The 56,119-nt window shown below is 72.7% G+C and carries 51 protein-coding genes and 3 tRNA genes (1 of these 54 running past the window's edge); 23 read left to right on the forward strand and 31 right to left on the reverse strand.

Annotated features, from left to right (window positions below; translation table 11 throughout):
• Positions 1-121: 121 nt before the first annotated feature.
• The 6 genes from ACZ4EF_RS04805 to ACZ4EF_RS04830 form a co-directional block, all read right to left on the reverse strand.
• A complete protein-coding gene (locus tag ACZ4EF_RS04805) occupies positions 122-844 on the reverse strand; it encodes a DUF4230 domain-containing protein (protein ID WP_401715398.1) in 723 nt (240 codons plus the stop codon).
• 112 nt (positions 845-956) lie between these two features.
• Positions 957-1,874, reverse strand: a complete 918-nt coding sequence (locus ACZ4EF_RS04810) for an oxidoreductase (RefSeq protein WP_467502786.1) — start codon at positions 1,872-1,874, stop codon at positions 957-959.
• Between the two features lie 397 nt (positions 1,875-2,271).
• On the reverse strand, positions 2,272-3,198 hold the full coding sequence (locus tag ACZ4EF_RS04815) for a GlxA family transcriptional regulator (protein WP_355344686.1): 927 nt from the start codon (positions 3,196-3,198) through the stop codon (positions 2,272-2,274).
• Positions 3,195-3,803 carry a cysteine hydrolase family protein gene (locus tag ACZ4EF_RS04820; RefSeq protein WP_467502788.1) on the reverse strand — a complete coding sequence of 203 codons (609 nt, stop codon included), beginning with the start codon at positions 3,801-3,803 and terminating at the stop codon, positions 3,195-3,197. The genes ACZ4EF_RS04815 and ACZ4EF_RS04820 overlap by 4 nt, the downstream gene beginning before the upstream one ends.
• 243 nt (positions 3,804-4,046) lie before the next feature.
• The gene (locus ACZ4EF_RS04825; protein WP_467502790.1) at positions 4,047-5,489 is read right to left on the reverse strand and encodes a glycoside hydrolase family 10 protein; all 1,443 of its coding nucleotides are present in this window, start codon (positions 5,487-5,489) and stop codon (positions 4,047-4,049) included.
• Positions 5,490-5,768: 279 nt separating this feature from the next.
• Complete coding sequence (locus tag ACZ4EF_RS04830; protein ID WP_355344695.1) at positions 5,769-6,878, reverse strand: LacI family DNA-binding transcriptional regulator; 1,110 nt, start codon at positions 6,876-6,878, stop codon at positions 5,769-5,771.
• 238 nt (positions 6,879-7,116) lie between these two features.
• On the opposite strand from ACZ4EF_RS04830, the gene ACZ4EF_RS04835 reads away from it, so the two are divergent.
• Positions 7,117-7,836 carry a hypothetical protein gene (locus ACZ4EF_RS04835; RefSeq protein ID WP_467502792.1) on the forward strand — a complete coding sequence of 240 codons (720 nt, stop codon included), beginning with the start codon at positions 7,117-7,119 and terminating at the stop codon, positions 7,834-7,836.
• 8 nt (positions 7,837-7,844) lie between these two features.
• Here the strand turns inward: ACZ4EF_RS04835 and ACZ4EF_RS04840 are convergent, their stop codons facing one another.
• The 4 genes from ACZ4EF_RS04840 to ACZ4EF_RS04855 all read right to left on the reverse strand — a co-directional run bounded on the left by ACZ4EF_RS04840 (position 7,845) and on the right by ACZ4EF_RS04855 (position 10,020).
• A complete protein-coding gene (locus ACZ4EF_RS04840) occupies positions 7,845-8,327 on the reverse strand; it encodes an OsmC family protein (RefSeq protein WP_391047407.1) in 483 nt (160 codons plus the stop codon).
• A 23-nt stretch (positions 8,328-8,350) separates the two neighbouring features.
• Positions 8,351-8,986, reverse strand: a complete 636-nt coding sequence (locus ACZ4EF_RS04845) for a GntR family transcriptional regulator (protein WP_401853265.1) — start codon at positions 8,984-8,986, stop codon at positions 8,351-8,353.
• Complete coding sequence (locus ACZ4EF_RS04850; RefSeq protein WP_467502795.1) at positions 8,944-9,204, reverse strand: hypothetical protein; 261 nt, start codon at positions 9,202-9,204, stop codon at positions 8,944-8,946. Before ACZ4EF_RS04850 ends, ACZ4EF_RS04845 begins: the two co-directional genes overlap by 43 nt.
• Positions 9,205-9,294: 90 nt before the next feature.
• Positions 9,295-10,020, reverse strand: coding sequence for a SanA/YdcF family protein (locus tag ACZ4EF_RS04855; RefSeq protein ID WP_467502797.1), 726 nt, complete (start codon positions 10,018-10,020; stop codon positions 9,295-9,297).
• A 139-nt stretch (positions 10,021-10,159) separates the two neighbouring features.
• Between ACZ4EF_RS04855 and ACZ4EF_RS04860 the strand changes: the two genes are divergently transcribed.
• From ACZ4EF_RS04860 to ACZ4EF_RS04875, 4 genes are all read left to right on the forward strand, one after another.
• A complete protein-coding gene (locus tag ACZ4EF_RS04860; RefSeq protein ID WP_467502799.1) occupies positions 10,160-10,591 on the forward strand; it encodes a gamma-glutamylcyclotransferase family protein in 432 nt (143 codons plus the stop codon).
• Positions 10,592-11,023: 432 nt separating this feature from the next.
• A complete protein-coding gene (locus tag ACZ4EF_RS04865) occupies positions 11,024-12,274 on the forward strand; it encodes a deoxyguanosinetriphosphate triphosphohydrolase (RefSeq protein WP_467503058.1) in 1,251 nt (416 codons plus the stop codon).
• Between the two features lie 289 nt (positions 12,275-12,563).
• Complete coding sequence (locus tag ACZ4EF_RS04870; protein WP_355344716.1) at positions 12,564-13,826, forward strand: NAD(P)/FAD-dependent oxidoreductase; 1,263 nt, start codon at positions 12,564-12,566, stop codon at positions 13,824-13,826.
• 53 nt (positions 13,827-13,879) lie between these two features.
• Entirely contained in the window at positions 13,880-14,368 is a 489-nt protein-coding gene (locus ACZ4EF_RS04875) for a GNAT family N-acetyltransferase (RefSeq protein ID WP_355344719.1), read from the forward strand.
• 36 nt (positions 14,369-14,404) lie between these two features.
• Here the strand turns inward: ACZ4EF_RS04875 and ACZ4EF_RS04880 are convergent, their stop codons facing one another.
• A complete protein-coding gene (locus tag ACZ4EF_RS04880; RefSeq protein WP_467502800.1) occupies positions 14,405-16,333 on the reverse strand; it encodes a glycoside hydrolase family 9 protein in 1,929 nt (642 codons plus the stop codon).
• A 151-nt stretch (positions 16,334-16,484) separates the two neighbouring features.
• Here ACZ4EF_RS04880 and dnaG point away from each other — a divergent pair, with 151 nt between their 5' ends.
• Positions 16,485-18,428 (forward strand): DNA primase, encoded by a 1,944-nt coding sequence (gene dnaG, locus ACZ4EF_RS04885; protein WP_467502801.1) that lies wholly within the window; start codon positions 16,485-16,487, stop codon positions 18,426-18,428.
• 120 nt (positions 18,429-18,548) lie between these two features.
• Positions 18,549-19,727 (forward strand): RNA polymerase sigma factor, encoded by a 1,179-nt coding sequence (locus ACZ4EF_RS04890; RefSeq protein ID WP_391047396.1) that lies wholly within the window; start codon positions 18,549-18,551, stop codon positions 19,725-19,727.
• 23 nt (positions 19,728-19,750) lie between these two features.
• On the opposite strand, the gene ACZ4EF_RS04895 is transcribed toward ACZ4EF_RS04890, so the two are convergent.
• The 5 genes from ACZ4EF_RS04895 to ACZ4EF_RS04915 all read right to left on the reverse strand — a co-directional run bounded on the left by ACZ4EF_RS04895 (position 19,751) and on the right by ACZ4EF_RS04915 (position 27,523).
• Complete coding sequence (locus tag ACZ4EF_RS04895; RefSeq protein ID WP_391160606.1) at positions 19,751-21,562, reverse strand: phosphatidylglycerol lysyltransferase domain-containing protein; 1,812 nt, start codon at positions 21,560-21,562, stop codon at positions 19,751-19,753.
• Positions 21,563-21,769: 207 nt separating this feature from the next.
• Complete coding sequence (locus tag ACZ4EF_RS04900) at positions 21,770-23,689, reverse strand: ABC transporter ATP-binding protein (RefSeq protein WP_467503061.1); 1,920 nt, start codon at positions 23,687-23,689, stop codon at positions 21,770-21,772.
• Between the two features lie 50 nt (positions 23,690-23,739).
• On the reverse strand, positions 23,740-25,473 hold the full coding sequence (locus ACZ4EF_RS04905) for an ABC transporter ATP-binding protein (protein WP_467502802.1): 1,734 nt from the start codon (positions 25,471-25,473) through the stop codon (positions 23,740-23,742).
• A 188-nt stretch (positions 25,474-25,661) separates the two neighbouring features.
• Complete coding sequence (locus tag ACZ4EF_RS04910) at positions 25,662-27,107, reverse strand: FGGY family carbohydrate kinase (RefSeq protein WP_355344733.1); 1,446 nt, start codon at positions 27,105-27,107, stop codon at positions 25,662-25,664.
• Between the two features lie 116 nt (positions 27,108-27,223).
• Positions 27,224-27,523, reverse strand: coding sequence for a YtxH domain-containing protein (locus ACZ4EF_RS04915; protein WP_355344861.1), 300 nt, complete (start codon positions 27,521-27,523; stop codon positions 27,224-27,226).
• 210 nt (positions 27,524-27,733) lie between these two features.
• Here ACZ4EF_RS04915 and ACZ4EF_RS04920 point away from each other — a divergent pair.
• The 3 genes from ACZ4EF_RS04920 (at position 27,734) to ACZ4EF_RS04930 (ending at position 28,114) form a co-directional block, all read left to right on the forward strand.
• Positions 27,734-27,806, forward strand: a tRNA-Asn gene (locus ACZ4EF_RS04920).
• A 5-nt stretch (positions 27,807-27,811) separates the two neighbouring features.
• Positions 27,812-27,884: transfer RNA gene (locus ACZ4EF_RS04925), tRNA-Asn, on the forward strand.
• Positions 27,885-28,040: 156 nt separating this feature from the next.
• Positions 28,041-28,114, forward strand: a tRNA-Ile gene (locus ACZ4EF_RS04930).
• 237 nt (positions 28,115-28,351) lie between these two features.
• Here ACZ4EF_RS04930 and ACZ4EF_RS04935 read toward each other — a convergent pair.
• The 4 genes from ACZ4EF_RS04935 to ACZ4EF_RS04950 form a co-directional block, all read right to left on the reverse strand.
• Entirely contained in the window at positions 28,352-28,618 is a 267-nt protein-coding gene (locus tag ACZ4EF_RS04935; RefSeq protein ID WP_355344736.1) for a DUF4235 domain-containing protein, read from the reverse strand.
• Entirely contained in the window at positions 28,615-29,235 is a 621-nt protein-coding gene (locus ACZ4EF_RS04940) for a DUF3618 domain-containing protein (RefSeq protein WP_391160213.1), read from the reverse strand. The genes ACZ4EF_RS04935 and ACZ4EF_RS04940 overlap by 4 nt, the downstream gene beginning before the upstream one ends.
• Positions 29,232-29,672 carry a phage holin family protein gene (locus ACZ4EF_RS04945; protein WP_355344864.1) on the reverse strand — a complete coding sequence of 147 codons (441 nt, stop codon included), beginning with the start codon at positions 29,670-29,672 and terminating at the stop codon, positions 29,232-29,234. The genes ACZ4EF_RS04940 and ACZ4EF_RS04945 overlap by 4 nt, the downstream gene beginning before the upstream one ends.
• Positions 29,673-29,812: 140 nt before the next feature.
• Positions 29,813-30,739 carry a phage baseplate protein gene (locus ACZ4EF_RS04950; RefSeq protein WP_467502805.1) on the reverse strand — a complete coding sequence of 309 codons (927 nt, stop codon included), beginning with the start codon at positions 30,737-30,739 and terminating at the stop codon, positions 29,813-29,815.
• On the opposite strand from ACZ4EF_RS04950, the gene ACZ4EF_RS04955 reads away from it, so the two are divergent.
• Entirely contained in the window at positions 30,716-30,919 is a 204-nt protein-coding gene (locus ACZ4EF_RS04955; protein ID WP_467502807.1) for a hypothetical protein, read from the forward strand. The genes ACZ4EF_RS04950 and ACZ4EF_RS04955 overlap by 24 nt on opposite strands.
• A 175-nt stretch (positions 30,920-31,094) precedes the next feature.
• Positions 31,095-31,271 carry a hypothetical protein gene (locus ACZ4EF_RS04960; protein WP_355344748.1) on the forward strand — a complete coding sequence of 59 codons (177 nt, stop codon included), beginning with the start codon at positions 31,095-31,097 and terminating at the stop codon, positions 31,269-31,271.
• Between the two features lie 62 nt (positions 31,272-31,333).
• Here ACZ4EF_RS04960 and ACZ4EF_RS04965 read toward each other — a convergent pair whose 3' ends face one another.
• From ACZ4EF_RS04965 to ACZ4EF_RS04975, 3 genes are all read right to left on the reverse strand, one after another.
• On the reverse strand, positions 31,334-32,176 hold the full coding sequence (locus tag ACZ4EF_RS04965; protein ID WP_355344751.1) for a helix-turn-helix transcriptional regulator: 843 nt from the start codon (positions 32,174-32,176) through the stop codon (positions 31,334-31,336).
• A gap of 122 nt (positions 32,177-32,298) precedes the next feature.
• Entirely contained in the window at positions 32,299-33,267 is a 969-nt protein-coding gene (locus ACZ4EF_RS04970) for an SDR family oxidoreductase (RefSeq protein WP_391047381.1), read from the reverse strand.
• 217 nt (positions 33,268-33,484) lie between these two features.
• Positions 33,485-34,291, reverse strand: a complete 807-nt coding sequence (locus ACZ4EF_RS04975) for an SDR family NAD(P)-dependent oxidoreductase (protein ID WP_467502808.1) — start codon at positions 34,289-34,291, stop codon at positions 33,485-33,487.
• 239 nt (positions 34,292-34,530) lie between these two features.
• On the opposite strand from ACZ4EF_RS04975, the gene efeU reads away from it, so the two are divergent.
• The 4 genes from efeU to ACZ4EF_RS04995 all read left to right on the forward strand — a co-directional run bounded on the left by efeU (position 34,531) and on the right by ACZ4EF_RS04995 (position 40,883).
• A complete protein-coding gene (gene efeU, locus ACZ4EF_RS04980; RefSeq protein ID WP_467502810.1) occupies positions 34,531-36,669 on the forward strand; it encodes an iron uptake transporter permease EfeU in 2,139 nt (712 codons plus the stop codon).
• A 131-nt stretch (positions 36,670-36,800) separates the two neighbouring features.
• Positions 36,801-38,051 (forward strand): iron uptake transporter deferrochelatase/peroxidase subunit, encoded by a 1,251-nt coding sequence (gene efeB, locus ACZ4EF_RS04985; RefSeq protein WP_355344867.1) that lies wholly within the window; start codon positions 36,801-36,803, stop codon positions 38,049-38,051.
• Between the two features lie 149 nt (positions 38,052-38,200).
• On the forward strand, positions 38,201-39,715 hold the full coding sequence (locus tag ACZ4EF_RS04990) for an aldehyde dehydrogenase family protein (protein ID WP_467345554.1): 1,515 nt from the start codon (positions 38,201-38,203) through the stop codon (positions 39,713-39,715).
• A gap of 154 nt (positions 39,716-39,869) precedes the next feature.
• Positions 39,870-40,883 carry an SCO2400 family protein gene (locus ACZ4EF_RS04995; protein ID WP_467502812.1) on the forward strand — a complete coding sequence of 338 codons (1,014 nt, stop codon included), beginning with the start codon at positions 39,870-39,872 and terminating at the stop codon, positions 40,881-40,883.
• A 30-nt stretch (positions 40,884-40,913) separates the two neighbouring features.
• On the opposite strand, the gene ACZ4EF_RS05000 is transcribed toward ACZ4EF_RS04995, so the two are convergent.
• Positions 40,914-41,420: a MarR family winged helix-turn-helix transcriptional regulator gene (locus ACZ4EF_RS05000; protein ID WP_401304299.1), complete on the reverse strand. Its 507-nt coding sequence runs from the start codon at positions 41,418-41,420 to the stop codon at positions 40,914-40,916.
• Between the two features lie 149 nt (positions 41,421-41,569).
• Between ACZ4EF_RS05000 and ACZ4EF_RS05005 the strand changes: the two genes are divergently transcribed.
• Positions 41,570-42,580: an NADP-dependent oxidoreductase gene (locus ACZ4EF_RS05005; protein ID WP_467502815.1), complete on the forward strand. Its 1,011-nt coding sequence runs from the start codon at positions 41,570-41,572 to the stop codon at positions 42,578-42,580.
• Positions 42,581-42,698: 118 nt separating this feature from the next.
• Entirely contained in the window at positions 42,699-43,127 is a 429-nt protein-coding gene (locus tag ACZ4EF_RS05010; protein ID WP_355344774.1) for an organic hydroperoxide resistance protein, read from the forward strand.
• Between the two features lie 59 nt (positions 43,128-43,186).
• Here the strand turns inward: ACZ4EF_RS05010 and ACZ4EF_RS05015 are convergent, their stop codons facing one another.
• The gene (locus tag ACZ4EF_RS05015) at positions 43,187-43,822 is read right to left on the reverse strand and encodes a TetR/AcrR family transcriptional regulator (protein ID WP_467502817.1); all 636 of its coding nucleotides are present in this window, start codon (positions 43,820-43,822) and stop codon (positions 43,187-43,189) included.
• A 149-nt stretch (positions 43,823-43,971) separates the two neighbouring features.
• On the opposite strand from ACZ4EF_RS05015, the gene ACZ4EF_RS05020 reads away from it, so the two are divergent.
• The gene (locus tag ACZ4EF_RS05020) at positions 43,972-46,527 is read left to right on the forward strand and encodes a beta-glucosidase (protein ID WP_467502819.1); all 2,556 of its coding nucleotides are present in this window, start codon (positions 43,972-43,974) and stop codon (positions 46,525-46,527) included.
• 613 nt (positions 46,528-47,140) lie between these two features.
• Entirely contained in the window at positions 47,141-47,911 is a 771-nt protein-coding gene (locus ACZ4EF_RS05025) for an EI24 domain-containing protein (RefSeq protein ID WP_467345547.1), read from the forward strand.
• A gap of 75 nt (positions 47,912-47,986) precedes the next feature.
• Here the strand turns inward: ACZ4EF_RS05025 and ACZ4EF_RS05030 are convergent, their stop codons facing one another.
• On the reverse strand, positions 47,987-48,934 hold the full coding sequence (locus tag ACZ4EF_RS05030; RefSeq protein ID WP_467502821.1) for an SGNH/GDSL hydrolase family protein: 948 nt from the start codon (positions 48,932-48,934) through the stop codon (positions 47,987-47,989).
• 227 nt (positions 48,935-49,161) lie between these two features.
• Between ACZ4EF_RS05030 and ACZ4EF_RS05035 the strand changes: the two genes are divergently transcribed.
• Both ACZ4EF_RS05035 and ACZ4EF_RS05040 read left to right on the forward strand, forming a co-directional pair.
• Complete coding sequence (locus tag ACZ4EF_RS05035) at positions 49,162-49,656, forward strand: DUF3145 domain-containing protein (RefSeq protein ID WP_188285125.1); 495 nt, start codon at positions 49,162-49,164, stop codon at positions 49,654-49,656.
• 56 nt (positions 49,657-49,712) lie between these two features.
• A complete protein-coding gene (locus ACZ4EF_RS05040) occupies positions 49,713-50,606 on the forward strand; it encodes an NAD(P)-dependent oxidoreductase (protein WP_467502823.1) in 894 nt (297 codons plus the stop codon).
• A gap of 173 nt (positions 50,607-50,779) precedes the next feature.
• On the opposite strand, the gene fabF is transcribed toward ACZ4EF_RS05040, so the two are convergent.
• The 5 genes from fabF to ACZ4EF_RS05065 all read right to left on the reverse strand — a co-directional run bounded on the left by fabF (position 50,780) and on the right by ACZ4EF_RS05065 (position 55,716).
• The gene (gene fabF / locus ACZ4EF_RS05045; protein WP_355344792.1) at positions 50,780-52,048 is read right to left on the reverse strand and encodes a beta-ketoacyl-ACP synthase II; all 1,269 of its coding nucleotides are present in this window, start codon (positions 52,046-52,048) and stop codon (positions 50,780-50,782) included.
• Positions 52,049-52,127: 79 nt separating this feature from the next.
• Complete coding sequence (locus tag ACZ4EF_RS05050; protein WP_355344795.1) at positions 52,128-52,376, reverse strand: acyl carrier protein; 249 nt, start codon at positions 52,374-52,376, stop codon at positions 52,128-52,130.
• A gap of 70 nt (positions 52,377-52,446) precedes the next feature.
• A complete protein-coding gene (locus ACZ4EF_RS05055; protein ID WP_355344798.1) occupies positions 52,447-53,457 on the reverse strand; it encodes a ketoacyl-ACP synthase III in 1,011 nt (336 codons plus the stop codon).
• A gap of 13 nt (positions 53,458-53,470) precedes the next feature.
• Positions 53,471-54,421, reverse strand: coding sequence for an ACP S-malonyltransferase (locus ACZ4EF_RS05060; protein ID WP_355344801.1), 951 nt, complete (start codon positions 54,419-54,421; stop codon positions 53,471-53,473).
• An 89-nt stretch (positions 54,422-54,510) separates the two neighbouring features.
• Positions 54,511-55,716, reverse strand: a complete 1,206-nt coding sequence (locus ACZ4EF_RS05065) for a PucR family transcriptional regulator (protein ID WP_355344804.1) — start codon at positions 55,714-55,716, stop codon at positions 54,511-54,513.
• 372 nt (positions 55,717-56,088) lie between these two features.
• Here ACZ4EF_RS05065 and ACZ4EF_RS05070 point away from each other — a divergent pair, with 372 nt between their 5' ends.
• Positions 56,089-56,119, forward strand: the start of a protein-coding gene (locus ACZ4EF_RS05070; protein WP_391047646.1) for a pirin family protein. The gene runs 683 nt beyond the window's last position; only the first 31 of its 714 coding nucleotides appear in the window; it begins with the start codon at positions 56,089-56,091; its stop codon lies beyond the right edge, outside the window.

A 56,119-nucleotide genomic window follows, 5' to 3' on the forward strand; every position in this document is an offset into this window, starting at 1 on the left:
CGCCAGCCCCCCGCCACGCCCCCCCACCCCCACAACCCACGCTCCCCCCCAGAAGCGCCCCCAAAGCTACCCCCTGCTCCCCCCCCGCGCGCCGCCCCCCCGGCGACCGTTTGAGACGGGGTCAGGAGGACGTGGGGCCGGCCGTGGTGGGAGTCGCGCTGCCGCTGGGCGTCGGGGCGGTCTTCGGGGGCGGGCCGAAGACGACGTTCACGTGCTCGAAGCCGAGCGAGGTCAGCAGGTGCTCCAGCATGAATTTGGTGTTGGTCTCGGCCCGCGCGCCCAACTCGGTCTGCTTGGCGGCGTCCTGGATCTTCTGCGCGGCCAGCTCGTTGAGCTGCTGGGCGTTGCCCGGGTTGTCGCCGAAGAAGTCGCCGATCCGGTCGAAGAAGCCGCGCTGCTGCGAGACGACGTAGGAATGCTTGGTGTCCAGCGAGGTCCGCTCAAGTGCCGCGTGCGGCAGGCGGATCGTCGCGGACTTGCGGTCGGCGGAGACCTTCACCGCGTCGTTGCCGACGGAACCGAGATCGACGTACGCGTCGACGCTGCCCGCGCCGACGTACAGCGTGCGCTTGCCGCGCACCGCGGACGGCAGGAATTTGGCGTCCTTCTCCAGGTCGACGACGACCTCGAAGTTGCCGCTCGCGCCCTCGAAGCGGTTCATGTCCTGGATGGACTTCAACAGGACGGGACCGCTGCGGTCCTTGTCCTTCTCCGCGAACGGATTCGGTATACCGGGCAGCAGATTGGCCTTGCCGAGCAACAGGAACAGCAGCGCGAGTACGACCACTCCGATAGCTGTCCGCGCCCACCAGGGCATACGTCCCGCAGCACCACTGATCGCCATGACCGCGTCACCTCCTGAAGTGCCGGGTACCCGCGCTCGGCGATTCCATGAGCCGAACGTGCGCTCGACATAGGTGAGTTGGTACGGCCGGTCCGGGGTCGCGCCCGGCGGCTCACAGGGCGTACGTGACCCCCGTCAGCCGCTCCGACGCCTCCCACAGCAGCTCGCCGGTCACGTCGTCACGGGTCCTGGGCAGCCGCCAGGCGCGGGCGGGCGCGCCGCGCAGGCCCGGCGCGCGCGGGCCGGTGAAGGAGTCGGGGGCGACACCGGGCGCCGTCGCCGCGTAGAGCGTGGGCAGCGCCCCGCGCTCGGCCGACTGCGCCAGCAGCCGGTTGCCGAAGACGTAGACGCGCTCCACGCCCCTGCGGCCCTCCATCAGCGCCCCGCGCGTGTGCAGGTCCGTCGCCGCGTAACCGGGGTGCGCCGCCGCGGCCACGATCCCCGAACCGGCCGCCGCGAGCCGCCGCGACAGCTCGTGCACGAAGAGCAGATTCGCGCTCTTCGACTGGCCGTACGCCGTCCAACGGCGGTACCCGCGGGTCGCGTTGAGGTCGCCGAGACGCACCCCGGCCAGCACGTGGGCCACGCTCGACACCACGACGATCCGGGCCCCGCGGTCCGCCGCCCGCAGCCGTGGCAGCAGCAGGCCCGTCAGTGCGAAGTGCCCCAGGTGGTTCACCCCGAACTGCTTCTCGAGACCGTCGTACGTCAGGCCGTACGGCAGTGCCATCACCCCGGCGTTGTTGACCAGCAGGTCCAGCGACGGCTCCTCGTACGCCTCCGCGAACGCCCGCACGCTTCCCAGGTCGGCCAGGTCCAGCGGCCTGAACACCGCCTGGGCGTTGGGCACTTCGGCCTGGAGGCGCTTCAGCGCCGCCGTCGCGCGCTCCGCGTCCCGGCACGCCAGCGTCACGCGGGCGCCGCGGCGGGCCAGTTCCCTGGCCGTGCAGTAACCGATGCCGGTGTTCGCGCCCGTCACCACGGCCGTCCTTCCGGACTGGTCCGGAACGCTCTCCGCCGTCCAGCTCATGACGTCCCCCTCCCTCACACCTGACTACCCGTCAGGGTAGGACTCTTGGCGGCGTACGGTGCCCCCGTAGGTTCCCGTCCTGGACGGTTCTTTCGCGGCGGGCGGTGGGCCGATCTTCAGGGGTGCGGCCTCGGGCGGTTCCTCTGCGCTGGGCGGCGCGCCGGTCTTTCCGGGGGCGCGGCCCCGGGACGGTTCCTCTGCGGCGGGCGGTGGGCCGGTCTTTAGGGGCGCGGGGAACTGCGCGACCAACCACCGCGCTCCCGCAGGTCACCACCCGCCCCGGCGGGGCAGTTCGGTTGGTCCCGGACCACCGGCGGGTGGGGGTGGGCCGCGCAGCTCCCCGCGCTCCGACGGGGCACGAGCCGTGCGCAAGGTGAGCGCGAAAGGGGCCACGGCCTCACGCGGAGGCGAGGTCCGGGCGCCGGCGGGCGCGGAGGCGCCGGAGCATGCGGGCGTCCTGGAAACCGACGGCGCGGGCCGCGGCTTCGAGCGTGGCCCCCTGCCCGATGAGATGCTCGGCGCGCTCGATGCGCAGCTCCTGTTGGTAGCGGAGCGGCGTGAGCCCGGTGGAGGCGGTGAAGCGCCGCGTGAGGGTGCGCTCGCTGAGCCCGGTGGAGGCGGCGAGGTCGGCGAGGGCGAGGTGGTGGGCGAAGCGGGCGTCGATCAGATCCTGGGCCCGGTGCACGGCGTCGCTGAGGTGCCCGCGGTGCCGGAGCATGGCGCTGGTCTGGAGCTCGTCGCCGTTGCGCCGGGCGTAGACGACCATCTGCCGGGCGACGCGGGCAGCGGCGCCCGGCCCGTGGCGGACGGCGACCAGGTGCAGCGCGAGGTCGATGCCGCTGGCGATCCCGGCGGAGCTGACGACGCGGTCGTCCACGACGTAGAGGACGTCGCGTACGACGGTGGCCCGCGGATAGTCGCGGGCGAGTTCGTCCTGCACGTCGTGGTGGGTGGTGCAGCGGCGGCCGTCGAGCAGCCCGGCCCGGCCGAGCGCGTCCGCCCCCGCGCACACGCTGGCGACGGTGCCGCCGCCCGCGTGGTGCGCGCGCAGCCACTCCAGGGTCGCGGGCGTGAGCGCGCCGTTCTCGTGCAGCGTGTGGGCCCGCCAGCCCGGTACGACGATCAGGTCGTCGGCCGTCAGCGCGGGCGGTTCGGTGGCCGCGCGCAGCGCGACCCCTTGGGCGGTGGGGACGTCTTCCCGCTCGGCGACGTAGTCCAGCCGGTACCCGAGGCCGTAGTCGGCGGCCGTCGAGAACACCTGGGCGGGGCCCGCGAGGTCGAGCAGATGCAGGTGGGGCACGAGCAGGAAGACGACCCGGGTCACGATCCGGTCAGCTCCTTGACGGTCGAGACGGTGGCGAAGCGGCCCGCGAGAGCGTACTCGGTGCGCGCGATGATGTCCGCCGGGAGCAGCGTGCGCGGGTCGGCCAGCACCTCGGCGAGCGGGCGGCCCGTCGGCGCGTCGCGGTGCTCGATCGGCTCGGTGGCGGTCGCGTCCACCACGAAGGTGACGTCGTAGCCGAGGTCGGAGGCCAGCCGCGTCGTGGTCTCCACGCACTGCTCGGTGCGGATGCCGCAGGTGATCAGCGAGCGGATGCCGCGCGCGGTGAGGATCTGCTGGAGATTCGTGGTCGTGAAGGCGTTGTGCGCGGTCTTGACGAGCAGCGGCTCGCCCTCGGCGCGGGTCAGCCCATCGATCAGCCGTACGTGGCCGCTCTCCGGGTCGAAGACCGTGTTCGAGCCCGGCTCGGAGTGCAGCACCCAGATCACCGGGTGCCCCTGCTCGCGGGCGTGGTCGACCAGCCGCGCCACCCGCGTGGCCACCTCGGGGTCGGACGCGGCCTGCCAGCTCTCCCGCTGCCGGAAGGACTCCTGGACGTCGATGACGATGAGCGCGGTCGCGCTCGCGGGGTTCGTGTTGTCAGCCATGACTCGATCGTGCCCCCGGCGCGGGCCCGCGGGTAGACCCGATCATGCCCCGCTGCGGAACGATCCGGTCACCCGGCGGGGCACCGGGGTACGCCCCCGCGTCGGACTCGCCCGCGGACCGCCCGACGCCGCCCCGCCCCTCGACATCGCCGCGTTCGGCGAGCGGGCGGTGTCTCGACGACGACGCGGTGGCGGTGCCGGTGCATCCGGTCGTCGAGGAGTAGCCGCCCGCTCGCCCGGCTCTCAACTCACCGTGCAGGCAGCGCCGTTGAGAGTGAAGCCGGTCGGCTTCGGGTTACTGCCCGACCAGTTGGCGTTGAAGCCGAAGTCCACCGTGCCGCCCGCCGCGATCGTCCCGTTGTAGGACAGATTCGTGGCCGTCGCCGCGGTGCCGCTCTGGGTGACCGTCGCGTTCCACGCCTGCGTGACCGTCTGGCCCGGCGCGAAAGTCCACTTCAGCGTCCAGCCGTTGACCGGCGCGGAGCCGTTGTTCTTCACCGTCAGATTCGCGGTGAAGCCGGTGTTCCACTGATTGACCCCGTATGTCACCGCGCAGCCGCCACCGCCGGGCGGGGTGGTGGGCGGAGTGGTCGGGGGCGTGGTGGGCGGTGTGGTCGGCGGTGTGGTGGTCGTGCTGCCGCCGAGCGCCGTACGCACCGCGGTGTAGGCGGGCTTGGGCTGGTAGTTGTCGTCGTACAGCAGAGCCGCGCCCTGGCCGGGGAAGACACCCGGGATCCACGAGGTCGCGTCGGAGACGCCCCACACCGTGATGCCCACACAACGCGACACGCCCAGGCAGGCGTTGACCACCGAGGTGTAGTCATTGGCCTGCTGCTGGAGCCTGGCGGCGTCCGACGGGGTCTGCATCCGGATGTCCAGCTCGGTGATGGCCACGTCCACGCCGAGGTCGGCGAAGCGCTGGAGGTTGGCCTTGAGGGTCGACGGCACCTGGCCGAGGATCAGGTGTGCCTGGAAGCCGACGCCGTCGATCGGAACGCCCTGCTGCTTCAGCGACTTGACCAGGTTGTACATGCCGTCGCTCTTGGGGCCCGTGCCCTCGACGTTGTAGTCGTTGAGGTAGAGCTTGGCGCCCGGGTCGGCGGCGCGGGCGGCCGTGAACGCGTCCGCGATGTACGACGAGCCGAGCTGGTTGTACCAGAGGTCCTGGCGGAAGGTGCCGTCCTCGTTGAACGGCTCGTTGACCACGTCCCAGTGGACGACCTTGCCCTTGTAGTGCGTGGCTTCGTCGGTGACGTGCTTGATCAGGATGTTGTGCAGCTCGGTGTTGCTGAAGCTGCCGGAGGTCAGCCAGTTGGGGAGCTGGCTGTGCCACACCAGATTGTGGCCGCGGACCTGCATGTTGTGCGCCTGCGCGAAGTTGGCGATCGAGTCGCCCGGCGCCCAGTTGTACGTGCCGCGGCTCGGCTCGACGGTGTCCCACTTCATCTCGTTGCCGGGAGTGACCATGCCGAACTGGGCGCCCGCGATGGGCCCGCTGGCGCCCGTGGCCTCGCTCGCGGTCAGGGCGGTGCCCATGTAGATGCCCTTGGCCGCGGCCAGGTCGCGCAGCGGCGGGTCCGCGGCGTGCGCCGACGGCACGGTGACGGCGATCAGCGCCGCCGTCGCCGCCAGCAGCGCCGCGCCGGATCCGCCGATGGCGGATCTGAGGGCTCGCTTGGAGAACATGTGTGAATACCTCTTCCAAGTGGGGGATTGGAGCAGGCAGTTCGGTACGCGTGGTTGCGAGCGATGCGCGTGGGACGAGGGAGGAACGCATCGAATGTTTCGATACGAATTCCGACTGCGGCGCAGACCCTACGGGCACCCCACCCGGCCGTCAACACCCCCGGCAATCACCGCACTTCGGACGGGGCGGTGCGCGTACGCCTCGGCGTGCGGGCGGGCGTGCGGGCGTGCGGGCGCGCGGGCTCGCGGGTGAGTGAGCGTGCGGGCGCGCGAGGACGCCTAGGCGGGGGACTGCGTGCTGCTGCGCTCCACCAGCCGGGTCGCCAGATCCACCCGCAGGGTGCTCGGCTGCTTGCCGCGGCTCAGGTCGAGCACCAGCCGGGCGGCGGCCTCCGCCATCTCGGTCAGCGGCTGCCTGACCGTGGTCAGCGGCGGGCTGATCCAGCGCGACAGCGGCAGGTCGTCGAAGCCGATCACGCTCACGTCGCCCGGAATGCTCAGCCCCAGCTCGCGCGCCGCCTCGTACAGTCCGAGCGCCTGGAGGTCGTTGCCGGTGAAGACGGCGGTGGGCCGCTCCGGCAGCCGCAGCAGTTCGAGTCCCGCGGTGTAACCGGCCTCGTGGTGGAAGTCGCCCGCCCTGACCAGCGCCGGGTCGAAGGCGACCCCCGCGGTCTCCAGCGCGGCGCGGTACCCGTCGATCCTGGCCCGGCTGCACATCATCCCCGCCGGGCCGCCGATCACACCGATCCGCCGGTGCCCCAGCTCCAGCAGGTGCCGGGTGGCGGCCACCCCGCCCTGCCAGTTGGTCGCCCCGATCGCGGGCACGTCCTCGCCGGGGTCGCCCGCCGGGTCCATCACCACGAACGGGATGTCCCGGCTGGTGAGCTGCGCCCGCTGGGCCGGGTCGAGCCCGGACAGTACGAGGATGACGCCGGTCGGACGCCGGGCCAGCACCCCGTCCACCCACGTCTGACCGGGGCTCAGGCGGCCCGCCGACTCCGAGAGCACCACGCTCAGGCCCTCGACCCGCGCCACGTTCTCCACACCCCGGATGACCTCCATCGCCCACGCGCTCTCCAGCTCGTGGAAGACCAGGTCGAGCAGCGGCGCGGGCTGCGCGTTGCCGCGCCGCCGCTGGTAGCCGTGGAGGCGCAGCAGCTCCTCCACCCTGCTCCGCGTGGCGGGCGCGACATCGCCGCGGCCGTTGAGCACCTTCGAAACAGTCGGAGCCGAGACGCCCGCGGCCCGGGCGATCTCGGCGAGGGTGGCCGCGCCGGCGCTGCCGCCCGCGTTTCCACCCGCGCTCGCGCGGCCCGCCGCTCCCGCCGCGCCGTTCGACGGCGTGTCGGGCTGGTCGGCTGTCCTGGACGGTACGTCTGCGGCGCTCATGCCTGCGATCGTAGCCCGCCGCCGCCCCATCCGTCCGACCCCGGGGTGCCCCCTGTTTCCCCGGCAACAATCGGTAACCGACTCGAATTATTCTCCGCGTCGTCCCTCACTGCTTACCTGTGCCCCTCGGGGCGCGGGGAGCCGCACGGCCAGCCGTGACGCCGCGCGGCCGGAAACGGGGGTGGCATGGCCGATTCCGGGCGGGCGGCAGGGGGAGCGAGAGTGCGACGGTGACGGGATGAGCTTCTTCCAGGACGTGCCAGAACCGCCGACCGCGCCGGAGCCGGAGCCCCGGCCGCGTCCCCCGTGGGAACGGTCCGTCTACGTGCTTCCCGCGTCGGTGCCGGGTGACGTGGTGCTGCTGCGCTCGGACCGGGCGGCGGTCTGGATCGGCGGGCTGCGGGCGTACCCCAACGGCTTCGTGTTCCACCTGCGCGCGGTCCTGCGAAGGACCCCGGCCAACGGAGCCTGGCTGGGCAATCCCCTCGACGGCCGGTCCAACCCGCTGCGTCCGCCCGAGCCGCAGAGCAATCTGCGGCTCGGCCTGCGGTACGCGGACGGCCGACGCGTCGCGACGCAGGGCGGGATGCCGGTGCCCTGGCCGGGCGACGACGACACGGAGGCGATCCGCCTGATCAGCCAGGGCGGCGGCGGCAGCGGTCTGACATGGGAGGCGAGCTTCTGGACGTATCCGCTGCCGCCGGACGGCCCGGTGACCGTCTTCACCTCGTGGCTCGACGCCGGGGTGCGTGAAGCGTCGGTGGAACTGGACGGCGCGGCGATCCGGGCGGCGGGCGGCCGGGCGGTCCGCCTGTGGCCGCAGGACGAGGACCCCGAGGACGAGGACGGCTACAGCTACGTGACGAGGACGCTGACGGTCGGCGACGCCGAAGCGGACGGGGACGGGGACGGGGACGGGGATCCCGAGACCGCACCCGGCACCGCACCGGGCGCGTAACCGGACGCTCATGGGGCCGAGACCGTCACCGACGGCTCGTGCCGCACCGGGAAGTTCACCGAGTTGGCGATGAAGCACAGCCGCTGGGCCTCCTCGTGGAGGGCCTGGGCGGCGGCGGCCATCGCGGGGGAGGCGACCTCGACGGCGGGCCGGAGCACGGCTTCGGTGAAGTGGCCGCCGCCGTCGCCGGTCTCCCGCATCGTGCCGGTCGCGTGGTCGGTGTAGCCGGTGACGACCACGCCGTTGACGGCGCAGACGTGGAGGTACGACAGCAGGTGGCACTGGGAGAGCGCGGCGAGGAGCAGCTGCTCGGGGTTCCAGCGGTCGGCGTCACCGCGGAAGGCGCGGTCGGCGGAGCCGGAGATGGCGGGGAGTCCGGCCGCGGTGACCTCGTGCGTACGGTCGTAGTCGCGGTAGGAGCTGGTGCCCGTGCCGCGGTTGCCGGTCCAGACGACCTCGGTCTCGTAGGAGTGCTGACGGGCTGACGGCATGGCTCGATGTCCCTTCGGGTCGCTCAGTCGGTGAATCGGGCGCCGCAGGTGTCCAGAACGTGGCGGCGGGCCGCCTCGGCCGCCTCGCGCGCCCGGCCCCCGGTGATCGCGGCCAGCAGCTCCCGGTGCTGGGCGTTGACCTGGGCGGGCCGGTGGGGCGGGTCAAGGGAGGCGCGGGTGGAGACGAGGATCTGGTCCCACAGCCGGTCGAGCGAGGCGAGCGCCACGGGGTTCGCGGCGAGTACGGCGATCCGGCCGTGGAAGCGGCGGTTGTGGGCGACGGCCTCGGCGAGGTGCCCGGCCAGCGTGGCCTCTTCCGTACGGTCCGCCTCGCGGACCAGCTCGGCCAGGTCGGCGGGGGCGATCCGGCCCTCGGCCTGGCGCCCGGCGGCCAGCTCGGCGGTGAGCGCCTCCAGGGCGGCCCGCACCTGGTAGGCGTGGCGCAGCGCCTCCGCGTCCAGCGCGACCACCCGCACACCGCGCCCCGCCGAGTGGACCAGCCCGTCGGCGACCAGCGCGCGGAACGCCTCGCGCACCGGCGTCCTGCTCATCTCCAGCGACAGCGCGACCTCGGTCTCGGTGAGCCGCTGGCCCGGCGCGTAGGCGCCGTCCAGGATCAGGTCACGCAGCCGCGCGCGGGCGGCATCGGTCTGCTGCACCCGGCCGAGGCTAGCTTCTGCATGCATTGCATGCAATGCATGCAGAAGGCCGGGGCGTACTTCTCCGCCCGGACCCGTAGCGGCCCCGCCGCGACCCGGTCCAGCGCCTCTTCCCAGCTCGCGGGCGCCGACTCGCCGTCCGCGCCCCGTACCAGCGGCCCGGTCAGCCGCACCGCCGTGGACAGCACTTCGGTCGAGGCGCGGCCCTTGCCGCACAACGCCCCTCCGTCGAGGCGCGGCCCTCGCCGCACAACGCCCCCCGGTTCACCGGGAATGCCGTCCGCTCCACCACCTCCGGCCCGTCCGCCTCAGCGCACGGCCCCGCCCGCGGTGAGGGCGTGTGCGACCCCGGGCTCGCGCGGCCCCAGGAAGTGCGGGTTCGGGCGAATCACCACGTCCGCCGCCGCCTTGCCCGCGGCCAGCAACTCCCGTACGCCGCCCGCGTACCAGGTGGCGTCGTGCGGCTCGTCGACGGCGATCCCGTAGGCGTCGATCCCGGCGGCCTCGCAGAGCGCCAGGGCCCTGCGTATGTGGAAGTCCTGGCTGACCAGGACGGCCCGGTCGACCCCGAAGACGCGCTTGGCGCGGCTGCACGAGTCCCAGGTGTCGAAGCCCGCGTAGTCCAGGACGACCTTGTCGGCGGGCACGCCGTGCGCGGCCAGGTAGGTGCGCATGGCACCCGGCTCGTTGTACGACGTGCGGCTGTTGTCGCCGGTGACCAGCACCACGCGTATCCGGCCCGTCCGGTACAGCGTCGCCGCCGCGTCCAGCCGGTGCGCCAGATACGGCGACGGTTTCCCGTCCCAGAGCCCGGCGCCGAAGACCACGGCTACCGGCTCCTTCGGCACGTCGGCAAGCGTGCGGACGCGCCCGCCGTCGGCCAGCCGCAGCCACGTCGCGGGCAGCAGCGCCAGCACGCACACGGCCACGCTCCACCGCAGCAGCCGTCGCCACCCCCGCCGCGTGCGCGGCAACCGCGCCCATGACGGCTTCCACCCCTGGACCCGCGCCCCCCACGTCCGCGCCCACGTCATACCGCCGCCCCCTGACCCGTCATCGCACCCGCCCCTCGCCGACCCGTGCCCCCTCCGTGACCGACGCCGGACACCCCCGCCCGGTTGCGTTATGGATCACAGTAGGACCCACCACTGACAACGCCCCCGGAGCGCCCGCGTGACCGACCCCCGCCTCCCCTTCTTCCTCTACGGCACGCTGCTGCCCGGCGGGCGCAACCACGGCGTGCTGCGCGGCCGGGCCCTGACCTGGACACCGGCCGAACTGCCCGGCGCGCTGCTCTTCCACGGCCCCGGCTACCCGTACGCCGTCCCCGACCCGGCGGGCGAGGGCGTCGTCCACGGGGCGCTGGCGGCGGTCGGCCCCGAGGGGTACGCGGACGTCCTCGCCGACCTCGACCGGCTGGAGGAGTACGCGCCGGGCGCCCCCGCCAACCTCTACGAGCGCCGCCGTTCGCACGTGCGCACGGCGGGCGGACCGACCCCCGCCTGGGTGTACTTCGCGGCCGACCGCACCGCCCGTGAGCTGCTGCTCTCCGGCGAGCGGGTCTCCGGCGGCCGGTGGCCGCACAGCGGACCCGCGGCCGGGTGAGAGCACCGAAACCGGCTGTCGCGCCCGCGCGAACGACGAGGCAATCCGGCGCTCGCCTCGTACTTCACCGCACCCGGCCGCTTCGCCGCGCAGACCTCGGCCGCCGCGCCCTGGATCGCCGCGGCCCCGCTCGGCGCGCACGACGCGATGGCCGAACTCGTACTGCGCCGGTACGACGAAGCCCTCCGGTACGACGAAGCCCTCCGCTACGACGGAACGTTCCTGGGCGCCGACGCCCGCCGTCGGGGCAGGTCAGCGCGGGCCACGGCGGCCCGGGCGCCGGTCGCGCGCCCGGTCCGCCACCCGCGCGTACGCCGCCGGTCACCGGGGCCGGTTACCGTCACGGGTATGGAAGAGAAGGACCGGTCACAGCGGGCGGCATCCGCGCACCTGGGCCCGTACGAGCGGTACGGGCCCTACGGCGAGGCCGATATGGAGCGGTATGTCGCGGAACCGGACAAGAGGCCGGGCCGTACGGCGTTCCAGCGCGACCGGGCGCGGGTGCTGCACTCGGCGGCGCTGCGCAGGCTGGCCGGGAAGACGCAGGTCGTGGACCCGGGCGTCAACAGCGCGGCGGCGATCGACACCAGCCCGCGCACCCGGCTGACGCACTCGCTGGAGTGCGCGCAGGTCGGCAGGGAACTGGGCGCGGCGCTCGGCTGCGACCCCGACCTGGTGGAGACGGCGTGCCTGGCGCACGACCTCGGGCACCCGCCGTTCGGGCACAACGGCGAGCTGGTCCTGGCCGAATTCGCCGAGGACTGCGGCGGGTTCGAGGGCAACGCGCAGAGCCTGCGGCTGCTGACCCGGATCGAGCCGAAGAAATTCGTGCCGGACCCGGCGGGCGGCGACGCGCTGGTCAGCGTCGGCCTCAATCTCACCCGCGCCGCGCTGGACGCGGCGACCAAGTACCCGTGGGCGCGCGGCGGCCACCCCACCACGCCCGGCAGCCCCAAATTCGGCGCGTACGAGGACGACCTGCCGGTCTTCGGCTGGCTCCGGAAGGACGCGCCCGACGGCCGCCAGTGCTTCGAGGCGCAGGTCATGGACTGGGCCGACGACGTCGCGTATTCGGTGCACGACGTGGAGGACGGCCTCCAGGCCGGGCACATCGACCCCGGCGCGCTGACCTCCGCCGCCGAGCGCGCCGAGGTGTTCGGCTGCGCCGCCGCCCGCTATGTGCCGCCCGGCACCGACCCGGCCGAGCTGGCCGCGGCCCTCGACCGGCTGCTCGACCAGCCCTGGTGGCCGCACGGCTACGACGGCACCGCCCTCGCCCAGGCGCGGCTCAAGGACGCCGCCTCCCAGCTCATCGGCCGCTTCTGCCTGGCGGCCGAGAGCGCCACCCGCGAGCGCTACGGCACCGGCCGCCTCACCCGCTACCGCGCGGAGCTGGTCGTGCCGCGCGAGCAGCGGCTCGAATGCGCCGTTCTCAAGGCGGTCGCCGACCGGTACGTCATGCAGCGCGCCGCGCAGGCCAAACGCCGGGCCGAGCAGCGCGTGGTGATCGGCGAGCTGGCGCAGCGGCTGCTGGAGCGGGCCCCCGAGGGCCTTGACCCGCAGTTCCGCGGGATCTTCGACGCCGCCCCCGACGACCGCGCCCGCCGCCGCGCCGTCGTCGACCAGATCGCCTCCCTCACCGACGCGGCGGCCACCGCCCTGCACGCCCGGCTGCACGCGTAACCGCCGGAAACGGGGCGTCCGGTACGCCGGGATACCCGCCCGGCATATGGCCGGATGCCCACTGGGCAGAAGAAGCACGAGGGGATGGACGGCGCGGCGCTCTTCCGGACGGCCCTGACGTGCGGGACGCTCGTATGTACGCACAAGCAGGACGCACGAGCACGACGCGCCCTCAGACGCACCGCACGACGCACGAACAGAACGCACAAGCACCACGCACGCAGCACCGCACGACACGTACACGTACGCTCGCACACGTACCGATCGCCGACCCGCCTGGAGGGCCACCGTGGTGGACGCACACGAAACCTTCGTGATCGTCGGAGCAGGGCTCGCCGGGGCGAAGGCGGCCGAAACGCTCCGGGCCGAGGGTTTCACCGGCCGGGTGATACTGATCGGCGACGAGCGCGACCACCCCTATGAACGCCCGCCCCTGTCCAAGGGCTATCTGACCGGCGCCGACGAGCGCGACTCGGTCTTCGTGCAGAACACCTCCTGGTACGCCGAGCACGACATCGAGCTGCACCTGGGCCAGCCGGTCGTGCACCTGGACCCGGCCGCCAAATTCGTCCGCCTCGGCGACGGCACGACCCTGATGTACGACAAGCTGCTGCTCGCCACCGGCTCCGAGCCGCGCCGCCTGGACATCCCGGGCACCGACCTGGCCGGGGTGCACCACCTGCGCAGGCTCGCGCACGCCGACCGGCTCAAGCACGTGCTGACCAGCCTCGGCCGGGAGAACGGCCACCTGGTGGTGGCGGGCGCGGGCTGGATCGGCCTGGAGGTCGCCGCCGCGGCCCGCGGCTACGGCGCCGAGGTCACCGTCGTGGAGTCCGCGCCGACCCCGCTGCACTCGGTGCTCGGCCCCGAACTGGGCGCGGTCTTCACCGACCTGCACGCCGAGCACGGCGTCCGCTTCCACTTCGGCGCCCGGCTCACCGAGATCACCGGCCAGGACGGCATGGTGCTCGCCGCCCTCACCGACGACGGCGAGGAGCACCCGGCGCACGACGTGCTCGCCGCGATCGGCGCCGCCCCGCGCACCGCGCTGGCCGAGAGCGCGGGACTCGACCTGGTCGACCCGGCCGAGGGCGGCGGCATCGCCGTGGACGCCTCGCTGCGCACCTCGAATCCTGACATCTTCGCCGCGGGCGATGTCGCCAACGCCGAACACCCGCTGCTCGGCGGCCGGTTGCGCGTCGAGCACTGGGCGAACGCGCTGAACGGCGGCCCCGCCGCGGCCCGCGCCATGCTCGGCCGCCCGGTGTCGTACGACCGGGTTCCGTACTTCTTCTCCGACCAGTACGACCTGGGCATGGAGTTCTCGGGGAACGCGGCGCCCGGCTCGTACGACCAGGTGGTGTGCCGCGGCGATGTGGGCAAGCGGCAGTTCATCGCCTTCTGGCTGAACGAGGGGCGGGTGCTGGCGGGGATGAACGTCAATGTGTGGGACGTCACCGAGCCGATCCAGCAGCTCATCCGCTCCGGCCGCGCGGTCGACCCCGAGCGGCTGTCCGACCCGGCGGTGCCACTAACCTCGTTCCTGGACTGACCAGGAGCTTCCTTCCTGGACCGGCCGGACCGACCAGGAAGGGACACCCCGCCGTGCCCGTCACCCGTACCGCCGTCGTGCCCGTCGAGGAGATCTTCGCCCTGCGCTGGGCGGTGCTGCGGACCGGCCTGCCGCGCGAGACCGCCGTCTATCCGGAGGACTCGCGCGACGGCACGTTCCACATCGCCGCCTACGACGAGGAAGGCGCGGTACGGGGCTGCGCCACCTTCTTCCCCGAGCCGCTGTCGGGGGACGACGCCCTCGCGGACGCGGATACGGCCGGGGCGTCCGCGTACCGCTTCCGCGGCATGGGCAGCGCGCCCGAGGTCCGCGGCCAGGGGTTCGGCGGCGCGGCCCTGATCGCGGGCCTGCGCGAGGCCGCGGCCCGCGGCGCCGAACTGGCCTGGTGCAACGGCCGTACGTCCGCCGCCGGTTTCTACGAGCACTTCGGCTTCACGGCGATCGGCGAGGAATTCGTCGTGGAACCGATCGGCCCGCACTACGTGTTCGTCACCAAGGACCTCGCGCGGGGTCCCGCGTAGGCCGTCGCCCAGCGCCTCTCCGCCTGTTGCCGAACGCTACTTCGACAGGTAGAAGGCCAGCAGCCCCGACGCGTCCATGTCCAGCGCCGGCTCCGAGCTCTGCCACGACCGCACGTCGTCCACGTACCGGCTGCCGCGCCCGTTGAAGGCGCTGTACGGGTCCGCGCCGCCGGGCGGGCACGGCCGCATGCCGTCCAGGTAGTCGCCGAGGCCGTCGCTGAACTGCTCAGCGCCGTTGGGCCCGTTGACGATCGCGCCCACCTCCAGCGGTCGTGAACCGGTCAGGCTCCCCGCGAGGTTGCCCAACTCGCCCGCCGTGCAGCGCGGGAAGGTCTGCCCCTGGCCGACCATGAAGGACGTGCCCCAGGCGTTCGCCCCCAGCAGCCAGTCGAGTTGCTGCACCGCGAAGCGGTCGAACGAGGTGTCGCCGGTCACCGAGCGGTACAGCCGCGTGGTGGCCGCGAGACCCAGCGTGTGCGAGTCCGCGTCGAAGTCGTCGTAGACCGCGCCCGCGTGGAACGGGTCAGCCGCCGCCCGCCGTTGCCCGGCGGCGATCTGGCCCTTCACGTAACCGACCAGGTCGGCGTACGTCACCGCGAGGCCGCGCGGGTGCCCGGCCGCCCTGATCGCCCGCGCCAGGTCGAGGTCGGCGAGCGCGCTGGTGTCGTACATGTTCAGCGTGTCCGCGCCCGCCTCGCTCTGGTGCGCCTTCGCCCAACTCGCCGCCTGCTTCAGCCAGTCCGCGCCGCGCCGGTCGTGCAGCCGCTGCGCCGCCAGCGCCAACTCGGCCCCGCCGAAGGCCAGATCGTCCTTCCAGCTCGTCTCGGGGTAGTAGCCGTACGGCACGGTGGTGACGAGCGTGCCAGGGCGCGTGTCGGCCAGGCCGTAGATCTGCGCCGCGGTGTTCAGATACGCGCGGGCCTTGGCGGGCGCGGTGGCCGCGTACCGCTGGGCGGCGAGCGCGAAGTCGGCGGCGAGCCGGCCCGCCTGGTTGGGGCTGAGCTTCGCGCCCGGGGCGCCCGCCCTGAACACCGGGCGGTTCTTCAGGAACGGGTGCGCGGAGTCCTTGTCGTCCTTCTCCGGCAGCCGCCACACGTCGTGGTCGCCGACGACGCTGCCGCTGTCCGTACCGGAGCCGAGGCCGACCTGGATGTACAGCGTCTTCGTTGTGCCGTCCCACATCTTGTCGAGCCAGTCCAGGCCGTGCTGCGCCTCGCCGCCGAGAGCCGACGCCGGGCCCGCGCCGGTCTGCCGGGCGGCGATCTGGAGCGCGGCGACGGCGTACGAGGTGGTCTCGGTGAACTTCAGGTAGTCGCCCGCGTCGAACCAGCCGCCGGAGACGTCCACCGGGGCCGCGCCCGCGATCTTCTTCGGGGCGGCCTTGACCGTGTCGCCTTCGGGGTCGGTGAACGACGGCCACGCGTAGACGGCGGCGTGCGCGTCGTTGAGATGCGACGGCTTGCGCCGCAGCTGCCCGGCGATCGTCCTCGCGCCGTCGCGCTGGGCCTGGAAGAAGGCGGTGGCGTCGGCGGCGGGACGGCCGAAGACGGCCTTCGCCGAGCCGATGGTGAAGGCGGGGGAGGAGGCGGTGGCGGTGCCGCCGACCACCAGCCGGTAGGTGCCGGGCGTGCGCACCGCGCTGAAGTCGATCAGGTAGACGGCCGGATACGCGCTGTTCCAGCGGCCCAGGCTCGCCCCCGTGCTGCCGTGCGCGACGACCCGGCCGCCGCGCCCGACCAGCTTCCACGACGCCTCGCCGACCGCGCTCTTGGCCAGCAGGAACGCTTCTTTGGCGCCGCTTCCCGCGTAGCCGACCTGGTTCACCCGGACCTCGCCGGTGGTCGCGGCCTGGGCGGTGTCCGCGCCGCCCGCCAGCGACAGCGCCGCCAGCACGGCGGTCGCGGTGACAGCCGTCGCCGCGGCGGTGGTCCATCTGCGGAGCGGCCTTCTGCGAAGCTCGGGCATGCGGCTGTGTCTCCCCACGACTTCGGAACCCCAATAGGAAAGGTTCCTAACGATTGGCGAAGCTAGTCCTCACCCCCGCCCGGGTCAAGACCTTCGTCGCCACCCACCGCCCGGCGCTCCGCTGTCCCACCAGCGCCGTAGACTTGCGCGAGTGGCGGGCAGGATCAGAGACGAAGACGTGAAGGCGGTACGGGACGCGGTCCCGATCGACGCCGTCGTCTCCGAATACCTCCAGCTCAAAAACGCCGGCGGCGGCAATCTCAAGGGCCTGTGCCCCTTCCACGACGAGAAATCCCCCTCCTTCCAGGTCAGCCCCTCCAAGGGCCTCTACCACTGCTTCGGCTGCGGGGAAGGCGGGGACACCCTCGCGTTCGTCATGAAGCTCGACCATCTGTCGTTCACCGAGGCCGTCGAGCGCTTGGCCAGGCAGGCCGGGATCACGCTGCGGTACGAGGAGGGCAGCCATGTCCCCGGGCGGCAGCAGGGCGAGCGGATCCGGCTGGTCGAGGCCCACAAGGCCGCCGCGCAGTTCTATGTGGAGCAACTGGGCGGGGCGGAGGCGGAGATCGGCCGGAGGTTCCTGGCCGAGCGCGGCTTCGACCAGGCGGCGGCGGAGCACTTCGGGGTGGGGTACGCGCCCGCCGGGTGGGACCACCTGGTGCGGTATCTGCGGGGGAAGGGCTTCACCGACAAGGAGCTGATCACCGCGGGGCTGGCCTCCGAGAGCCGCAGGGGCGGGGCGATCGACCGCTTCAGGGGGCGGCTGATCTGGCCGATCCGGGACATCACCGGCGAGGTCATCGGCTTCGGCGCGCGCAAGCTGCGCGAGGACGACCAGGGGCCGAAGTACCTGAACACCTCCGAGACGCCGCTCTACAAGAAGTCCCAGGTGCTGTACGGCATCGACCTGGCCAAGAAGGAGATCGCCAAGACCGGGCGGGCGGTGGTCGTCGAGGGGTACACCGACGTGATGGCCTGCCATCTCGCCGGGGTCACCACGGCCATCGCCACCTGCGGCACCTCCTTCGGCGGCGACCACATCAAGATCCTGCGCCGGCTGCTGATGGACAATTCGACCGCCGAGGTGGTCTTCACCTTCGACGGCGACGAGGCGGGCCAGAAGGCCGCGCTGCGGGCGTTCGAGGACGACCAGAAATTCGCCGCCGAGACGTCGATCGCGATCACGCCCGGCGGGATGGACCCGTGCGAACTGCGGCTCGCCGAGGGCGACGCGGCCATCCAGCGACTGATCGACGGCCGCACCCCGCTGTTCGCCTTCGCGCTGCGCTCCATCGTGTCCCGCTACAACCTGGACACCGACGAGGGCCGGGTGGCGGCCGTGGACGCGGGGGTCGCCGTGGTCGCCGCGATCAAGAACCAGGCGCTGCGCGACCGTTACGCGATCCGGCTGGTCGGCATGGCCGGGATCGGCACGCAGTCCGAGGAGCAGTCGATCATCCGCCGGGTCCGCGCGATGGCCAGGGCCCGCGCGGCGGGCGGCGGCAGCACCGACAACCGCCCGCAGTACGGCCGCCAGGGCCAGGGCGGTCCGTACGCGGGCGGCGACCGGCAGTCCTCCGGCGTCCCCGCGCAGAACGCGCCGCGCGGCCCCCGCCTGGACCTGCGCAGCCCCGCCCACCGCGTCGAGCGCGAGCTGCTCAAGCTCGCCCTCCAGTACCCGAAGCTGGTCTCCCCGGCCTTCGACGCGTACGGCGAGGACGAGTTCACCGGACCGCCCTACGCCGCCGTGCGCCGGGTGATCGCCGAGGCGGGCGGCGTCGAGGCGGCCGACGGCGACTATCTCGTACGGGTCCGCGAGGCCGCGCCCGACGACACCGTACGGATGATGGTCACCGAACTGGCCGTCGAGCCGGTGATGCACAAGTCGCCCGAGTTCTACGCGGGCGAGGTGCTGGTCCGGGTGCGGATCAACGCGGTGGAGCGGCGCGTGGCCCAGGTGCACGCCACGCAGGCGCGGTTCGCCGCCCAGGGCGTCCCGCAGGACTCGCCCGAGGTCACCGCGTCGCTGGGCGAGCTGTGGGCGCTCCAGCAGTACGGCCAGCGGCTGCGCGAACAGGGCGCGGCGGGGCTGTAACCGCCGCGGGCGTACACCCGGGCATATGCCTTGCGTCACCGCACGGACCTGAGCGGTGACCTTGTGTGAAAAAGGGAGCGCACGCCCCTCGTAGCGGAGCCGCGTCGTGGGCCACACTGGGTGACGGCGCCCAGGGCCTGTCCGGCAAGACGCGCTGCGAGCCCGAGGACGCGCTCACTTCTGGAGGTCGCTTCCGTGCAGACCCAGACCCAGATCCACACCCAGATCCAGACCCTCACGACCGCGGCCGAGGTGGTGGCGATGGAGCCCCAGGCGGAACCGCCAGGGAACCTCACGGGGTCGCGGGTGCCGGAGCAACGCGTGGTCACCGACGAGCGGGACGACGAGGACGCGGCGCCGGTACGGCCGCCGCGGGAGGAGTCCGCGGGCCCGTCCGCCGACCTCTTCCGGCAGTATCTGCGCGAGATCGGCCGTATCCCGCTGCTCACGGCGGCCGAAGAGGTGGACCTGGCCCGCCGGGTGGAGGCCGGACTCTTCGCCGAGGAGAAGCTCGGCGCCTTCCCCGACCTGGACTCGCAGCTCGCCGTCGACCTCGACCGCCTGGTGGTGCTCGGCCGGATGGCCAAGCGCCGCCTCATCGAGGCCAATCTGCGGCTGGTCGTCTCGGTCGCCAAGCGGTACATCGGCCGCGGCCTGACCATGCTCGACCTGGTCCAGGAGGGCAATCTCGGGCTGATCCGGGCGGTGGAGAAGTTCGACTACGCGCGCGGCTACAAGTTCTCGACGTACGCGACCTGGTGGATCCGCCAGGCGATGTCGCGGGCGCTGGCCGACCAGGCCAGGACGATACGGGTCCCCGTGCACGTGGTGGAGCTGATCAACCGGGTGGTGCGGGTGCAGCGGCGGCTGCTCCAGGAGCGCGGCTACGAGCCGAGCACCGAGGAGGTCGCCGCCCAGCTCGACCTGCCGGAGGAGCGGGTCAGCGAGGTGCTGCGGCTGGCCCAGGAGCCGGTGTCGCTGCACGCGCCGGTCGGCGAGGAGGAGGACGTCGCGCTCGGCGACCTCATCGAGGACGGCGACGCCGCCTCGCCCGTGGAGTCCGCGGCCTTCCTGCTGCTGCGCGAGCACCTGGAAGCGGTGCTGTCCACGCTCGGCGAGCGCGAGCGCAAGGTCGTCCAGCTCCGCTACGGCCTCGCCGACGGCCGCCCCCGCACCCTGGAGGAGATCGGCCGCATCTTCGGCGTGACCCGCGAACGCATCCGCCAGATCGAGTCCAAGACCCTCAACAAGCTCCGCGACCACGCCTTCGCCGACCAGCTCCGCGGCTACCTCGACTGAGACCCCCCGGAGCCCCCCGGGCCCTAGCCGTCCCTGCGCAGCCGCGCCAGCGGCCTCGGCGCCACCACGAACCCCTCGGCGCGCGCGCTCGCCAGCCCGATCCGCGGCAGATGCGCGCTCTTGGCGAAGAGCAGGAAGCGCGGCTCCCAGATGGGCCGGTACTTGGCGTTCGCGCGGTACAGCGACTCCAGTTGCCACCAGCGGGAGAAGAACATCAGGGCCGAGCGCCACAGCCGCAGCACCGGGCCCGCGCCCAGCCGGGCGCCGTCCTCGAACACCGACCGGAACATCGCGAAGTTGAGCGACACCCGCTCCACGCCGACGTCGGCGGCGCGTTCGATCAGGTCGAGGACCATGAACTCGACCAGGCCGTTCTCGCTGTCCCGGTCGCGCCGCATCAAGTCCAGCGACAGCCCCTTCGGGCCCCACGGCACGAAGCTGAGCAGCGCCTTCAACTCGCCCTCGCCGTCGAGGCATTCGATCATCACGCAGTCGCCGTCGGCCGGGTCGCCGAGCCTGCCGAGCGCCATCGAGAAGCCGCGCTCGGTGGCGCCGTCCCGCCAGCGGTCCGCCGCCTCGATCAGCGCGGCCGTCTCGTCGGCCGGGATGTCGCGGTGCCGCCGGATACGGGTGGTGTAACCGGCGCGCCGCACCCGGTTGTACGCCTGCCGCACGCCGCGCATCGCCCGGCCGTCCAGGGTGAACTCGTCGGTCTCCACGATGGCTTCGTCGCCCAGTTCCAGCGCGTCCAGGCCGTGCCGGGCGTAGACGGTGCCCCCCTCCTCGCTGGCGCCCATCACGGCGGGGATCCAGGCGTGGTCGCGGGTCTCCACCAGCCAGGCGTCGATGGCGCCCGGCCATGCCTCGACGTCGCCGATCGGGTCGCCGGAGGCCAGGGCCACACCGCCGACCACGCGGTAGGCGACGGCGGCCTTGCCGCTGGGCGAGAAGATGACGGACTTGTCGCGGCGCAGCGCGAAGTAGCCGAGCGAGTCGCGGGCGCCGTGCCGGGCGAGCAGTTCGCGCAGCCGGTCCTCGTCGTCGCGGCTCTGGAGGTCCCGGCCGCGCGGGGAGCGGAAGAGCGCGTAGAGCACGGCGAGCAGCAGGCCGAGGCCCGCCAGGTTGAGGCCGCTGCTGACCCACGGGCTGATGTGCAGATTCGGCTCGATGTCGGAGTCGCGGCTCAGCGTCGTGAGCCGCAGCGCCACGTACCAGACGCGGTCGCCGACGCTGGCGCGCTCCGGGCCGACGGCCGTGACCAGGGTGGTGCCGACCAGGACCGACAGCAGCGCGCCGACGCCGAGGACGGCGAGCGCGAGCTGCGGGTTGGTGCGGTCGCCCTTGCCGTGGAATTCGCGGCGGCCGAGCGCGCCGAAGCACAGCACGGTCAAAGTGAGCGCGGTGGAGACCCAGTTGAACGGGTGCCGCCGCAGGTCGTCGTAGCACAGCGCCCACACCGACAGGGCCGCGTAGCCGCCGCACAGCGCCATGAAGACGATCCAGGCCACGCGCTTGTGGCGGGCCAGCATCATGGCCATGAAGAGCGTCGCGGCGGCCGAGCCGAAGCCCGCGAAGAGCATGAACGGCGTGAACAGCTCACCGGTGTTGTGGTTCGACATCTCCTGACGGATCGTCAGGGATACGGCGGACAGCAGATCGACGACGCCGATCACCCGTAGGTACCAGATCGGCACCCGCGCGCTGCGCCGCGCCAGCGTCGAGGTCTCGCGCCGCGCGGGGCAGCGCACCGGGTCGGAACCGCCCGGTCGCCCCTGCCGCGGCCCCTCGCCCGTACTCGTACCCGTACCCGTACCCGAATCCGTGCTCGTACCCATACGGGTACTCGTACCCGCCCGCGTGCCGGTACCCGCGACCGACGCCGCGGTGGTGGCGCTGCTCATCACTTCTGCCCTTCCGGAGGTACGGCGGCACAGGCTACCAACGCCGCGCGCCGCCGTACCCGCTGGCTCCTCGGGTTTTCCGGCCCCCCGCTCCGGCCGGTCGGCCGGGACGGAACACCCGTCCCGGCCGGCCCTCGTACCTCAGTCGACCTCCGCGACGGCCTGCGCGAACTGCGCCGCGTACAGCCGCGCGTACGCGCCCTTGGCCGCCAACAGCTCCTCGTGCGTGCCCTGTTCGACGATCGCGCCGGACTCCATCACCAAGATGACGTCGGCGTCGCGGATCGTGGACAGCCGGTGCGCGATCACGAAGCTGGTACGGCCGTGGCTGAGCTTGGCCATCGCCCGCTGGATCAGCACCTCGGTACGGGTGTCGACGGAGCTGGTCGCCTCGTCCAGTACCAGGATCGTCGGATCGGACAGGAACGCCCGCGCGATGGTGATGAGTTGTTTCTCACCCGCGCTGACCCCCGCGCCCTCGTCGTCGATCACCGTGTCGTAGCCCTCGGGCAGCGTGCGGATGAAGCGGTCCGCGTGCGCGGCGCGCGCCGCCTCCTCGATCTGCTCGGCGGTCGCCCCCTCGCTGCCGTAACCGATGTTCTCCGCGATCGTGCCGCCGAACAGCCAGGTGTCCTGGAGGACCATGCCGATCGAGGAGCGCAGCTCCTCGCGGGAGAGCGTGGCCACATCGGTGCCGTCCAGGGTGATCCGGCCGCCGGACACCTCGTAGAACCGCATCAGCAGATTGACCAGCGTGGTCTTGCCCGCGCCGGTCGGGCCGACGATCGCGACGGTGTGGCCCGGCTCCACCTTCAGCGACAGGTGGTCGATCAGCGGCTTGTCCGGGTCGTAGCGGAAGCTCACGTCCTCCAGCGCTACCCGGCCCCGCACCGGCACCCGGGGGACGTCCCGCTTCGCCGGCTCCGCCGACTGCTCCTCGGCGTCGAGGAGTTCGAAGACCCGCTCGGCCGACGCGATGCCGGACTGGATCAGGTTCGACATGCTCGCCACCTGCGTCAGCGGCTGGCTGAACTGCCGCGAGTACTGCACGAACGCCTGGACGTCACCGATGGACAGCGCGCCCGACGCGACCCGCAGGCCACCGACGACGGCCACCAGCACGTAGTTCAGATTGCCGATGAACATCATCATCGGCTGGATCGTGCCGGAGATGAACTGCGCCTTGAAGCCCGAGCGGTACAGCGCCTCGTTCTGCTCCTCGAAGGCCGCCGCCGACTCCTCCGCGCGCCCGAAGACCTTCACCAGCGAGTGGCCGGTGTACATCTCCTCGATGTGCGCGTTGAGCTTGCCGGTGGTCTTCCACTGCTGGATGAACTGCGGCTGCGCGCGCTTGCCGACCCGCGTGGCCACCAGCAGCGTCAGCGGCACGGTGACCAGCGCGATCAGCGCCAGCAGCCAGGAGATCCAGAACATCATGGCCAGCACGCCCACGATGGTCAGCAGCGAGTTCACCAGCTGGCCCATGGTCTGCTGCATCGTCTGGCCGATGTTGTCGATGTCGTTGGTGGCCCGGCTCAGCACCTCGCCGCGCGGCTGCCGGTCGAAGTACGACAGCGGCAGCTTCGCCAGCTTGTCCTCGACGTCGGAGCGCATCCGGAACATCGCCCGGTTGATCACCTTGGTCGCGGTGCGCATCTGGAAGACGCTGAAGACGGCCGCGGCCACGTACACCGCGAGGACCACCAGCAGCACCTTGCCGATGGCGTCGAAGTCCATGCCCTGGCCCGGCGTGAAACCGATGCCCTTGAGCATGTCGGCGACCCGGCCGTCACCGTGCGCGCGCAGCGCGTCGAGCGCCTGCTGCTTGGTGCCGCCGGGGAACCGCCGTCCGATCACCCCGGCGAAGATCAGGTCGGTGGCGTGACCGAGGATGCGCGGCCCGGTCACCGCGAGCGCGACGCTCGCCGTGCCGAGGACCAGCACCAGGCAGAGCAGGAAACGGTCGGGACGCATCAGACCCAGCAGCCGCTTCAGCGACCCGCCGAAGTCCATCGGCTTCTCGACCGGGCCGCCGCTCATGAAGCGCGCGGGCCCGCCCATCGGCCGCGGCGGGCGCTGCGCGGCGGCGGGCTTGTGCTCGTCGTCGCTCATCAGGCGGCCTCGGCTTCCGTGAGCTGGGACAGGACGATCTCCCGGTAGGTCTCGTTGTCGGTCATCAGCTCGGTGTGCGTGCCGGTGCCGACGACCCGGCCCTCGTCCAGGACGACGATCCGGTCCGCGTCACGGATGGTGGACACCCGCTGGGCGACGATCAGCACGGTCGCGGCGGCGGTCTCGTGCAGCAGCGCGCGGCGCAGCGCCGCGTCCGTCGCGTAGTCCAGCGCCGAGAAGGAGTCGTCGAAGAGGTAGATCTCCGGCCTGCGGACCAGGACCCGCGCGATGGCCAGGCGCTGCCGCTGCCCGCCGGAGACATTGCTGCCGCCCTGCGCGATGGGCGCGTCGAGCCCGCCGTCGAGCCGCTCCACGAAGTCCTTGGCCTGCGCCACCTCCAGCGCGTGCCACAGCTCCTCGTCGGTGGCGTCCGGTTTGCCGTACCGCAGGTTGGTCGCGACGGTGCCGGAGAACAGATACGGCTTCTGCGGTACGAGGCCGACGGTCTCGGCCAGCAGCGCGGGGGCCAGCTCCGCGACGTCCTCGCCGTCGACCAGCACCCGGCCGCCCGTCGCGTCGTACAGCCGCGGGATCAGGCCGAGCAGCGTCGACTTGCCGCTGCCGGTGGAGCCGATGATCGCGGTCACCTCACCGGGCCTGGCGACCAGGTCGACCCCGCGCAGGACGGCCGCCTCCGCGCCGGGGTAGGCGAACTCCACGCCGGTCAGCTCCAGGTCGCCGTGGCGGCGCAGAGTCAGCACGGGCGCGGTCGGCGGGACGACGCTGGACTCGGTGCCCAGCACCTCCTCGATGCGCTCGGCGCAGACCTCGGCGCGCGGCACCATCATGAACATGAAGGTGGCCATCATGACCGACATCAGGATCTGCATCAGATAGCTCAGGAACGCCGTCAGGGCGCCGATCTGCATCCCGCCGCTGTCGATGCGGTGCGCGCCGAACCACAGCACGGCGACGCTGGAGATGTTCACCACGCCCATCACCAGCGGGAACATCAGCGCCATCAGCTTTCCGGTGGCCAGCGACACATCGGTCAGACTGTCGTTGGCCTCGGCGAAGCGGCGCTGCTCGTAGTCGTCCTTGACGAAGGCGCGGATCACGCGGATGCCGGTGATCTGCTCGCGCAGCACCCGGTTCACGGTGTCCACGCGGGTCTGCATCGTGCGGAACAGCGGGCGCATCCTGCGGATGATCAGGCTGATCACGATGCCGAGCAGCGGCACCACGGCCAGCAGCAGCGACGACAGCGGCACGTCCTGGCCGAGTGCCATGATGATGCCGCCGACGCACATGATCGGCGCGGACACCATCAGCGTGAACGTCAGCAGCACCAGCATCTGCACCTGCTGCACGTCATTGGTGGTGCGGGTGATCAGCGACGGCGCCCCGAACTGCCCGACCTCGCGGGCCGAGAAGCTCTGCACCCGGTCGAAGACCGACGCGCGGATGTCACGGCCGACCGCCATCGAGGTCCGGGCGCCGAAGAAGACCGCGCCGATCGCGCAGCAGACCTGGACGACGGTCACCCCGATCATGACGCCGCCCAGCCCCACGATGTAGCCGGTGTCGCCCTTCACCACTCCGTTGTCGATGATGTCGGCGTTGAGCGTGGGCAGGTAGAGCGTGGCTATGGTCTGGACGAGTTGGAGCAGTACCAAGAGACCGATGGGTCGCTTGTACGGGCCCAGGTGGGCCCGCAGGAGTCTGATCAGCACACTGAAACCTCGGTGTCGGCGGTACGGGCGCCGCGTACCCGGCGGGACGTACGCAGGCGGCGGAAGGCGCGTACGGAGACGCAGCGCGGGGGAGGGGACGTTGCCCCGGCCCGCCGAGCTTTGCCCGCCCTTTGCCCGTCTTGATCGGCGGAGGATCTTATCTTCCGACACCGCCGGGCCGCATGGGATTAAAGCGAGGCAAAGGCCCCCGGGTGAGTCTGCTCGCGCACCGCGACGTACTGCTGACGCACCGCTGACCCCACGGCCGAGTCGTCGCCCGGCTCCAGCAGTTGCGTGGCCGCCTCGGCCCACGGCGGCGGCTCGGTCTGCGACTGCGAGCCGAGCACCGCGCCCAGCGACCAGGCGGCCTGCCGCGCCGCGCCCAGCGCCGCGTACTCGGCGGCCGGCGGGACGACGACCTGCGTGCCGAACAGCGCGGGCGCGATGGCGCGCACCGCGGGCAGCTCGCCCGCCGCGCCCAGCAGGAACACCCGGCGCACCTCGACGCCCTTGTTGCGCAGCACGTCCAGCGCGTCCGTCAGCCCGCACAGCATGCCCTCGAAGGCGGCCCGCGCCAGGTGCTCCGGCTTCATCGAGTCGCGCCGCAGCCCGGCCAGCGTCCCCGCGGTGTGCGGCAGATCGGGCGTCCGCTCGCCCTCCAGATACGGCAGCAGCACCAGTCCGTACGCGCCGGGCGTGGACTGGAGCGCCAGTTCGGACAGCCCGGCCAGGTCGGTGCCGAGCAGATCGGCGGTGCCGCGCAGCGTACGGACGGCGTTGCGCACCTGCACCACCGGCAGATGGCGGCCGGTCGCGTCGGCGAAGGCGGTGACCGTACCCGTCGGGTCCTTCAGCGCCTCGTGGTGGACGGCGAAGACGGTGCCCGCCGCGCCCAGGGAGACCACCGCGTCGCCGGGGCCGAGGCCCAGGCCCAGGGCGGCGGCCATGTTGTCGCCGGTGCCCGCGGAGATCAGCAGGCCCTCGGGGGTCTGTCCCGCGGGTTCGGCGGGGGCCAGTACGTCGGGGAGCGCCACCTGGTGGCCGAGCGCCCGCTCGACCAGATCCGTGCGGTACTCGCCGGTGGCCGCCGACCAGTAGCCGGTGCCCGAGGCGTCGCCGCGGTCGGTCGTACGGCGCGCGGGCCGCCCCAGCAACTGCCACACCAGCCAGTCGTGCGGGAGCATCACCTGGGCTATGCGCGTGGCCGTCTGCGGTTCGTGCTGCGCGATCCAGCGCAGCTTCGCCACCGGATACGCGGCCTGCGGCACCGAGCCGACCGCCTCGGCCCACCCGGCCGCCCCGCCCAGCTCGTCGGTGAGGTCCACGGCCTGCGCCTGCGCCCGCTTGTCGCCGCGCAGCAGCGCCGGGCGTACGGCCACCCCGCCCGCGTCCAGGGCCAGCAGCCCGTGCTGCTGCCCGGAGATGCCTATCGCCTGCACCCCTTCGAGGACGCCGTCCTTGGCCGCCTCGCCCAGCGACAGCAGCCACGCCTGCGGGTCGATCTCGGTCGGCTTCTCGCCGTCGTCCAGAGGGTGCGGCGCATGGCCCTGCCTGAGTACCGCCCCGGTCTCGCTGTCGCACACGACGACGGTCGTACCGGTGGTCGAGCTGTCTATGCCCGCGACTTTCCCCATGGACGAGATGATGCCCCACGGGGGGCGGGTACGGGGTGACAGCTGTGCATCAGGTTGCGTCAGGTGTTCGAGAAACGGGCGGGGTGCGGGCGGGATGCGGGCGGGGATGCCCTTCCTCAGGTGTTGGAGGTGCCCCAGTCGTCCTCGGGCGGCGCGCTGCGGTCGCGCAGTGCCTTCACCCGCTCGGTCACCGACTCCGGCAGCCGGTCGCCGACCTTCGCCGTCACCGTGTCCGCGGCCTTCACCGCGGCGTTCCTGCCGGTCTGCGCGGCGCTCTCCGCCGCGTTGCGCACCGCCGGGTTCTGCGCGACGCGCTGCGCGCTCTTGCGCAACTGCTCGTACCGCTCGCGCCCGGCGCGCGCGCCGAGCACATAGCCGACGACGGCTCCACTGATGAACGTCAGCCGGTAGCGCATGGGCTCCACCCTCTTTCCGTCGGACACGTCAGGCATAGGACAAGTCGGGCCAAGGTGCCGTGTGCTGCGCGCCTACCCTGTGCACCCGGGTGACAACCCTGGCGCAACTGGTTGGCGGAGCACCCCCTCACTTGCGCTAATGTATGTGTCGCAGCGAACGCGCGCCGTCCCGGGACACCCTGACGAGTGCATTCGGTGCACGCAGAGCGATCCCCTGTAGCTCAATTGGCAGAGCAGCCGGCTGTTAACCGGCAGGTTACTGGTTCGAGTCCAGTCGGGGGAGCTCGGTCCCCTGTAGCTCAATTGGCAGAGCAGCCGGCTGTTAACCGGCAGGTTACTGGTTCGAGTCCAGTCGGGGGAGCGCCGGATCAGGACCCCGTTGGGGTCCTTTTTCATGTCCCGGGGAACCAACTCCCCGCCCCCGCGAGTCCACCCAATGACGCGTCTGTGACCCGCGAGGGCGACAGATCGTATGAGCAGCTATGCTGCGGCAGACGGCGCGCGAGGCGCACCGTACGGGGCGGTAGCTCAGCCGGTTAGAGCAGCGGACTCATAATCCGTCGGTCGTGGGTTCGAGTCCCACCCGCCCCACCCTGCGCCGTGCCGCGAAGCCGGCACATCGCGGACGGTCTCCGGGGGCGGCGATCATGGCGCCGACACCCCCCGCGCGAGCATCCGTCCGAGTGGCGTCCGCGGCACGTCCTTGACGGGGCCGGGTGCGGTCGCCCTGGCGGCCTTGTGGCATACCTCGGCGGGGGACAGGGCTGATCGGCGTGAGACCGCGCGGCGCGGCCCCGCTTTCCACGTGCGCGGGGCGCGGGTCGCGGGTCAGGCCGGCCAGGTGCCGGTGAGCCGCCGGGTGGCGGTGGCGCCGCTCCGGCTGACCGCCGCCTTCACGACGGCGAAGATCAGCCCGTGCAGCGCGGCCGCGATCAGGACCTCCTTCCAGGCGCGCTCCTCGTCCAGCGCGTCCGGGGTGTCGTCGTCGTGCCCGACCACCTTCCACGTCTGCTTGAAGGCGGCTCCGGCCAACGCGCCACTGGCCACGCTGAGCAGGAGACCGACCGGGCGGTAGACGATCTTCGCGGCGTTCACTTGCGGCCCCTCTTCCAGCGGACGGTGAAGAACACCACGGCGGCGCCGATCGCCGCGGCGACGGCCGCGCCGGGGCGGCGCTTGACGGCGTCGGCGGCCTGCTGGGTCTTCTCGGCCAGGGGCTCGGGGGTCTTCTCGCTGACCTTGGCGGCCACTGCCGCGGTGCCCTCAGCGATCTTGGCCGAGGCGGCGGCGGCCTTCTCCCGCACCGGTTCCGGCGTCTTGTCACGGACCAGCGCGCCGACTTCGGCCGCCTTCGCCCGGGCCGAGGCCGACGCGTCGGCCGCCGTGTCCTGAGCGGTGTCCTGGGCCTCGTCCTTCGTGGTCTGGGCGCGGTCCTTCAGCTCGGTGACCTTGCTCTGGACCTTGTCCTTGACCTCGGCGGCCTTGTCGCCGACCTTGTCCTTGACCTCGGCGGCCTTGTCCTTCGCCTGGGCGGCCTTGTCGCCGACCTCGTCCTTGATGTCGGCGGCCTTGTCCTTGGCGCGGGCCTTCACGTCGGCCTTGGCGGCCAGTTCCTCCACCGTCTCGCCGAGCTGCTCACGGGTGCTCTCCACCTGGGCGCGCAGTTCCTCGGGGGTGGACGGGTCCTTCTCGTCATGCGGGTCGATGGTCATCGCTTCGTCTTTTCCTTGATGGTGGCGACATCGGCCTTGACACCGGCGATCGCCTGCTCGGGAGCCGGCGGCGTCGCGCGGCTCACTTCCTTCTTCCCCGCCAGCGCCAGAGTGGCGGCGAGCGCCAGCAGCGCCACCGCGACGATCAGCGCCGACAGCCACACCGAGAACGTGAGGGCGAGCGCCGCGACCGCCGTGGCGGCCAGCGCCTCCAGACCGATGAAGGCCAGCAGCCCCGCACCGCCGAACAGCCCGCCGCCCATGCCGAACCGTTTGCCCTTCTGGGCCATCTCGGCCTGGGCGAGCCGCATTTCCTCGCGCACGAGCTGCGACATCTGCTGTGTCGCGCGCGACACCAGCTCGCCGACCGACGGCTCGCCCGAGCCGTCCGCCGCTCCGGAGCCGTCCCCTGCCGCCCGAGTTCCGACGGGATCCATCACCACTCACCGGTCCTTCCGTCTCCTATGCGCCCGGCTACCCGGGCCGGACGGGCGCACACGCGCTTCGGCAGGCGGCCGCGTGCCGGGCACGTCGGTTCGGCTCGGGCGGGGGACGTACGGGGAAGGCGCGGGCACCCTCAGGCGAAGGTGTTCTTGTAGAAGAGGCTCGCGTCGAAGCTGGGGTCGGTCGTGGTGCCGGTCTTGCCGGAGAAGCCGAAGGCGAGGCGGGGTTGGCCGTCGGCCACCCAGATCGCGCAGCCCTGCGGCTCGCGGCCCGGGATCGTCGCCCCCGCGGTGGTGCGGAAGACCTCGCCGTGCCCGCCCCCGGCGTCGTTCATGCTGACGGCGGCGAGGTAGGACGGGCCGCCCGACCTGCCGTAGAGGAGGTAGGCGTACTCGCCGTACAGGGTGACGCCCTGGAAGGCGGCGTCGTCCGGGATCTTCAGTTGGGCGTTGGTGGGCAGCGCGCGTTCGGCCTTCCTGTCGTCCTGGGAGAGTCGTCCCGCCACCGCGTCCGCCAGCGGGAAGACCACCAGCCGCCAGGGGTTGGGCGAGGTGGACTGGGTGGCGTAGCGGACCAGCAGCATGTTGTTGACGGGGTCGATCGCGGGGCGGGGCAGGCCCGCGTAGGTGGTGATGGTGGGCGTACGGTCCTGGATCGGGATCACCGACGGGTTGCCGTAGGTGAGGGTGATGCCCTCGGTGTAACGGAACCGGGTGAGCCGGTAGCCGCTGTCCTCGTACGCCCCCTTGGCGACGTTGTAGTTGTCGCCCTCGATCCACAGGTACGGCGCGGAACCGGCGCCGGTGGGTTCGACGGCCATCGAGGAGCCGTGGCCGAACTGGTGCAGCGCCATGGTGCCGAGCACGTTGCCCGCCAGGTCGGTGCGGACGATCCAGATGTCGCCGTAGTGGATGTGCGCCTTTGACGGGTCCCCGTCGTCGGAGTCGTTCTCGTTGTCCCCGGGGCGGTGCTGGGCGAAGTAGATGTGGCCGTTGACGTTGTCGTAGGCGAAGGACTGCATGGCCCAGGACGTCTCGTGCAGCCGCTTGCGCCAGAACACCTGGTCCCCGCCGCCCTCCAGCGAGAAGGGCGCGGTGACCGGCAGGTCGGCGGCGGCCGGCCCCGCGGCGGCGAGGACTCCGGCCGCGCCGAGCGCCCCGGCGGCCGTGAGGCCCGCCCCCGCGCGCAGCAGCCCCCGGCGGCTCTCACGCTGCGCTACACGCTCTGCCCCGAACGCTGACCGGCGCTGACCGAACGCCGACCGAGGGCTGACCGGCGCTGAAAGGCGCTGACCGGGGGCGCGGAGGGGCCGGCCGCGCGTCTGCCCCGGAGTGGGATGGATTACACCCGGGGGGTCCGGGGGATGGGCTCGGCGTATACCGGGCGTTTATCGGATCGTGGATATGTTTGCGCCCATGCCCAGCACGCCTCCGGCTCCCGATTCCGCGTTCGCCGACGCGGCCGAGCTCAATGCCCGGATACGTCGGCTCAGCGCGGGTCGCACCTCGTGGACCCCGGACGAGCTGACGGAATTGGCCCGCCTCCAGGCGGAGTGGCAGCTCGCGGTGGAAGGCGAGTCGGAACAGGTCTGACCCCGGACCGCGGCGGTACGGGGCCGTACCCGTACGGGACGTACCCGTACGTGACTCCCTGACTACGCCGTCGCGCCGCGCTCGCCCAGCGACGACAGCAGCTGGAGCTTCTCGTAGGAGTCGGTGCCGGGGGTGGCGGTGAAGACCAGGAGGGTCTGGGACTGGGCGGGGTCCTGGAGGACCTGGCAGTGCAGGTGGAGGATGCCGACCTCGGGGTGACGGATCCGTTTGAGGTCGTCGGGGTGGCGGACGCCGATCTCGTGGGCGCTCCAGAGGGTGGCGAATTCGGGGCTCACGGCGAGCAGGGCGTCGACGAGGGCGGCGGCCCGCGAGCCGGGGCCCTGGCGGGAGAGCGTCTCGCGCAGCCCGGCGGTGAAGATCCGGCTGTGGGTGGGGTGGTCGGCCTCGGGGTAGATGCGGCGGGTGACGGGGTCGGTGAACCAGCGGTAGCCGAAGCTGCGGGCCATCCCGGTGTGCCCGGTCTCGTCGCCCAGCAGGGCGAGCGCCATCCGGGTCTGCGTCAGCGTCTCGCCGAGATCCGTCATGACCTGCGCGGGAGTGTCGTCCAGGCGCCCGAGAATCCGCATCAGGCCGGGGCTGACGTGGTCGCTGCCCGATCCGCGCTCCGGGGCGCTGTGCCCCGCCATCCGGAAGAGGTGGTCGCGCTCGTCGAGCGAGAGATGCAGGCCGCGCGCGATGGCGCCCAGCATCGGCGCGGACGGCTGCGGGCCGCGGGCCTGCTCGATCCGGCTGTAGTAGTCGGTCGACATGCCGGACAGCGCGGCGACCTCCTCGCGCCGCAGCCCCCGCGTTCGCCGCCGCGGCCCGCGCGGCAGCCCCACGTCCTCGGGTTGCAGCGCCTCACGCCGGGTGCGCAGGAAGTCCGCCAGCTGTTCTCGGTCCATGACCCCAGTCTCCCGCCTGTACGTCCCCGGTCTTCCGCCTGTCCGGTCCCGGTCTCCCGCCTGTACGTCCGCGCCCTCCCGCCCGTACGGCCACGGTCTTCCCCCCCCGGCACGTCCGCGGCTCAGCTCTCGGCGGCCACACTGTCCGGGAAGCGCACCCCGGCCAGCTCCTCCGACACCTGCCAGACCCGCCGCGCCTCCTCCTCGCTCCGCGCCGACCGGTACAGCGGCTGCTCCACCACGGGGCCGGTCAGATGCCCGAGGCCGCCGGGGCCGTAGAAGGCGCCGCCGACCGCCCCCGGCGCGGTCGCCGCGTACAGCACCGGCCGCAGCCCGTCGTCCACGGTCTGCACGAACAGCCCGAGCCTGGACTGCCAGCGGAAGGCGCGGTCCATCCAGGTCGTCCGCTTCGCGCGGCCCAGATTCGGCCCGGCCGTCTGGAGATTGGTCGAGGTCAGGCCCGGATGCGCGAGGGTGCTGGTGATGCCCCAGCCGCCCGCGACGCTGCGCCGGTGCAGTTCCAGGCCGAACATCAGCACCGCCAGCTTCGACTGGCTGTAGACCTTCATCGGCGCGTAGCCGCGCTCCGCCTGGAGGTCGTCCCAGGCCAGCGCCCCCTGGCGGGCGCCGATGCTCGACTGGGTCGCCACCCGCGCGCCGCCCGCGGCGCGCAGCAGCGGGAGCAGATGCGCGGTCAGCGCGAAGTGCCCGAGGTGATTCGTCGCGAACTGCAACTCCAGGCCGTCCGCGGAGGTCTGCCGGGTCGCCGGGGTCATCACCGCCGCGTTGTTGACGAGGATGTCGACCGGCCTGCCCTCGGCGACCAGCGTCCGGCCGAGCGCGGCGACCGACTCCAGCGACGCCAGGTCCAGCTCCCGCGTCGACACCCGCGCGCCGGGCACCTCGGCCCGGATCCGCTCCACGGCCGCCGCGCCCTTCGCCGCGTTCCGCACCGGCAGCACGACCTCCGCGCCCGCCCGCGCCAGCCGCCCGCCGAGCCCCCGCCCGATCCCGTCGCTCCCGCCCGTGACGACGGCGAGTTTTCCGCTGAGATCGGGCACCGCGGTGTCCAGTGCGTTCTTACGTGTCATGACGGTTCGCTCCTGACGGTGAGTGGGGGCGGGCGATGCCGCATTCGCGGGGGCGGGCGAGCGCTTTCCAGCGGAGGGGGAGGAGGGGGGAGAGGAACACAAAGGGACGGCGTGCGGATACGTATCCCGTGCGGCGGGCGAGGGAACCGCCAGGTCGGAGGAGCAACCCGCCCGGCTGGAGCGGGAACCCGCCGGATCAGAGTGGGAACCCGCCGGGTCAGAGCAGGAACCCGCCCGACGCCTCGATCCGCTGTCCCGTGATCCACCCGGTCCCGTCGGACAGCACCGCGGCGATCACCCCGCCGATGTCCTCGGCGGTCCCGACCCGGCCGAGCGCGGCCTGGCCGGAGAGCGCGGCCCTGACGCCTTCGTCGTCCCGCATGAAGCCCCCGCCGAAGTCGGTGCCGGTGGGGCCGGGCGCGACGGCGTTCGCGGTGATGCCGCGCGGGCCCAGCTCCTTGGCCAGATAGCGGATGAACACCTCCACGGCGCCCTTCATCGACGCGTACGCCGACAGTCCCTCGCTGGTGAAGCGGGTCAGCCCGGTGGAGAGGTTGACGATCCGGCCGCCGTCGGCGAGCAGCGGGACCAGCCGCTGGGTGAGGAAGTAGACGCCCATGAAGTGGACGTTCAGCATCGTGTCGAAGCCCTCCTCGGTGGCTTCGAGGAAGGGTTCCGTCACGGCGGAGCCCGCGTTGTTGACGAGGTAGTCGAAGTCCGACCGCCCCCAGCCCTCCTTGAGCAGCCGCCGCACCTCGTCGGCGAAGTCCGCGAATCCGGCGGTCCGGGCGGTGTCCAGGCGGAGCGCGTACGCGGTGCGGCCGAGCGCCCTCGCCTCGGCGACCACGGCAGCCGCCTCGTCCTCGTGCGACCGGAAGGTGATGATCGGATCGACGCCGTCCGCGGCGAGCCGCAGCGCGGTGGCGCGGCCGAGCCCGCGGTTGGCGCCGGTGACGATCGCGATCCTGGCCGGTGCGGTGCTGTCCGTGGTCGTGCCGGTGGTCGTGTCCGTGTGCGTGGTCATGACTCCAGCGTGGGCGGCGGCGACGGCCGGATGAAGGCCCCACTTGTCCAGGGATCGCCGATCCCACCTTGAGCGGGGGAGCGGCCCGCGCACATCCGGTGTCATCCGGTGTCACGTGGTGTCCTTTTTACCCAATACGGAACCGGAGCATAGAGACTTCGCGGGCCCCGATCCGCAGGATAGGTATGCCTAAGTCAGGCCAGGCACACCTAAGCACGGGTCCGGGAGGACGAACATCGATGTGGGACGACGCGTTTCCGAGCTTCCTGATCGGACTCAGGGAAGGTCTCGAAGCCGGGCTGATCGTCTCGATCCTGGTGGCCACCCTGGTGCGCGGCGACGCCAAGTCCCGGCTCCCGCAGGTGTGGACGGGCGTCCTGGCCGCCATCGCCCTGTCGATGAGCTTCGGGGCGGTCCTCACCTTCACCGCCGCGAATCTGTCGGCGACCGCGCAGGAGGCGTTCGGCGGCACGCTCAGCGTCGTGGCCGTCGCCTTCGTCACCGCGATGGTCTTCTGGATGCGCCGCTCGGCCCGCAATCTGTCCGGTGAGATCCGGGAGAAGGTGACGGCCGCGCTCGCCATGGGCGGCGGCATGCTGATCCTCACCTCCTTCCTCGCGGTCGGCCGCGAGGGCCTGGAGACCGCGCTCTTCCTGTGGACCACCGCCCGCGCCGCGGGGGAGTCCGGCGGCCCGCTGGCCGGCGCCGCGATCGGCCTGGTGCTGGCCGCGGGGCTCTGCTGGGGCCTGTACCGGCGGGTGCTCAAGATCAATCTGAGCCGCTTCTTCACCGCGACCGGCGCCGTCCTGATCGTCATCGCCTCGGGCGTCCTCGGCTACGGCCTGCGCGACCTCCAGGAGGGCGGCGTGCTCGCCGGGAAGACGGCGTACGCCTTCGACCTCAGCGCGCACATCGACGCCGGTTCCTGGTACGCCGCCCTCCTCCAGGGCGTCCTCAACCTCACCCCGGCCATGACCTGGCTCCAGGTCGCCGCCTACGTCGGCTACCTCGCGATCGTCATGACGCTGTTCGTACGCGGCCTGCGCAAGCCCGCGCCCGCGCCCGTATCCAAGAAGGCGGCCGAGGCACCGGCGTCCGAGCCGACCGCGGCGGAGACGGCGCCCGCTTCCGCACCGGCCCCCGCTTCCGCACCGGACCCCGCCCATGTGCCCGCTGTCACGGCGGTGCCCGCCCGCACCCGCACCCGCACCCGCACCCGCTCCCGTCCCGTATGGCTGCTCCCGGCCGCCGTCGTCGCGATCCCCGCCGTGATCGGCGGCCTGGTCGTGGCCTTCGGCGACGGCAAGCCCGCGGGAGCGCAGACCGTCGCCGTCTCGCCGACCGAGTGCGGCAAGGGCTTCAGCGCCCCCCAGCCCGGCCGCCGGACCTTCTCGATGCGCAACACCGGCGACAAGGCGTCCGAGGTCTATCTGATCAACCCCGCCACCAACGCCGTCTACGGCGAGATCGAGGGCCTGGCTCCCGGCACCACCCGCGACCTGGTCGCCACCGTCGGCAGCGGCGAATACGCCTGGCGCTGCGTGCCGACCAGCGGCAAGGCGGTCACCTCGGCGTCCGTACGGGTCTCCGGCGGCAGCACCACCAAGGCCGTCCTGCCGCTGGCCGCGTCCGAACTCCAGCCGCCGCTCGCGTCGTACCGCGCCTATGTGAACACCGGGCTCGGCACGCTGGTCGGACAGACCGGCACACTGACGGCCGACCTCGCGGCGGGCGACCTCACCGCGGCGCGCGCCGACTGGCTCACCGCGCACGACACGTACTCCGCGCTCGGCGCCGCCTACGGGACCTTCGCCGACTTCGACGCGAAGATCAACGGCCGCAAGGACGGACTGCCGGGCGGCGAGAAGGACCCGTCCTTCACCGGCTTCCACCGCATCGAGTACGGGCTGTGGCACGGCGAGTCCGCGGCCTCGCTCAAGCCGCTCGCCGTCCGGCTCGGCGCCGACGTGGCGGGCCTGCGCAAGGCGTTCCCCACGCAGGACTTCGACCCGTCCGACCTGCCGCTGCGCAGCCACGAGATCCTGGAGAACACCCTCCAGTTCGAGCTGACCGGCGACACCGACGAGGGCAGCGGGACGAATCTGGCGACCGCGAACGCCAACCTGGCCGGTACGAAAGAGCTGTTGACGGTGCTGCGGCCGCTGATCACCCGGCGGGACCCGCGGCAACTGGCCCTGATCGACGCGGACATCGCCCGCCTCCAGAAGCTGCTCGACGGCGCGCACAAGGGCGCCGCCTGGACCCCGGTCGGCTCGCTCGACACGGCGGCGCGCGCGACGATCGACGGCGCGACCGGCCAGCTCCTGGAAGACCTCGCGCCCGTCCCCGACCTGCTCGAAATCCGGAAGTCCGCATGAGGCGCGAGGACCGTACGGCGCCAGGACCCGAACAACTCCCCGAAGGGAAGCAGCAGATGCCCGCCGACTCCACCCGACCCGAAGGCCACGAGGGCTACGGCGGTGACGCGGCGGGCGGCGGCACCTGCCCGATGGGCGCGGGCCGCAGGTCCTTCGTGAAGACCGCGCTCGGCGCGGGCGCGGGCGCGGCGGCGCTGGCGGGCGGCGGCCTCGCGCTGAGCACGGCGGCCGGCGGCAGCAGCGCCCAGGCGGCCGACGCGGGTCAGCGCGGCCAGGCCGCGGCGGTGGACTTCCACGGCGCGCACCAGGCGGGCGTCATCACCCCGCAGCCCGCCGCGGCGACCTTCGTCTCGCTGAACGTCATCGCGGACACCAGGGCCGAACTCGCCGACCTGTTCAGGACGATCACCGAGCGGGCCCGCTTCCTCACCGCGGGCGGCACCCCCGACGACCTGGGCGTCGGCGCGCCGCCGTCCGACAACGGCATCCTCGGCCCGACCGTCCCCGCCGACGCGCTCACCGTCACCGTCGGCGTCGGCTCCTCGCTCTTCGACGACCGCTACGGCCTCGCGGGCGCCAAGCCGCGCCGCCTCACCCCGATGCGGACCTTCCCCAACGACAACCTCCAGGCCGCGCAGTGCCACGGCGACCTGTCGTTGCAGATCTGCGCGGGCAGCACGGACACCGTCCTGCACGCGCTGCGCGACATCGCCCGGCACACCCGCGGCGGCATGCAGATCAAGTGGCGCATGGACGGCTTCCAGAACGCGCCCCGGCCGACCGGCGCGCAGCGCAATCTGCTCGGCTTCAAGGACGGCATCGCCAACCCGGACGTGCGCTCCGGCCGGGAGATGGACCGCCTGGTGTGGGTGACGGACGCGCTCGGCGAGCCCGCGTGGGCGGCGGGCGGCAGCTACCAGGCGATCCGGATCATCCGGATGCTGGTGGAGTTCTGGGACCGGGTCTCGCTCACCGAGCAGGAGTTGATGTTCGGCCGCCGCAAGGACACCGGCGCGCCGCTGGACGGCGCGAAGGAGACCGACACCCCGCTCTACGCCAAGGACCCGCAGGGCAACGCGATCCCGCTGGACGCGCACATCAGGATGGCCAACCCGCGCACCGCCAGGACCGACGACTCCCGCATCCTGCGCCGCGGTTACAACTACGACCGGGGCGTGGACGCGGTCGGCAACCTCGACATGGGGCTGGTCTTCTGCTGCTACCAGCAGGACGTACAGCGGCAGTTCGAGGCCACCCAGACCCGGCTGATCGACGAGCCGCTGGTCGACTACATCTCCCCGGTCGGCGGCGGCTACTTCTTCGTGCTGCCCGGCGTCCGCGACACCAAGGACTGGCTCGGCCGCGGCCTGCTCTCCGCCTGAGCCTCCGCCCGACCCCCCGCCTGACATTCCGTCAGCACGCCGTCGGACCGGGCGGATCAGGTGCCGTCCGCCTCTCCTCATCTGACGGTCCGTCAGGCATGCTGTGCCCGTGCCGGATTCCGGTGGGACCGGCGGCCGAGGAGGCGGGCATGGCGGTGGACAGGGCGGCGGACGGGCCGACGGATACGTCAACAGGTACGGACGGGACGGCGATCGAGGACGCGCTGTTCATCGGCGGCCGGTGGACCGCCCCGGAGCGCGGGCACTACGACGTCCTGAACCCGGCCACCGAGCGCGTGGTCGGGCGGGCGCCGGAAGCGAGCCCGGAACAGGCGCTCGCGGCCACCGCCGCCGCCCGGCAGGCGCTCGACGGCTGGTCGCGCACCCGCCCCGAGGAGCGCGGCCGGATACTGGAGCGCGCCGGGCGGATCATCCTGCGCGAACTGAAGCCGTACGCGGCCCTGGCGGGCGCCGAGAGCGGCGCCACCGCCGCGACCGCCCGCGGCATGCAGGTCGGCGTGGCCGCCGCCCGCTTCCTGCGATACGCGCGCGGCGCGCTCGAACCCACCGAGACCGCGCTGCTCCCGCAGCTCAACGAGGCGTCCGCGATGGGCGCGGGCGGCGTCTTCGGCGCGCTGGCGGTCCGGCAGCCGGTCGGCGTCGTCGCCTGCGTCACGTCCTACAACAACCCCTGGGCGAATCCGGCGGGCAAGGTCGCGCCCGCGCTCGCGATGGGCAACACCGTCGTGGTCAAACCCGCCCCGCAGGACCCGCTGTCGGTCTACCGGATGGCGGAGGCGCTGACCGAGGCCGGGCTGCCGCCGGGTGTGCTCAACGTGGTGACCGGCTCGGGCGCCGACGTCGGCGAGGCGGTCGTCGGGTCGCCCGACACCGACATGGTGAGCTTCACCGGCTCCACGGCCGTCGGGCAGCGCATCGCGGAGACCTGCGGGCGCGGTATGAAACGGCAGTTGATGGAACTCGGCGGCAAGGGCGCCGCGCTGGTCTTCGACGACGCCGACCTCGACTCGGCCGTCGCCGGGATCGGCACCACCTTCAGCTTCTACAGCGGCCAGATCTGCACCGCCCCCACCCGCGTACTGGCCCAACGCGCGGTCTACCCACGGCTGGTGGAGCGACTGGCCGGGTACGCGCGACGGCTCGTCGTCGGCGACCCCGCCCAACCCGCCACCGTCGTCGGCCCGGTCATCTCCGCCGCCCACCGCGACCGCGTCGAGGCGTATGTCGCGCTCGGCCGCAAGGAGGGCGCCACCCTGCTGGCGGGCGGTGAACGCCCGCCGCTGGAAAGGGGGTTCTACGTCGCCCCCACACTGCTGGCCGACTGCGCGCCCGACATGCGGGTGGTCCGCGAGGAGATCTTCGGGCCCGTCGTCGTGGTGCTGCCGTTCGACGACGAGGACGAGGGCGTCGCGCTCGCCAACGACAGCGACTACGGCCTGATCGACTACGTGTGGTCCGCCGACGTGCCCCGCGCCTTCCGGGTCGCGCGGCGGCTGCGCGCGGGCGGCGTCGGGATCAACACCGTGGGCCGCAACATGGAGGCGCCCTTCGGCGGCTTCAAGCGCAGCGGCGTCGGCCGAGACGTGGGGTCGTACGCGCTGCACGCCTACAGTGAGACGCAGAGTCTCGTCTGGCCCGGCTGAGCCGCCGCCGGGCACCGGCCCGACGCTGTACAGACCGCCCCGACCTGGCCTGAGCTGCGGCGACTTGTCCGCAGGGGAGTTTCCCGGCGAAGCCGGGACAAGCGGAACTCCGGGGTTCCGCCGCACCGCGACGGTCCCTTACAGTCCATCCGCCATGAACTACTGCCACACGTGCCGACGACACCTCAACGGCGCCTTCTCCTGCCCCGGATGCGGCGCGATCGCGGACCGGTCGGGGCTGCCCGACGAGGCCGACACGGCGCAACTGCCGCCGGTCACCGAGGAGGCCGCCGCAGCGGACGGCGCCGACCCGGCGCCGCCCGCGAGCGCGGCGACACCGGAGGCCCCCGTCGAGGGCTCCCTCGTGGACGACCTCCTCAGGGACTCGGGCCTCGGCCCGGACGCGGGCCCCGCCGCCGTCCCGGCCGCCCCCGCCCCGACCGACGCCGAGCCCGAGCCCGGCAGCGCGGGCACGGGTACCGGCAGTGCCGTCGGAGTCGGCCCCGGCGTCGGCGAGGACCCGGACACGGACCCCGGCACGGCGGGCGACGACAGCGCGTACGGCGGGACGTACACCGCCCCGTACGCCGACCCGTACGTCCCCGCGTACGGCGAAGCCCCGCGACGGGACGCCCCCACTGCCCTGGCCGACAGCCTGCTCGGAGCCGGTGGCGGCGGCTACCGCGAGGACCACGACCTGCGCGGGACCGCCAGGCGCCGCCGCGGCCGTCACCAGCGGGCGGCGATCCTCGGCGTCGGCGCGGTCGCGGTCGTCGGCTCGCTGACGATGTTCGGCGTCGCGGCCTTCTCCGGCGGCTCGCCGAGCCCGTCCACCGATCCCGGCCCCGGCGTCTCCGCGGTCTCCCCCTCGCCCGACGCGCCCCGGCCGTCCACCGGCGTGAGCGGCACCCCCGGCGTCCCGAAGGGCGGCGGCCGGACCAGCGGCAGCGCGTCCCCCTCGGCGTCCGACAAGGCGTCCGGCTCGCCGTCGGCGTCGGCCTCGCGTTCCGAGAGCGCGCCCGCGTCCAGCCCGGCGGGGAAGCCCTCGCGCACCGCGAGCGCGTCGCCGTCGAGGACGACCGCCGCGCCGCCGACCACGACCGCGCCGCCGTCCTCACCCGCGACGCCGTCGCCGACGTGCACGCATGTGCTCTGGTGGTGCCAGTAAAGGGTCCCTGCGGGGACGGATCAGCGGGCGTCAGCCGTCGCCCTCGCCCGGCTCGCGGCCCGCGCCCGGGGTATCACCGAGGCTGTGGTCGCGGTGCGCGCCGTCCGCCGGGTCGTCGCCCAGCATCTGCCGCAACAGGTCGCGCAGCATGGTGCGTTCCTGTTCGGAGAGCCCGGCGAGCGGTTCACGGGCGAAGTCCAGGGAGTCGCGGAGTTTGTCGGCGACGGCGTGGCCCTCGGCGGTGGCCGCGGCCAGCTTGATCCGGCGGTCGGCCGGGTCGGTACGGCGCTCGGCCAGCCCTCTGACCTCCAGCCGGTCGATGATGCCGGTCACATTGGACGGCTCGCACTTCAGCCAGCGGGCGATCCGCCGCATGGGCAGCGGCCCCGAATTGAGCAGCGCGAGCACCTTGGCCTGCGCGCCGGTCAGCCGGTGGCGGGCGGCGGCCGACTCGTACTCCTGGTGGTAGCGGGCGGCGACGGTGCCGATCAGGCCGACGACCTCGACGGTCAGGGGATCGCTTCGGCGACGTGTCATGACCAACAGTTTACCCAAATGTTTGACATCATGAAACATCAAGGTCCATGGTTAGTTCAGCACCTGAATCATTTCCATGGTTGATCAGCGGTTGATCAGTGATCGACGCCGACCAGTGGTCGAACCGTCGCCGAAGGAGGACTTCCCCCATGCCGAAGAGCCGTGAATGGCACCTGGTCGCCCGCCCCCAGGGCTGGCCGGTGCCGGAAGACTTCGCGCTGGTCGAGACCGACGTCCCCGAGCCGGGCCCCGGCCAGATCCTGGTCCGCAATCTGCACCTGTCGGTCGACCCGTACATGCGCGGCCGGATGAACGAGGCGAAGTCGTACGCGCCGCCGTACGAGCTGAACCAGCCGATGCACGGCGGCGCCGTCGGCCGGGTCGTGGCCTCGCGGGCCGAGGACTTCGCGGTCGGCGACCATGTGCTGCACGGCCTCGCCTGGCGGGAGTACGCCCTGGTGGACGCCGCGCGCGCCGTCCGGGTCGACCCGGACCAGGCGCCGCTCACCGCGTATCTCGGAGTCCTCGGCATGACCGGGCTCACCGCCTACGCGGGTCTGCTGAGGGTCGCCGAATTCGCGCCGGGCGAGGTCGTCTTCGTCTCGGGCGCGGCGGGCGCCGTCGGCGGGCAGGCCGGACAGATCGCCCGGCTCAAGGGCGCCTCGCGGGTCATCGGCAGCGCGGGCTCCGCGGAGAAGGTCCGGATGCTGGTGGAGGAGTACGGCTTCGACGCCGCCTTCAACTACAAGGACGGCCCGGTGGCCGGGCAGTTGAGGGCCGCCGCGCCCGACGGCATCGACGTGTACTTCGACAACGTCGGCGGGGAGCACCTGGAGGCCGCGGTCGGCGCGATGCGGGTGCACGGCAGGGCCGCCCTGTGCGGGGCCATCGCGCAGTACAACGCGACGGAGCCGGTGGCGGGGCCGCGCAATCTCGGCCTGATGGTCGGCAGGCGGCTGACCCTGCGCGGCTTCCTCGTCACCGACCACGAGGACCTTCGCCCCGAGTTCGTCCGCGAGGCCGCCGGCTGGCTGCGTGACGGCCGGCTGCGGTACCGCGAGACGGTGGTGGAGGGAATCGAGAACAATCTGGAAGCGTTCTTGGGCGTGCTGCGCGGTGACAACACCGGAAAGATGATCGTCTCTCTTCCGGCGGAGTGACCCGCCGTCCGGCCGCCGACCGACCGGCCGGGCTCGACACCCGGCCGGAAATTCAACAAAATGTTGCAGGCGTGCTCGCGTGCCTTGCGGGCCGCCCGCCCCTCAGGAGGACACTTTCATGAGCATCCAGCCCGTAGACGTCCTGTACACCGCCGTCGCCACCGCGGAGAACGGCCGTGACGGCCGCGTCGCCACCGACGACGGCAAGCTCGACGTCATCGTGAACCCGCCGACCGAGATGGGCGGCGCGGGCAACGGCACCAACCCCGAGCAGCTCTTCGCCGCCGGGTACAGCGCCTGCTTCCAGGGCGCGCTGGGCGTCGTCGCCCGCCAGGCCAAGGCCGACATCAGCGGCTCCCGCGTGACCGCCAAGGTCGGCATCGGCAAAATCGCCTCCGGCGGCTTCGGCCTCACCGTCGAACTGGCCGTCTCCATCCCCAACGTGGACGACGTCACCGCCAAGGACCTGGTGGAGAAGGCGCACCAGGTGTGCCCGTACTCCAACGCCACGCGCGGCAACATCACGGTGGACCTGAGCGTCGTCTGAGTTCTCCGCCGCTCACCCGGTCGGCCCCGGTAAGGACCGCGCTCCCAGGAGCGCGGTCCTTACGGCTGTCCGGCCGTCCCCGGCTCGGACGGCGACGGCTGTCCGGCCGATTTCGGCTCCGACGGCGGGGCCAGCAGCGCCAGGAAGTCGCGGAAGGCCGCCGACATGTCGACCGCGCCGGGGTCGAGGAGCCACTGCACCTGGAGGCCGTCCATCACCGCCGCCAGCAAGGTGGCCGCCCGCTCGGGGGTGAGGCCGCCCGGCAGCCGGTCGCCGTACTCGGCGCGCAGCGCCTGCGCGCCGCCCTCGCGGACCCGCGCGTAGCGCTCGCGGAAATACTCCTGCGCCGGGTGCCCCTCGGTGACGCTGTCGCCGACCAGCACGGTGAACGCCTGGACGATGCCGGGCCTGGTCGCGTTGTACTCGACCAGCTCCGCCACCACCTCCAGCGGCCACGACCGGCCGTGCAGCGCCGCCGACGCCATGTCCCACTGGTCGCGCGCCTCCAGCACGGACACCAACAGGGCGTCCTTGGTGGGGAAGTAGTGCATCAGCCCCTGCTGCGTCAGCCCCACCCGCTCGGCCACCGCCACCAATGTGGCACCCCGGTAGCCGCGCTCGGCGATCACCTCCGTCGCGGCCTGGATGATCTCCGCCCGCCGGTCGCCCCGCCGTTCACTCCTGGTTCCCGCCACGCCACCCCGCCCCCTTCCCCTGCCGCTCGGGAGCCTTTGCCGCTCGGGAGCCTACAAGATTACGAAATGGCATCTATCCCTACCGTACGACAGGTAGCGTGGGCGCGGTGGGACGGGAGCGGTACGGGACAGGCGGAAGGGGACGGAAGATGACGGCGATCAGCGGGGCGGCGGCCGGAGCAGGGGACGAGGGCGTACGCGCGGACGCGCGCGGGGACGCGGAGCGCGAGCGGGCGGTCGACGCGGCGCTCGGCAAGCTCGACCTCGACGCCAAGACGCGGCTGCTGGCGGGCCAGGACATGTGGACGCTGCCCGCGCTGCCGCAGATCGGCCTCGGCTCGCTGGTGATGTCCGACGGCCCGATCGGCGTACGCGGCAAGCGCTGGACGGCGGGCGACCCGTCGACCGCGCTGCCCAGCCCCACCGCGCTCGCCGCGTCCTGGGACCCCGAACTGGCCCGCCGCGCAGGACGGTTGCTCGCCCAGGAGGCGCATCGCAAGGGCGTCCACGTCCTGCTCGCGCCGACCGTCAACCTGCACAGGTCGCCGCTGGGCGGACGGCACTTCGAGGCGTACAGCGAGGACCCGTATCTCACCGGCGCCATCGGCACCGGTTATGTGCGCGGCGTCCAGGACGGCGGAGTCGGCGTCACCGTCAAGCACTTCGTCGGCAACGACGCGGAGACCGAGCGCTTCACCGTCGACAACCGGATCGCGCCCCGGCCGCTGCGCGAGCTGTACCTCGCGCCCTTCGAGGCGATCGTCGCGGGCGCCCGCCCCTGGGGCGTCATGGCCGCCTACAACGCCGTCAACGGCACGACGATGACCGAGCACGACCCGCTGGTCAACGGCGTGCTGCGCGGCGAGTGGGGCTTCGACGGCGTCGTCGTCTCCGACTGGCTGGCCGCCCGCGACACCGTCGGCGCGCTCCTGGGCGGCCTCGACATCGCCATGCCGGGACCGGTCACCGTCTACGGCGAGGCGCTGGCCGCCGCCGTACGCGCGGGGGCCGTCGAGGAGGCGGCCGTCGACACCGCCGCCCGCCGGGTCCTGCTGCTCGCCGCCCGCACCGGCCTGCTGGAGGGCGCGCCGCCCGCCGTCGCCGTGGCCGACCGGCCCGCCCCGGCCGACGGCGACGCGCTGGCCCGCGAGATCGCCCGCCGCGGCTTCGTGCTCGTACGCAACGAGGTACGCGGCAACGCGCCCGTGCTGCCGCTCGCGCCGACCCCGCTCGGAGGCGGCATCGCCCTCATCGGCGCCGCCGCCCGCGACCCGCGCGTCCTGGGCGGCGGCTCCGCGCAGGTCTTCCCCGACCACGTCGTCTCGCCGCTCGACGGCCTGCGGGCCGCGCTGCACGCGGGCGTCGCCCTCAGCCACAGCGTCGGCGCCGACCCCACCGAGGAACTGCCCGTCGCCGGACCCGGATTCGCCCTCACCGCCGTCGCCCGCGACGAACACGGAGCCGAACTGGGCTCGGAGGAGCTGCCCAACGGCCAGCTCCAGTGGCTCGGCGAACTGCCGGAAGGCGTCGCGTACGACGCGCTGCACACCGTCGAGACCCGCGGCTGGTTCACCCCGCGGGTCAGCGGCGCGCACCGCTTCGGCACCCGCGGCACCGGCGGCTTCACCCTGACCGTCGGCGGACACGTGCTGTTCGACGGCGTCGAGGGCAGCGAGCACGAGGACCCGTTCGAGGCGTTCCTCGGCACGCCCGCCGAGCACGGGACCGTCGAACTGGCGGCGGGGGAGCGGGTCGAGATCAGCCTCGTGCACGCCGTGCCCAAGAGCGTCGAACTCCCCATCCTTGCTGTTGGGTTCGCTCTGCTGCACGGCGAACCGGCCCGCGACCCGGAGGAGTTGCTGGCCGAGGCCGTCGAGACCGCGCGGGCCGCGCACACCGCCGTCGTCGTGGTCGCCACCACGGAACGCGTCGAGTCCGAGGGCTTCGACCGGCGCGATCTGCGGCTGCCCGGCCGCCAGGACGAACTCGTCGCCCGCGTCGCCGCCGTCAATCCACGGACCGTGGTCGTGGTCAACTCCGGCTCCCCGGTGGAGCTTCCGTGGCGGGAGGACGTGGCCGCCGTACTCCTCGGCTGGTTCCCCGGGCAGGAGGCCGGGGCCGCCCTCGCCGATGTCCTGCTCGGCGTGGAGGAGCCGGGCGGGCGGCTGCCCACGACCTGGCCGGTACGGCTCGCCGACGCGCCCGTCAGCCGGGTCACGCCGCAGGACGGCGTACTCGCCTACGACGAAGGGGTGTTCATCGGGTACCGCGCGTGGGAGCGGCAGGCCGTCGCGCCCGCCTATCCCTTCGGGCACGGGCTCGGGTACACCGACTGGGAGTACGAGTCGCTGGTCGTCGCCGAGAGTTCGGAGCCGGACGTGCTGGTCACCGCGACCGTGCGGGTGCGGAACGCCGGGGCGCGGGCCGGACGTGAGGTCGTCCAGCTCTACCTCGACGGGGCGTCGTCCGAGGGGGCGACCTCGGACGTCGCGCGGCCCGGGCGGTGGCTGGCCGGATTCGCTTCCGTCGCCGCCGAGGCGGGGGAGGCCGTCGAGGTGACCGTCCGGGTGCCCCGGCGGGCCGCCGAGGTCTGGGACGAGGACGCCGCCGCGTGGCGGCTCGTGCCCGGTGCCTACGCCGTGGTCGCCGGCCGCTCCATCGCCTCGCCCCGCCTCACGGCCCCACTCTCCGTCCCCGCCCCCTGACCCCGCCCCCGTTTCCCCCGCCTTCGGCGGGGGGACCCCCACCCGTGCAGGCGGGCAATTCGGCTGCCGGCCTCCCGGCGGGGGTCCCCACCGTCGCCGACCGCGCGCCGTGCGATCCGAGGTTCGGCGGATGGCCGTCCCGCACGGATCTCGCGTCCGGCGACCGCGCGCCGTGCGGTTCGGGCAACGGCCAACGGCAGCCCCGCAGGGGCTCTCGTTGTTGACGACCGGGCACCGTGCGGTCCGAGAACCGGCGGTTGGCCGCCTCGCAGGGATCTCGCCTTCGGTGACGGCGGTCCGTGCGGTTCGGGCTACGGCCAACGGCCGCCCCGCAGGGGCCCCCACCGTTGGCGACCGCGCGCCGCGCGATCCGAGATTCGGCGGATGGCCGTCCCGCAGGGATCTCGCGTCCGGCGACCGCGCGCCGTGCGGTTCGGGTACCGGCGCGGATGGCCGCCCCGCAGGGGATCTGGCCTTCGGCGAAGGCGAGTTGGGCGCTGGGCGTGGTGGCTGGCGGGCGGGTTGGGCCGAAGGGTGACCCGGCGGCGGGTGCCGCGTCGCGCTCGTATGCCTCTCGGCGGCGGCCGACGTGCTTGTCCTCTAAGCTCCGCGCATGCGGGAGATCTGGGGTGGAGTGCGGCTGCTGTATCTGGGCCAGAAGTGGGCCGCAGGCCACGGGCGGGAGTGGCGGCTGGGGATGGTGCCCGCGCTGATCACGTTGGTCGGGTACGCGGCGGCGCTCGTGGCGCTGCTGGTGTGGACGGACGACCTGGTCGCGTGGGCGACGCCCTTTGCGGATCACTGGGCGTCGCCGTGGTCCGGGGCGTTCCGGGGGCTGTTGGACGCGGTCGTGGTCGGGGGCGGGCTGCTGCTGGCGGTGATCTCGTTCACGGCGGTGACGCTGCTGGTCGGGCAGCCGTTCTACGAGACGGTCGCGGCGCGCGTGGACCGGGCCGAGGGCGGGGCGCCCGAGGGGCCCGAGCTGGGGCTGTGGCGGGAGTTGTGGGTCTCGACGGTGGACAGCGTCCGGGTCCTGGTGCGCGTCGCGGCCTTCGGGATCGTGCTGTTCGCGCTCGGCTTCGTGCCGGTCCTCGGCCAGACCGTAGTGCCCGCCGTCGGCTTCTGCGTCTCCGGCTTCTTCCTCACCCTGGAACTCGCCGCGGTCGCGATGCAGCGCCGCGACGTACCGCTGCGCGAACGCATCCGCGTCCTGCGCGCCCGGCTGCCGCTGGTCCTCGGCTTCGGCGTGCCGCTCGTCCTGGCCTTCCTCGTTCCGCTGGTGGCGGTCTTCCTGATGCCCGGTGCCGTCGCGGGCGCGACGCTGCTGGCCAGGGAAGTGCTGCCGCCGGGCGAGCCCGCCGAGGAGGGCCGGCCCGACGACTGAGGGCCGCCCCCCGCACCGTCCCCGGCCCCGCCGCCGAAAAGGCCGGATCCCTCCGCGAAATGACCGGTTCTGCCCCTACTCCGGACTCGCGCCGAAGGCGACTCGGGCCAGAATCCTGGCCAGTTGGGCCTGCCCCCGCTCGTTGGGGTGGAACCAGTCCCAGCGGCTCAGGTCGTCCGTGCCGAACGGGTACGCGAAGACCGCGCCGCCGTCGTAGCGGCAGCGCTCGTACTGTCCGCAGACCTGCCCGAGCACCTTGTTGTACGCGATCACGCGGTCCCGTACGGTGTCGCGGCGCTGTTCGGCCGCCGCGCTGTGCGAGTCCGCGTCGCGCAGCATCGAGGGGCACAGGCCGAGCTTCCAGACCTGCTTGCCCAGGACGTTGGTCCGCCCGACCGACCACAGCCGCTTGAGGTCGGGGATGCTGGCCACCAGCACCTGCGTTCCGGGCAGCACGCGGTGCAGATACGACAGCGCGCGGGCGAAGTCGGCCCGGAAGTCGGCGATCGAGGTCATCGCGGCGGCGGTGGCGGTGCACGCGTCGTTCGCGCCGATCAGCACGGTGACCATGGCGGGCCGGTGGGCCGCCGCGGCCTCGGCCTGGGCGGGCAGGTCCGCGACCAGGGCGCCGGACTGGGCGAGATTCCAGCTCCTGGTGGCGGGCACGGTCGCGGCCAGCCGGTGCGTCACGCTGTCGACCTTGTCGCGGTCGCCGGTGGACCACGACACGTCGGGGCAGTCTGACAGCGGCGAACAGGCGTCGAAACCGCGGGTGATGGAGTCACCGAGCGCGGCCACCGACGGCGGACGGACGTTCCAGGGGCGGGTCGGCGAGGGCTTCGGGGACGGGTCGCGCGGCCCCGAAGCGGAATGCGAGGTGTGTGCGGAGGGTTCACCCCGACCGCCGTCGGGCGGAGACCCGCTGACGGTGCATCCGCCCAGGAGAACGGCCCCTACGGCCAGTGCGAGGCCACGGCGCAGCATCGGTCGCATCCGGTGCTCCCTCCGACGAGTGGGTGACATCTCGTACCAGCACGACGGTACGTGACTCCCTCAAGGACGCCGCACGGTAGCTTTTTCCCTGACACCCGGGCGAAAAGACGGGAGATCGGCGACTGCCGGGCGTCAAACGTAGATTGTTGTCCTGATTGTGGTGAATAGTGCAGAATGTCTAATGTTGCCCCGAGAGCAGCCAGTTCGGGTGTGAGGCCGCTGGGGAAGGCGAACCTCGTCCCACACTGGAGGTACCGGTGACGACACGTGGAGTTCTGTACGTGCACGCCGCACCGCGCGCGCTCTGCCCACACGTCGAATGGGCCGTCGCGGGCGTCCTAGGCGTGCGCGTCACACTGGACTGGATCCGGCAGCCCGCCTCGCCGGGTACCTGGCGCGCCGAATTCTCCTGGCAGGGAGAGCCCGGCACCGCGTCCAAACTGGCGTCCGCGCTGCGCGGCTGGCACCAACTGCGCTTCGAGGTCACGGCGGAGCCCTGCGCGACCGCCGAGGGCGAGCGCTACAGCGCCACCCCCGAGCTGGGCATCTTCCACGCCGTCATCGGCATGCACGGCGACATCCTGATCCCCGAGGACCGGCTGCGCGCCGCGATGCAGCGCGCCCGCATGGGCGAGGCCGACCTGGAGAGCGAGCTGTCCGGGCTGCTCGGCAAGCCCTGGGACGACGAGTTGGAGCCCTTCCGCTACGCGGGCGAGGGCGCCCCCGTCCGCTGGCTCCACCAAGTGGTCTAATCCCGTCGGCGGTACGTCGGCGCCCCGAGCGGGGTCGCGCGGCATAGCCTGCCGGTATGTCCGACACTCTCACCGTCGCGGTCCTCGGCACCGGAATCATGGGCGCCGGGATGGCCCGCAATCTGTCCGCCGCCGGGCACGAGGTCCGTGCCTGGAACCGCACCCGCTCCCGCGCCCAGCCGCTCGAAGCCGACGGCATCCGCGTCACCGACGACCCGGCCGACGCCGTACGCGACGCCGACGCCGTGATCACCATGCTCTTCGACGGGCCCTCCGTCCTGGAGGTGATGCACGCCGCCGCGCCCGCCCTGCGCGAGGGCGTCGTATGGGTCCAGAGCAGCACCGTGGGGCCCGACGCGCTGGCCGAACTGGGCGCGCTGGCGGCCGAGACCGGGGCGCACTTCCTCGACGCGCCCGTCCTCGGCACCCGGCCGGTCGCCGAAGCCGGGGAGCTGACCGTACTGGCCGCGGGCCCCGCCGCCGCCCGCCCGGTCGCGGAACGGGTCTTCGACGCGGTCGGCCGCACCACCATCTGGCTCGGCGACGACGGTACGGCCGGGGCCGCCAGCAGCCTCAAGCTCGTCCTCAACACCTGGGTGCTGGCCGTCACCCACGGCACCGCCGAAGTCATGGCGCTTGCCAAGGGGCTCGGCGTCGACCGCGACCACATCCTCGAAGCCATCGGGGGCGGCCCCCTCGACCTGCCCTACCTCCGCGCCAAGTCCGCCGTCATCCTCAGCGGCGACTTCGCCCCCAACTTCACCGTGGACGCCGCCGCCAAGGACGCCGGACTCATCCTCGGCGCCGCCGACCGGCACGGCATCCGCCTCGACCTCACCGCCGCCGGGGCCGACCGCTTCCACCGCGCCTCCGCCCAGGGCCACGGCGACGAGGACATGGCCGCCTCGTACTTCGCGAGCTTCTCCGACGCCGACCCCGAAGCGAAGTAGCGCCCCTCTTTTTTTGCCGCCGTCTCGCCTCCGGGCGCTTGGATCCGCCCTGTGGCTCGCCGGCTACCGGCGGGCCCCGCCGCGCCAGTGCGCCCGGCGGTCCGACCTCACGCGTGTGCCCCTGCCGGACCGATCGGCAGGGGCACACGCGTCACAGCTCAGCGGGCAGCGCCTCAGCGGTTCCAGGAACGGAGCGCCAGCACCACGTTGTGGCCGCCGAAGCCGAAGGAGTCGTTGAGGGCGGCGATGGTGCCCTCGGGCAGCGGGCGGGCCTCGGCGCGGACGATGTCGGCGTCGGCCTCCGGGTCCGGGTCGTTGAGGTTGATCGTCGGCGGGGCGATGCGGTGGTACAGCGCGAGAACGGTCGCGACCGTCTCGATACCGCCCGCGCCGCCCAGCAGGTGACCGGTCATGGACTTGGTGGCGGAGATCGCCATGTGGTCCACGTCGTCGCCGAAGACCTGGCGCAGCGCCTTGATCTCCGCGACGTCACCCTGCGGGGTCGAGGTCGCGTGCGCGTTGACGTGCACGATCTCGGCCGGCTTCAGGTCGGAGTTGTGCAGCAGATTGGTCAGCGCGGCGGCGATGCCACGGCCCGACGGCTCCGGCTGGGTGATGTGGTGCGCGTCGGCCGAGATGCCCTGGCCGACCGCCTCGCAGTACACCCGGGCACCGCGCGCGGTGGCGTGCTCCTCGGACTCCAGGATGATCACGCCCGCGCCCTCACCGAGGACGAAGCCGTCCCGCCCGGAGTCGTACGGCCGCGACGCGCCCTGCGGGTCGTCGTTGTTCTTGGACATCGCCATCATGTTGCCGAAGGCGACGATGGGCAGCGGGTGGATGGCCGCCTCGGTACCGCCCGCGACGACCACGTCGGCACGGCCGGTGCGGATCATCTCGATGGCGTAACCGATGGCCTCCGCGCCCGAGGCGCAGGCGCTGACCGGGGTGTGCACACCGGCCCGCGCGTTGACCTCGATGCCGACGTTCGCCGACGGGCTGTTCGGCATGAGCATCGGCACGGTGTGCGGGGAGACCTTGCGGACGCCCTGCTCCTTGAGCACGTCGTACTGGCCGAGGAGCGTGGTCACGCCGCCGATGCCGGAGGCGACGACCGTACCGAGCCGGTCGGGGTCGACCGCCGGGTCCTCGCCCGCCTTCGCGGTGAAGCCCGCGTCCGCCCACGCCTCACGGGCCGCGATCAGCGCGAACTGCGCGCTGCGGTCCAGCTTGCGGGCCAGCGGGCGGGGCAGCACCTCACCCGGTTCGACGGCGATCTGCGCGGCGATCCGCACCGGCAGATCCGCCGCCCAGTCCTGGTCGAGCGTGCGGACGCCGGACCGGCCGGCCAGCAACGCCTCCCAGGTCGACGCGCTGTCGCCACCCAGCGGTGTGGTTGCTCCGATACCGGTGACGACCACGGTGCGATTGGTCGGACTCACAGGAATTGTCTCTCCACGTCTAGAAGGGCGGGCGACAGTCGCGTCGTCCCGGTAGGGCTTTCTGGCGGGCGGGGCCCGGTCAGACCTGGGCGGCCAGGATGTAGTCGACGGCGTTGCCGACGGTCTTGAGGTTCTTGACGTCGTCGTCCGGGATCTTCACACCGAACTGCTCCTCGGCCGCCACGACGACCTCGACCATGGACAGCGAGTCGACGTCCAGGTCGTCGGTGAAGGACTTGTCGAGCTGGACGTCCTCCTGCGGGATACCGGCGATCTCGTTGACGATGTCGGCGAGACCGCTGACGATCTCTTCCTTGGTGGCTGCCATTGACGGCGCTCCTTGATGTGTTGCTGGGTGAGCGGCGTGCGGGACTGCGGCGCCGCGAGGGTGTGTGTGACTAAGGGAGAGTAACCACAGTTGCCGCGTAGACCAGACCCGCCCCGAAGCCGATGACCAGCGCGGTGTCGCCGCTCTTGGACTTGCCCGTGGCGAGCAGCCGTTCCATCGCGAGCGGGATCGAGGCGGCCGAGGTGTTGCCCGTGGTCTCCACGTCACGGGCGACCGCGACGTGGTCCGGCAGCTTCAGAGCCTTGATCATCGAGTCGATGATCCGCATGTTCGCCTGGTGCGGGATGAACGCGTCGAGCTGGTCGGCGGTGATCCCGGCGGCGTCCAGCGCCTCCTGGGCGACCTTGGCCATCTCGAACACGGCCCACCGGAAGACCGACTGGCCCTCCTGCGTGATCGCCGGAAAACGGACTTCCCCGGCGGGCGTGTCCCGGTAGACCTCCCAGGAGACGGTCTGCTTGATCGTCTCGGACTTCTCGCCGTCGGAACCCCACACCGTGGGACCTATGGCGGGTACGTCCGAAGGGCCGACGATGACCGCGCCCGCGCCGTCGCCGAACAGGAAGGCCGTGGCACGGTCCTCCTTGTCGGTGAGGTCGCTGAGCCGCTCCACGCCGATCACCAGGACGTGCTTGGCGGTGCCGTCGGTGACCATGCCCTTGGCCAGCGTCAGGCCGTAGGTGAAGCCCGCGCAGCCCGCCGAGATGTCGAAGGCGGGCGGCATGCCCGCGCCGATCCGGTGGGCAATTTCGGTCGCGATGGCGGGGGTCTGCTTGAAGTGCGAGACGGTGGCGACGATCACGCCGTCGATGTCGGACGCGCTGATCCCGGCGTCCGCGATGGCCTTGCCGCCCGCGGCCAGCGACATCTCGGCGACGGTCTCGTCCGGACCCGCCCAGTGCCGGGTGGCGATCCCGGACCGGGACCTGATCCACTCGTCCGTCGAGTCGATGTGCTCCAGAATGACCTCGTTGGGCACCACGCGGGTCGGCCGGTAGCCGCCGACACCGAGGATCCGCGCGTACGGCGCGCCCTTGCTCGGCCTGATCTTCGCTGTCATCTCTGCACGGCTCCTATTCGGCTGCGTCTACGGCTTCGGCGGGGGTGCCGTATTCGGCGACGAGGGCGCGGGCCGCTTCCAGATCGTCCGGCGTCTTCAGCGCGAGGGTTCGCACCCCGGGCAGCGCCCGCTTGGCGAGGCCGACGAGCGTGCCACCGGGCGATACCTCGATCATCGCAGTGACGCCGCGTTCCTTGAAGGTCTCCATGCACAGATCCCACCGAACCGGGTTGGACACCTGCGCGACGAGCCGCCGTACGATGTCCGCGCCGGACGCCACGAACCGGCCGTCGGCGTTCGACACATAGGGCAGCGCCGGGTCCGTGACGGCCAGCGAGGGCGCGAGCGCCTCCAGGGTCGCCACGGCCGGGGCCATGTGCTCGGTGTGGAAGGCGCCCGCCACCTTCAGCGCGATGACGCGGGCCTTCTCCGGCTTGTCCGCGGCCAGCGCCGCGAGCTGTGGCATGGTGCCGGCCGCCACGATCTGGCCGGCGCCGTTGATGTTCGCCGGGGTCAGACCGAGACCGGCGAGGTGGGCGAGGACCGTGTCCGGGTCGCCGCCGAGCACCGCGGACATGCCCGTCTCGGTGACCGCGGCGGCGTCCGCCATGGCCCGGCCGCGGGCCGCGACGAAGGTCATCGCGTCCTCGGCGGACAGCACCCCGGCCAGTACGGCCGCGGTGATCTCACCGACGCTGTGACCCGCCACCGCGTCCGGGGTCAGCGGGGAGGCCCCGCCGGTCAGTTCGCCCGCGGACAGCAGACCCGCGGCGACCAGCAGCGGCTGTGCCACCTTGGTGTCGCGGATCTCGTCCGCGTCCGCCTTCGTGCCGTAGTGGGCGAGGTCGAGGTTCGCCGCGGCGGACCAGCCGGACAGGCGGTCGGCGGCACCGGGGAGTTCGAGCCAGGGGGCCAGGAAGCCGGGCGTCTGCGCGCCCTGGCCGGGAGCGACGAGTACGAGCACCTTCACACTCTCTCTCGCGGACGGGGATGACCGCCCGTGGGGACAGGGACCAAGAACTGTCAGGCGATTTGTATGTGTCCAACAAAAGCTCAGTGCGTCCGGTCGGCGTCGGACAGTCGCCCCAGGATGAGCGCGATGCGCAGGGTGAACGCGGAGCGTACATCGGAGGGTGACCAGCCGGTGACATCGGTCACACGTCGGAGCCGGTAGCGAACGGTATTGGGGTGTACGAAGAGCATGCGGGCCGCACCTTCGAGGGACGACGCCTGCTCCAGATAGACACTCAGCGTCTCCAGCAGCGCCGAGCCCGCTTCCTCCAGCGGTCTGTAGATCTCCTCCACCAACTGTTCACGAGCGTAGCGGTCGCCCGCCATCGCCCGCTCCGGCAGCAGGTCGTCCGAGAGCACCGGGCGCGGCGCGTCCGGCCACGCCGCGCACGCCTTGAGTCCGGCCGCCGCCGCCTGCGCGGAACGCGTCGCCGTCAGCAGGTCGCCCACGACCGGGCCCGCGACGACCGGGCCCGCCGCGAACGGGCCGATCAGCGCCTTCGCCACCCGGATCGGGTCGTCGTCGCCGCCGGCGACCACGACCAGGCGCTCGCCGAGCACCCCGGTCAGCACCTGGAGCTTCGCGTGCCGGGAGGCCCGCCGGATGGCCTCGACCGTCAACTCGCTGTCCCCGGTGGGCGCGGTGCCGAGCACCACCACGATCTTGTCCGGCGAATTCCAGCCCAGCGCGGCGGCCCTGGACAGCACGCCCTCGTCCGCCTCGCCCGACAGCACCGCGTTGACCACCAGCGACTCCAGTCGCGCGTCCCACGCGCCGCGCGCCTCCGCGGCCTGCGCGTACACCTGCGCCGTCGCGAAGGCGATCTCCCGCGCGTACACCAGCAGCGCCTCGCGCAGTACGCCCTCGTCGCCCGGGGCGGCGACCTCGTCGATCGCCGCCTCCATCACCTCGATGGTGGTGCGCACCATCTCCACGGTCTGCCGCAGCGAGATCGCCCGGGTCAGCTCGCGCGGCGCCGTGCCGAACACGTCGGTGCTGATCGCCTGCGGCGCCTCGGGGTGCCGGAACCACTCCGTGAACGCGGCGATGCCGGCCTGGGCCACCAGGCCGATCCACGACCGGTTCTCCGGTGGCATCGCCCGGTACCACGGCAACTGCGCGTCCATCCGCGCGATGGCGTTCGCGGCGAGCCTTCCGGCGGATTTCTCCAGCCGCCGGAGCGTGGCGGCATGGCTGCCGCGGCCTGTCTCTGCGGGAGGTTGCGGGCTTTGCGAGGGCTCGGGCACGAGGACAAGCCTGCCTTATCCCCTGCGGGGCGCGCTCCAGGGGTACGGCGATCACCCCCACCGTCCTCGACCCGGCCCCGGTCCCGTACGTCCACCTTGCGCAGGACGTGGCTTTTAGGGGCGCGGGGAACTGCGCGACAAGCCCCCACCGGCGGGTGGTCCGGAGACAACCGAACTGCCCCGCCGGGGCGGGTGGTGACCTGCGGGAGCGCGGCGGCTGGCCGCGCAGTTCCTCCCCCAACCTCCGGCCGGGGGGTGCCCCCAGCGCCCCAGACGGGGCACAGGTCGTGCGGACAGCGGGCCCGCGCGGCGGCAGCCGCACGGGCAGGCCCACGGCCCGGCGGGGTGGGGTCTGGGTATCGTGGGGCGGTGATCGACGTGCGGCGGGCCGCGAGCAGGATGC

Source organism: Streptomyces sp. NPDC025721, assembly GCF_055558595.1.

Excerpts from the sequence above, each read along its gene's own strand:
- ACZ4EF_RS05000 (WP_401304299.1), bottom strand. The coding sequence starts at position 41,420 with ATGACACGTCGCCGAAGCGATCCCCTGACCGTCGAGGTCGTCGGCCTG.
- ACZ4EF_RS04840 (WP_391047407.1), bottom strand. The coding sequence starts at position 8,327 with ATGCCGTCAGCCCGTCAGCACTCCTACGAGACCGAGGTCGTCTGGACC.
- ACZ4EF_RS04835 (WP_467502792.1), top strand. The coding sequence starts at position 7,117 with ATGAGCTTCTTCCAGGACGTGCCAGAACCGCCGACCGCGCCGGAGCCG.
- ACZ4EF_RS04855 (WP_467502797.1), bottom strand. The coding sequence starts at position 10,020 with ATGACGTGGGCGCGGACGTGGGGGGCGCGGGTCCAGGGGTGGAAGCCG.
- ACZ4EF_RS04910 (WP_355344733.1), bottom strand. The coding sequence starts at position 27,107 with ATGGGGAAAGTCGCGGGCATAGACAGCTCGACCACCGGTACGACCGTC.
- ACZ4EF_RS04990 (WP_467345554.1), top strand. The coding sequence starts at position 38,201 with ATGGCGGTGGACAGGGCGGCGGACGGGCCGACGGATACGTCAACAGGT.
- ACZ4EF_RS04960 (WP_355344748.1), top strand. The coding sequence starts at position 31,095 with ATGCCCAGCACGCCTCCGGCTCCCGATTCCGCGTTCGCCGACGCGGCC.
- ACZ4EF_RS05010 (WP_355344774.1), top strand. The coding sequence starts at position 42,699 with ATGAGCATCCAGCCCGTAGACGTCCTGTACACCGCCGTCGCCACCGCG.
- efeB (WP_355344867.1), top strand. The coding sequence starts at position 36,801 with ATGGGCGCGGGCCGCAGGTCCTTCGTGAAGACCGCGCTCGGCGCGGGC.
- ACZ4EF_RS04965 (WP_355344751.1), bottom strand. The coding sequence starts at position 32,176 with ATGGACCGAGAACAGCTGGCGGACTTCCTGCGCACCCGGCGTGAGGCG.
- ACZ4EF_RS04970 (WP_391047381.1), bottom strand. The coding sequence starts at position 33,267 with ATGACACGTAAGAACGCACTGGACACCGCGGTGCCCGATCTCAGCGGA.
- ACZ4EF_RS04880 (WP_467502800.1), bottom strand. The coding sequence starts at position 16,333 with ATGCCCGAGCTTCGCAGAAGGCCGCTCCGCAGATGGACCACCGCCGCG.
- ACZ4EF_RS04830 (WP_355344695.1), bottom strand. The coding sequence starts at position 6,878 with ATGAGCGCCGCAGACGTACCGTCCAGGACAGCCGACCAGCCCGACACG.
- ACZ4EF_RS04915 (WP_355344861.1), bottom strand. The coding sequence starts at position 27,523 with ATGCGCTACCGGCTGACGTTCATCAGTGGAGCCGTCGTCGGCTATGTG.
- ACZ4EF_RS04995 (WP_467502812.1), top strand. The coding sequence starts at position 39,870 with ATGAACTACTGCCACACGTGCCGACGACACCTCAACGGCGCCTTCTCC.
- ACZ4EF_RS04810 (WP_467502786.1), bottom strand. The coding sequence starts at position 1,874 with ATGAGCTGGACGGCGGAGAGCGTTCCGGACCAGTCCGGAAGGACGGCC.
- ACZ4EF_RS04900 (WP_467503061.1), bottom strand. The coding sequence starts at position 23,689 with ATGGGCGGGCCCGCGCGCTTCATGAGCGGCGGCCCGGTCGAGAAGCCG.
- ACZ4EF_RS05030 (WP_467502821.1), bottom strand. The coding sequence starts at position 48,934 with ATGTCACCCACTCGTCGGAGGGAGCACCGGATGCGACCGATGCTGCGC.
- ACZ4EF_RS04945 (WP_355344864.1), bottom strand. The coding sequence starts at position 29,672 with ATGGATCCCGTCGGAACTCGGGCGGCAGGGGACGGCTCCGGAGCGGCG.
- ACZ4EF_RS05005 (WP_467502815.1), top strand. The coding sequence starts at position 41,570 with ATGCCGAAGAGCCGTGAATGGCACCTGGTCGCCCGCCCCCAGGGCTGG.
- ACZ4EF_RS05025 (WP_467345547.1), top strand. The coding sequence starts at position 47,141 with ATGCGGGAGATCTGGGGTGGAGTGCGGCTGCTGTATCTGGGCCAGAAG.
- ACZ4EF_RS04825 (WP_467502790.1), bottom strand. The coding sequence starts at position 5,489 with ATGTTCTCCAAGCGAGCCCTCAGATCCGCCATCGGCGGATCCGGCGCG.
- ACZ4EF_RS05055 (WP_355344798.1), bottom strand. The coding sequence starts at position 53,457 with ATGACAGCGAAGATCAGGCCGAGCAAGGGCGCGCCGTACGCGCGGATC.
- ACZ4EF_RS04975 (WP_467502808.1), bottom strand. The coding sequence starts at position 34,291 with ATGACCACGCACACGGACACGACCACCGGCACGACCACGGACAGCACC.
- ACZ4EF_RS05040 (WP_467502823.1), top strand. The coding sequence starts at position 49,713 with ATGTCCGACACTCTCACCGTCGCGGTCCTCGGCACCGGAATCATGGGC.
- ACZ4EF_RS04805 (WP_401715398.1), bottom strand. The coding sequence starts at position 844 with ATGGCGATCAGTGGTGCTGCGGGACGTATGCCCTGGTGGGCGCGGACA.
- ACZ4EF_RS05050 (WP_355344795.1), bottom strand. The coding sequence starts at position 52,376 with ATGGCAGCCACCAAGGAAGAGATCGTCAGCGGTCTCGCCGACATCGTC.
- ACZ4EF_RS04940 (WP_391160213.1), bottom strand. The coding sequence starts at position 29,235 with ATGACCATCGACCCGCATGACGAGAAGGACCCGTCCACCCCCGAGGAA.
- ACZ4EF_RS04895 (WP_391160606.1), bottom strand. The coding sequence starts at position 21,562 with ATGGGTACGAGCACGGATTCGGGTACGGGTACGGGTACGAGTACGGGC.
- ACZ4EF_RS04820 (WP_467502788.1), bottom strand. The coding sequence starts at position 3,803 with ATGGCTGACAACACGAACCCCGCGAGCGCGACCGCGCTCATCGTCATC.
- ACZ4EF_RS05020 (WP_467502819.1), top strand. The coding sequence starts at position 43,972 with ATGACGGCGATCAGCGGGGCGGCGGCCGGAGCAGGGGACGAGGGCGTA.
- ACZ4EF_RS04865 (WP_467503058.1), top strand. The coding sequence starts at position 11,024 with ATGGAGCGGTATGTCGCGGAACCGGACAAGAGGCCGGGCCGTACGGCG.
- efeU (WP_467502810.1), top strand. The coding sequence starts at position 34,531 with ATGTGGGACGACGCGTTTCCGAGCTTCCTGATCGGACTCAGGGAAGGT.